Origin of the sequence: Shewanella marinintestina, assembly GCF_023283845.1 — a bacterium.
GTDB classification, from domain to species: Bacteria; Pseudomonadota; Gammaproteobacteria; order Enterobacterales; family Shewanellaceae; genus Shewanella; species Shewanella marinintestina.
On sequence record NZ_JAKILC010000009.1, the window covers coordinates 115,343 to 158,108 of the forward strand.

General features: G+C 42.5%; 44 protein-coding genes and 2 tRNA genes (1 of these 46 only partly in view). 12 read left to right on the top strand and 34 right to left on the bottom strand.

The features are described from left to right. Together dusC and L2747_RS11980 are read left to right on the top strand one after the other, a co-directional pair. On the top strand, positions 1-60 hold the 3' end of the coding sequence (dusC, locus tag L2747_RS11975) for a tRNA dihydrouridine(16) synthase DusC (RefSeq protein ID WP_248999262.1). The gene continues 885 nt to the left of window position 1, outside the view; only the last 60 of its 945 coding nucleotides appear in the window; the start codon falls outside the window, past its left edge; it ends in the stop codon at positions 58-60. 128 nt (positions 61-188) lie between these two features. Further along, positions 189-545: a TraR/DksA C4-type zinc finger protein gene (locus L2747_RS11980; protein ID WP_248999263.1), complete on the top strand. Its 357-nt coding sequence runs from the start codon at positions 189-191 to the stop codon at positions 543-545. 103 nt (positions 546-648) lie between these two features. Here L2747_RS11980 and L2747_RS11985 read toward each other — a convergent pair whose 3' ends face one another. The 13 genes from L2747_RS11985 to trmJ all read right to left on the bottom strand — a co-directional run bounded on the left by L2747_RS11985 (position 649) and on the right by trmJ (position 12,570). Further along, positions 649-3,291, bottom strand: a complete 2,643-nt coding sequence (locus L2747_RS11985) for a TonB-dependent receptor (RefSeq protein ID WP_248999264.1) — start codon at positions 3,289-3,291, stop codon at positions 649-651. Positions 3,292-4,013: 722 nt separating this feature from the next. Then, positions 4,014-4,445 carry a nucleoside-diphosphate kinase gene (gene ndk, locus L2747_RS11990; protein WP_220781760.1) on the bottom strand — a complete coding sequence of 144 codons (432 nt, stop codon included), beginning with the start codon at positions 4,443-4,445 and terminating at the stop codon, positions 4,014-4,016. Positions 4,446-4,674: 229 nt separating this feature from the next. Then, positions 4,675-4,845 (bottom strand): hypothetical protein, encoded by a 171-nt coding sequence (locus L2747_RS11995; RefSeq protein WP_248999265.1) that lies wholly within the window; start codon positions 4,843-4,845, stop codon positions 4,675-4,677. 189 nt (positions 4,846-5,034) lie between these two features. Then, on the bottom strand, positions 5,035-5,232 hold the full coding sequence (gene iscX / locus L2747_RS12000) for a Fe-S cluster assembly protein IscX (RefSeq protein WP_248999266.1): 198 nt from the start codon (positions 5,230-5,232) through the stop codon (positions 5,035-5,037). 191 nt (positions 5,233-5,423) lie between these two features. Beyond that, positions 5,424-5,762 carry an ISC system 2Fe-2S type ferredoxin gene (gene fdx, locus L2747_RS12005; RefSeq protein ID WP_220781757.1) on the bottom strand — a complete coding sequence of 113 codons (339 nt, stop codon included), beginning with the start codon at positions 5,760-5,762 and terminating at the stop codon, positions 5,424-5,426. A gap of 8 nt (positions 5,763-5,770) precedes the next feature. Then, entirely contained in the window at positions 5,771-7,633 is a 1,863-nt protein-coding gene (gene hscA, locus L2747_RS12010) for a Fe-S protein assembly chaperone HscA (protein ID WP_248999267.1), read from the bottom strand. A gap of 68 nt (positions 7,634-7,701) precedes the next feature. Next, entirely contained in the window at positions 7,702-8,226 is a 525-nt protein-coding gene (gene hscB / locus L2747_RS12015; protein WP_248999268.1) for a co-chaperone HscB, read from the bottom strand. Positions 8,227-8,244: 18 nt separating this feature from the next. Then, positions 8,245-8,568 carry an iron-sulfur cluster assembly protein IscA gene (gene iscA, locus L2747_RS12020; protein ID WP_248999269.1) on the bottom strand — a complete coding sequence of 108 codons (324 nt, stop codon included), beginning with the start codon at positions 8,566-8,568 and terminating at the stop codon, positions 8,245-8,247. A gap of 14 nt (positions 8,569-8,582) precedes the next feature. Further along, complete coding sequence (gene iscU, locus L2747_RS12025; RefSeq protein ID WP_028767228.1) at positions 8,583-8,966, bottom strand: Fe-S cluster assembly scaffold IscU; 384 nt, start codon at positions 8,964-8,966, stop codon at positions 8,583-8,585. Positions 8,967-9,007: 41 nt separating this feature from the next. Next, on the bottom strand, positions 9,008-10,222 hold the full coding sequence (locus tag L2747_RS12030; RefSeq protein ID WP_248999270.1) for an IscS subfamily cysteine desulfurase: 1,215 nt from the start codon (positions 10,220-10,222) through the stop codon (positions 9,008-9,010). Between the two features lie 82 nt (positions 10,223-10,304). Beyond that, positions 10,305-10,766, bottom strand: a complete 462-nt coding sequence (gene iscR / locus L2747_RS12035) for a Fe-S cluster assembly transcriptional regulator IscR (protein WP_028767226.1) — start codon at positions 10,764-10,766, stop codon at positions 10,305-10,307. A 196-nt stretch (positions 10,767-10,962) separates the two neighbouring features. Then, a complete protein-coding gene (gene cysE, locus L2747_RS12040; protein WP_248999271.1) occupies positions 10,963-11,784 on the bottom strand; it encodes a serine O-acetyltransferase in 822 nt (273 codons plus the stop codon). A gap of 21 nt (positions 11,785-11,805) precedes the next feature. Then, positions 11,806-12,570, bottom strand: a complete 765-nt coding sequence (gene trmJ / locus L2747_RS12045; RefSeq protein ID WP_248999272.1) for a tRNA (cytosine(32)/uridine(32)-2'-O)-methyltransferase TrmJ — start codon at positions 12,568-12,570, stop codon at positions 11,806-11,808. Between the two features lie 157 nt (positions 12,571-12,727). Here trmJ and suhB point away from each other — a divergent pair, with 157 nt between their 5' ends. The 3 genes from suhB (at position 12,728) to L2747_RS12060 (ending at position 14,955) form a co-directional block, all read left to right on the top strand. Further along, positions 12,728-13,528 carry an inositol-1-monophosphatase gene (gene suhB / locus L2747_RS12050; protein WP_220781749.1) on the top strand — a complete coding sequence of 267 codons (801 nt, stop codon included), beginning with the start codon at positions 12,728-12,730 and terminating at the stop codon, positions 13,526-13,528. A gap of 538 nt (positions 13,529-14,066) precedes the next feature. Beyond that, positions 14,067-14,474, top strand: coding sequence for a phosphate-starvation-inducible protein PsiE (locus L2747_RS12055; protein WP_248999273.1), 408 nt, complete (start codon positions 14,067-14,069; stop codon positions 14,472-14,474). Positions 14,475-14,658: 184 nt separating this feature from the next. Then, a complete protein-coding gene (locus tag L2747_RS12060; protein WP_248999274.1) occupies positions 14,659-14,955 on the top strand; it encodes a PilZ domain-containing protein in 297 nt (98 codons plus the stop codon). Between the two features lie 83 nt (positions 14,956-15,038). Here the strand turns inward: L2747_RS12060 and L2747_RS12065 are convergent, their stop codons facing one another. Further along, positions 15,039-15,281: a YecH family metal-binding protein gene (locus tag L2747_RS12065; protein ID WP_248999275.1), complete on the bottom strand. Its 243-nt coding sequence runs from the start codon at positions 15,279-15,281 to the stop codon at positions 15,039-15,041. A 235-nt stretch (positions 15,282-15,516) separates the two neighbouring features. On the opposite strand from L2747_RS12065, the gene L2747_RS12070 reads away from it, so the two are divergent. From L2747_RS12070 to L2747_RS12080, 3 genes are all read left to right on the top strand, one after another. Next, positions 15,517-17,196, top strand: a complete 1,680-nt coding sequence (locus L2747_RS12070) for a sensor histidine kinase (RefSeq protein WP_248999276.1) — start codon at positions 15,517-15,519, stop codon at positions 17,194-17,196. Beyond that, positions 17,193-17,903 carry a two-component system response regulator BtsR gene (btsR, locus tag L2747_RS12075; protein ID WP_248999277.1) on the top strand — a complete coding sequence of 237 codons (711 nt, stop codon included), beginning with the start codon at positions 17,193-17,195 and terminating at the stop codon, positions 17,901-17,903. Before L2747_RS12070 ends, btsR begins: the two co-directional genes overlap by 4 nt. Before the next feature lie 133 nt (positions 17,904-18,036). Further along, positions 18,037-19,476, top strand: coding sequence for a carbon starvation CstA family protein (locus L2747_RS12080; RefSeq protein ID WP_248999278.1), 1,440 nt, complete (start codon positions 18,037-18,039; stop codon positions 19,474-19,476). A 108-nt stretch (positions 19,477-19,584) separates the two neighbouring features. On the opposite strand, the gene L2747_RS12085 is transcribed toward L2747_RS12080, so the two are convergent. The 10 genes from L2747_RS12085 to L2747_RS12130 form a co-directional block, all read right to left on the bottom strand. Then, positions 19,585-20,133, bottom strand: a complete 549-nt coding sequence (locus L2747_RS12085; protein WP_220781742.1) for a YaeQ family protein — start codon at positions 20,131-20,133, stop codon at positions 19,585-19,587. A 99-nt stretch (positions 20,134-20,232) separates the two neighbouring features. Then, entirely contained in the window at positions 20,233-21,144 is a 912-nt protein-coding gene (locus tag L2747_RS12090) for a precorrin-2 dehydrogenase/sirohydrochlorin ferrochelatase family protein (RefSeq protein ID WP_248999279.1), read from the bottom strand. Between the two features lie 35 nt (positions 21,145-21,179). Then, positions 21,180-21,539: a rhodanese-like domain-containing protein gene (locus L2747_RS12095; protein WP_248999280.1), complete on the bottom strand. Its 360-nt coding sequence runs from the start codon at positions 21,537-21,539 to the stop codon at positions 21,180-21,182. Beyond that, positions 21,539-21,856, bottom strand: coding sequence for a putative signal transducing protein (locus L2747_RS12100; RefSeq protein ID WP_248999281.1), 318 nt, complete (start codon positions 21,854-21,856; stop codon positions 21,539-21,541). The genes L2747_RS12095 and L2747_RS12100 overlap by 1 nt, the downstream gene beginning before the upstream one ends. Positions 21,857-22,185: 329 nt before the next feature. Beyond that, positions 22,186-23,133 carry a protein translocase subunit SecF gene (gene secF / locus L2747_RS12105; RefSeq protein WP_248999282.1) on the bottom strand — a complete coding sequence of 316 codons (948 nt, stop codon included), beginning with the start codon at positions 23,131-23,133 and terminating at the stop codon, positions 22,186-22,188. 13 nt (positions 23,134-23,146) lie between these two features. Further along, positions 23,147-24,997: a protein translocase subunit SecD gene (gene secD, locus L2747_RS12110; protein ID WP_248999283.1), complete on the bottom strand. Its 1,851-nt coding sequence runs from the start codon at positions 24,995-24,997 to the stop codon at positions 23,147-23,149. 17 nt (positions 24,998-25,014) lie between these two features. Next, positions 25,015-25,347 carry a preprotein translocase subunit YajC gene (gene yajC / locus L2747_RS12115; RefSeq protein ID WP_012154722.1) on the bottom strand — a complete coding sequence of 111 codons (333 nt, stop codon included), beginning with the start codon at positions 25,345-25,347 and terminating at the stop codon, positions 25,015-25,017. A 30-nt stretch (positions 25,348-25,377) separates the two neighbouring features. Then, the gene (tgt, locus tag L2747_RS12120) at positions 25,378-26,511 is read right to left on the bottom strand and encodes a tRNA guanosine(34) transglycosylase Tgt (RefSeq protein WP_012154721.1); all 1,134 of its coding nucleotides are present in this window, start codon (positions 26,509-26,511) and stop codon (positions 25,378-25,380) included. A gap of 184 nt (positions 26,512-26,695) precedes the next feature. Then, positions 26,696-27,733: a tRNA preQ1(34) S-adenosylmethionine ribosyltransferase-isomerase QueA gene (gene queA, locus L2747_RS12125; RefSeq protein ID WP_248999284.1), complete on the bottom strand. Its 1,038-nt coding sequence runs from the start codon at positions 27,731-27,733 to the stop codon at positions 26,696-26,698. Between the two features lie 137 nt (positions 27,734-27,870). Next, positions 27,871-28,044: a hypothetical protein gene (locus L2747_RS12130; protein ID WP_248999285.1), complete on the bottom strand. Its 174-nt coding sequence runs from the start codon at positions 28,042-28,044 to the stop codon at positions 27,871-27,873. A gap of 165 nt (positions 28,045-28,209) precedes the next feature. Here L2747_RS12130 and L2747_RS12135 point away from each other — a divergent pair, with 165 nt between their 5' ends. Further along, positions 28,210-28,803: an acyl carrier protein phosphodiesterase gene (locus L2747_RS12135; protein ID WP_248999286.1), complete on the top strand. Its 594-nt coding sequence runs from the start codon at positions 28,210-28,212 to the stop codon at positions 28,801-28,803. Positions 28,804-28,927: 124 nt separating this feature from the next. Next, positions 28,928-29,581, top strand: a complete 654-nt coding sequence (locus L2747_RS12140; protein ID WP_248999287.1) for an RluA family pseudouridine synthase — start codon at positions 28,928-28,930, stop codon at positions 29,579-29,581. A gap of 70 nt (positions 29,582-29,651) precedes the next feature. On the opposite strand, the gene L2747_RS12145 is transcribed toward L2747_RS12140, so the two are convergent. Further along, complete coding sequence (locus L2747_RS12145; protein WP_346347785.1) at positions 29,652-29,990, bottom strand: hypothetical protein; 339 nt, start codon at positions 29,988-29,990, stop codon at positions 29,652-29,654. A gap of 354 nt (positions 29,991-30,344) precedes the next feature. Between L2747_RS12145 and L2747_RS12150 the strand changes: the two genes are divergently transcribed. Further along, positions 30,345-31,715 (top strand): Gfo/Idh/MocA family protein, encoded by a 1,371-nt coding sequence (locus tag L2747_RS12150; RefSeq protein ID WP_248999289.1) that lies wholly within the window; start codon positions 30,345-30,347, stop codon positions 31,713-31,715. Between the two features lie 101 nt (positions 31,716-31,816). Here L2747_RS12150 and sstT read toward each other — a convergent pair whose 3' ends face one another. The 7 genes from sstT to L2747_RS12185 form a co-directional block, all read right to left on the bottom strand. Further along, the gene (gene sstT / locus L2747_RS12155) at positions 31,817-33,040 is read right to left on the bottom strand and encodes a serine/threonine transporter SstT (RefSeq protein WP_248999290.1); all 1,224 of its coding nucleotides are present in this window, start codon (positions 33,038-33,040) and stop codon (positions 31,817-31,819) included. A gap of 183 nt (positions 33,041-33,223) precedes the next feature. After that, on the bottom strand, positions 33,224-34,147 hold the full coding sequence (locus L2747_RS12160; RefSeq protein ID WP_248999291.1) for a chemotaxis protein CheV: 924 nt from the start codon (positions 34,145-34,147) through the stop codon (positions 33,224-33,226). Positions 34,148-34,213: 66 nt separating this feature from the next. Beyond that, on the bottom strand, positions 34,214-35,755 hold the full coding sequence (locus L2747_RS12165; protein WP_248999292.1) for a phospholipase D family protein: 1,542 nt from the start codon (positions 35,753-35,755) through the stop codon (positions 34,214-34,216). A gap of 26 nt (positions 35,756-35,781) precedes the next feature. Then, positions 35,782-36,252: a dual specificity protein phosphatase family protein gene (locus L2747_RS12170; protein ID WP_248999293.1), complete on the bottom strand. Its 471-nt coding sequence runs from the start codon at positions 36,250-36,252 to the stop codon at positions 35,782-35,784. 226 nt (positions 36,253-36,478) lie between these two features. Next, positions 36,479-37,798 carry a DEAD/DEAH box helicase gene (locus tag L2747_RS12175; RefSeq protein ID WP_248999294.1) on the bottom strand — a complete coding sequence of 440 codons (1,320 nt, stop codon included), beginning with the start codon at positions 37,796-37,798 and terminating at the stop codon, positions 36,479-36,481. A 144-nt stretch (positions 37,799-37,942) separates the two neighbouring features. Then, positions 37,943-38,506, bottom strand: coding sequence for a methylated-DNA--[protein]-cysteine S-methyltransferase (locus tag L2747_RS12180; RefSeq protein ID WP_248999295.1), 564 nt, complete (start codon positions 38,504-38,506; stop codon positions 37,943-37,945). Continuing rightward, a complete protein-coding gene (locus tag L2747_RS12185) occupies positions 38,503-39,996 on the bottom strand; it encodes an Ada metal-binding domain-containing protein (protein WP_248999296.1) in 1,494 nt (497 codons plus the stop codon). The genes L2747_RS12180 and L2747_RS12185 overlap by 4 nt, the downstream gene beginning before the upstream one ends. A gap of 187 nt (positions 39,997-40,183) precedes the next feature. On the opposite strand from L2747_RS12185, the gene L2747_RS12190 reads away from it, so the two are divergent. Then, positions 40,184-42,013 carry an ABC transporter ATP-binding protein gene (locus L2747_RS12190; protein WP_248999297.1) on the top strand — a complete coding sequence of 610 codons (1,830 nt, stop codon included), beginning with the start codon at positions 40,184-40,186 and terminating at the stop codon, positions 42,011-42,013. A 526-nt stretch (positions 42,014-42,539) separates the two neighbouring features. Here the strand turns inward: L2747_RS12190 and L2747_RS12195 are convergent. Further along, positions 42,540-42,615, bottom strand: a tRNA-Ala gene (locus tag L2747_RS12195). A 47-nt stretch (positions 42,616-42,662) separates the two neighbouring features. Beyond that, a tRNA-Glu gene (locus L2747_RS12200) sits at positions 42,663-42,738 on the bottom strand. Positions 42,739-42,766: the final 28 nt, after the last annotated feature.

A 42,766-nucleotide genomic window follows, 5' to 3' on the forward strand; every position in this document is an offset into this window, starting at 1 on the left:
AAAACCGCCGAAGAAATTATCCAAGTATTAAGACAGGCTCGAGCAAAACTACCTGATTAGATCAATCTTAAGTATTATTTATGCCGCGTTGCCGCAAAATTTTGCCCAGAATTGATCTCAATCATAACGCGATATGTTTGCAGCATTAGACTGATAAGCCGTAAAGTCAATAATTGTAGGCAACTGAAGTGAGTACGAACCAAATCCAAACAACCTTAACCGCTATAGAATCGGATCTAAGAGTAAAGATTGGCGCACTCCCAGAAATGCAAGCCAAGCTAATGGACCAGCATGATTATTCTCTTTGTGAACTGATTCAAATCATGACAGAAGTTCACTTATGCGAGCATCCATTATTTTTCAATTTGATGCGTCTAGACGCTGCTAGGTGTCAGCTTGAAATTGGTTTGTATGGCGTGTGTAGTGATTGTGAGAATGAAATAGAGGCTGAGCGCTTAGCCGAAGATCCACTAGAGCAACGTTGTGCAAATTGTAGCGGCCAATTTAGCCGTCAACACCGACAAGAATTAAGACTTAATCATTAATTTTGTTTTAGGCGATTCAATCATTATTGCTTGCTATTGTTCAAGCGAAAAAAAACCTCCTTTTCAGGAGGTTTTTTTGATTTAAGCGAAACCTTAAATAGGCTTAGAATCTTTGGCTAATTCTCACGTAATAAGTACGACCAATCACATCATATAGCCCAACGTTTACATCACGGTAATCAGCATAGTCATAATAGTTAGGTGCTTCAGCATCAAATAAGTTGTTCACACCAACCGTAATTGAACCATTTAACGAGTGGTTATAAGCAAACTGTACATTGTGCTTAAAGTAACTAGCATAGTCTTCATAACCATCCCAGTCAGATAGCTCACGGTAGTATTCAGCAGACTGACTACCAATGTAAACCGTCGTCCATGCTGCTTGATAATCATCGAAGCTCCATGAAGCTACAAAGTTACCGCGCCAGTCCGGTGTATCAGTAACACCTGCATAGTCAATCATTTCAGATTCAGCATCATCTTGCTTTTTGAAATCTAAAACATGAGACACATCTACTTTAAAGTTAAAGTCACCAAGACCAGTTTCTAAATTATAAGCCGTTACAAAATCTAAACCTGATGTTTCAACCGTAGAAATATTACGAACACCTGACTCAATGTATTCAATTTTTCCATCTGGTCCACGTGTTACATACGGAGAAGAGCCTTCACGTAATTCATCACGCAGGATGTCATCAACGCTTACGGACTCAATTTTATTGTCATATGTAATTGAGTAGTATGAAACTTCTAGATTCCAATCATCAGTTACGTTCCAAACACCACCTAATGTGAATGAATTACCTTCTTCCGCTTCTAGATCTGGATTACCACCGAACCACGTTTTATGCTGATTGTTTGGATTACAATAAGTTGGGTCAACATTACCAGGTGTGTTACACCATAGATTATCAACTGAATCCTCAAAACTTAGAGATTGCGAAGAGAACATTTCCCCCATATTCGGCGCACGGAACGAATCACCATAGCTCGCACGCAGTAATAGCGAATCAACTGGGCGCCAGCTTAAGCCAAACTTAGGAACAACAGCATCAAATGTAGATGAATTAACGACTTCACCAGTAGCACCTGTCAAAGAGCCTTCTTGCTCATAACGTTCATAACGAACTGCTGCAGAAACTTCGAAATTAGCAGGTAATCCCATTTGTAACTCAAGGTAACCAGCGGTACGGTCACGAGTCGCGTCAACGTCATCACCACCAGAACCGCCCGAAATGATACCAGCAGCAGATTCAGGATCACTTGTTTGTTTAAAGTCAATCATCTCATACTCAGCACCCGCTACCATCGCTAAGCTGAAATCATCCTTTTCCATGATTAAAGTCGACACTAAACCATCAATTTGAGTACTTTCAAATTTACCTTGATAAACGCCTGTATGAGCAGCACTGCGGTATAAGTCTGTCATCTGTTGATTCCAGTCTTCGTAACTCATATTTGTAGTGTTAAAGATATCGTACTGCTCTGAATCAATACCTTGCTGGATTAAATTATCATTTACTAAGTTGTAGTTAAACGAGTTTGTCGTTGAAGTTGAATGCTGAACATTCGCTTCCCAATCTAAACCGTTACCTACTTCAATATAACCAACTAAACCGGCCAAAATATCAAAGTTATTTGTTTCTGTTAGCGTGTCACGTTCACCAAGTTGTACTGAACGCATACGAATTTGAGTAATATCCTCTCCCGTCGGGTTATAAATATTATCTTTGCTCATTGTTGGTATGTTGGTAGACACCGGTGTACCAGCATAACGTGTTTCAGTGTCCGCTAAAGATGCTGAGGCACGACCTCTAAATTCAAGGTTATCAGTGATTTCATAATTGAAGTTTGATAATAAAGAGTTACGAGTTACGTCACCAAAGAGCTTGGTCACTGCACCGTAGCTATATAAACAACGACCATATTCGTCAGCAACAACATTCTCAGTTTCAGAGCATATTTCTTGATTACTCCCCCAACCAGAAGCCGTCTGATAGTTAGGCACTGAGCTAAAGCTACTATAAGCGTTGTATGTAGGGTCATCCATGTTCCAGATATCACGATCCATGACTGCGTCTGTGCCGTAATATTCATATGTTAGCGTGATATTACCTTTATCAGTATTGTATCCCGTTGCGATAGAAAAACGATTCGCATCGCCCCCGTCAATACTCGGTAACTCAGCACTATAGTCGAGTTGAACACCATCAAAGTTCTTTTTAGTAATAATGTTTACAACGCCTGCTACCGCATCAGACCCATAAACCGCAGAAGCACCATCACGAAGGATTTCAATCCTTTCTACAATTGCCATTGGAATCGAAGAGGTATCTGCCACCGAACCAGAGCTCGAACTAGTACCAGGCATACGACGTCCATCTAGCAATACCAATGTTGCAGATGCGCCCAAACCACGAAGGTTAACACTACTTGTTGAGCTAGCGCCTGCGCCGTAACCTGATGTACCACGCCAAGAGCCGAAGCTGTTAATAGCAGAGTTATTTAATACATCCGCTACTGTTTTCTCACCTGTCATTGCTATATCAGCAGCATTAATGACTGTGACTGGAGAGACGGTTTCCATGTCAACTTGCTTAATACGTGAGCCTGTTACTTGTATACGCTCTACTTTTTCTTCAGCAGCATCTTCCGCAAATGCTAATCCAGATAAAGCAACACTTGTCGCTGCAGCAGCTAATAAGCTACAACGTACAGCTTTTGCAGTTAAGGTTACAGAGTTCATATTTATCCCCTATTCTCCCATTATAAATAACAGAAGCGTTATATTTATTATTAATTATTTGAATATAAAGTTAATAACTTCGAAATAAATAATCTTTAATTTTAACTTTTAAGTCAATCGCCATTACAAAAAAACAACTAAAAAGAGATGAATTGATACAAACAACAAGACGGAATATATAGAAAACGTTCAAAATCAATAACTTGAAAACGACGACCATGGTAATGAAAACAATTAAATATGTATCAATCGCGGAGATAAATGTTAAATAATTACTGCAAAGTTAATTTAAAAAAATATGACAATTAATTAACCAACTGATAAAGAATTAAGTTTAACACTAAGGAAACCCAGTTAAATAGCCGTTGAAATTAATATTAATTACTTACTTACTTTGTAAAGCCAAATAAAAAGCCAAACACAACCCTGCAACAATTATGGTTTAAATGTATCACTACCAACACAAGTTAAACTCGCAAACCAATTAAAGCTATTAACATTTATAACCATCAATACTGTTAATCTAGTATTCGAACCGGAACAAAAATAATGAATAAAATGAGGTGAGGTAATTAATCTTAAGTATATGAGCTTAAAAGAACAGTCAAGGTACAACAGTTAGCTAGGAATTGCCGCTTACGGGGAGCTAGAAGTTTATAGGTAGTTTATCCAAATAAACAAAAAAGGAGCCATTAGGCTCCTTTTTGTTTAACACGTTCGAATTAACGAGTACGTGCACATAGCTCGTCTGCGCTAAAGAAGTATGCAACTTCACGCTCAGCAGATGCTACAGAGTCAGAACCGTGGGCAGCGTTCTCATCGATGCTTTCAGCGAAATCTGCACGGATTGTACCTTCCGCAGCTTCAGCTGGGTTAGTAGCACCTAAGATTTCACGGTGAGCTAGAACAGCGTTCTCACCTTCAAGCGTTTGAACCATGATAGGACCAGAAGTCATGAATGCAACTAGTGCACCAAAGAAAGGACGCTCACTGTGCTCAGCGTAGAAGCCTTCAGCTTGCTCTTTGCTCAGGTGGATCATTTTAGAAGCGATGATTTTCAGGCCAGCCGTTTCAAAACGGTTATAGATAGCGCCAATGTGGTTTTTTGCAACTGCATCAGGCTTAATGATAGAAAAAGTACGTTCGATAGCCATGAAAAGCTTCCTTCTTAAATATAGGTTTTTTAATTTTCGCGCGGATTATACGAAATAATGACCCTATTGCCTACCCTTTGGCTATCATCTAATTGAGATAAGTCTGATATCCAAATACAAAAAGGCAGGATGCATCACACTTTCTAGCGGCATCAAGAAGAAATAGAACGCTAAATTAACTAATGCTAAACGATTGACCAACTAAATTAGCCAACCGTTTATCACTCTGTTACTTACGGTTTTTAACCCATACAAAACCAACCGCAATAACCGCTAATAGCGCTAGAGCCGGCGCTAAGTCCATAAAATGATGAAAAAGCCCAACACCACCGTGGCCTTCATGTGCAAAAGCAGCAGTTGGTGACAACAACATTGCTATGATTAATAATGACTTACGCATGCCAACATCCTTTTTAGAAAATAATTCTAACCGATGGTTCAGGGTTAAACACATCAGAATACCCATCCAAATTTAGACCAATTTGCGTAAATATAATTGATGCGGATCAACTCAAAGTGTCATTGCACGCTTTATCATCAATAGACAGGATAGAGATCACACTATTAACTAATGCGGGGTCAATTTGTCTTATTTTTCTGCAATCCAGTTGGCTTGAATCGCCTCAAGCACTCTTTCATTACAGTGGTTTGGGTCATCGTCAAAACACTCTAATCCCAATACCCATTCATTAAGATCGGTAAAACGAATAGTCTCAGGGTTTACCTCGGGGTACTGTTCTACGAGTTCTAAGGCGATCTCTAATGAATCAATCCACTTTAGTTTCATTACCATCCCTCTTTAAACCAAATTAATATAAGCCATTAATTTGAGTATAAGACACCTAATACTAATTGCATTGCGATAATTAACTATTGCCTTCTACCACGTTACGCTTTCAAGCGTTAATTTTGAGATACAAAAAAGCCAGTAACAAATGCTACTGGCTTTTTAATGTTACTTAGCAAGCTTATCTATTACTAGTTGCCTTCGCTTACCATGTTAATGGTGTACTTAGGGATATCGACTACTAAGTCAGAGGCTGGCACTCGTGATTGGCAAGATAGACGGCTTTCAGGCTCTAGGCCCCAAGCTTTATCTAGCATATCGTCTTCAAGCTCATCGCTTTCTTCTAGCTCGTCAAAGCCTTCACGAATAATGACGTGGCAGGTTGTACAAGCACAAGACTTTTCACAAGCATGTTCAATATGAATACCGTTACGTAGTGCAACGTCTAAAACCGTCTCGCCTTCTTGCGCTTCAACAACAGCGCCATCTGGACATAACTCTTCATGGGGTAAAAATACAATTTGTGGCATAACCTTACCTATATATTGTCAACCGACTGCCCTTTTAGAGCTAGCCTGATTGAATTATCCATACGCTTAGCAGCAAAGTCCTGCGTCGCTGTATCTAGTGCTTCAATCGCTTTTTCAATCGCATCAGCGTCATCTTCACTTGCGGTTTGAGCAAGTGCAGCCATATCAGCTTGGATGACTGTGCGTTCTTCATCTGACAGTAAATCACCGTCTTTATTTAAGGCAGCGCTTAATGACTCAAGCACGCGTGCTGCTTCAACTTGTTTTTCAGCTAACATGCGGCGAGTAATATCCTCTTTAGCATTTGCCATCGAGTCTTTTAGCATGCTACCGATTTCTTCATCACTTAAACCAAATGATGGTTTAACTTGAATACTTGATTGTACGCCAGTCGACTTTTCCATTGCCGTTACGCTAAGCAAGCCATCAGCGTCAACCTGGAACGTCACGCGAATATGCGCAGCGCCAGCAGCAAGGGGTGGGATCCCCTTTAAGGTAAATCTCGCAAGCGAGCGACAATCAGATACTAATTCACGCTCACCTTGCACAACATGGAACGCCATCGCCGTTTGACCATCTTTAAAAGTGGTAAACTCTTGTGCGCGCGCAACTGGAATAGTGGTATTACGTGACACCACTTTCTCAACTAAGCCGCCCATGGTTTCGATACCTAGCGATAACGGAATAACATCGAGCAATAATAAGTCTGATTCAGGCTTATTGCCCACTAATATATCAGCCTGAATTGCAGCGCCAATGGCAACTACGCGGTCAGGGTCAATAGAGGTCAGTGGGGTTTTGCCCATGAAGTTTTCAACTTCTTGGCGCACCAAAGGTACACGAGTTGAACCGCCAACCATCACAGTTTCTAGCACTTCATCATTACTCACGCCTGCATCACGCAGTGCACGACGACAACTTGCAACGGTTTTCTTTACAAGCTTGCTAATCAGGCTATCAAACAGCTCTCGGGTAACTGATAGCGATAAGGTAGCGCCGTTATCATCAATCACAGTTGCTACAGTTTCAGCTGAATCTGTAAGTGCTTCTTTTACCCGGCGAGCTTCAATTTGCATCGAACGGTTTAAGCTGGCGCTAACATTAGTTAACTGCCATTGTTCAATAAAGTGAGCTTGAAGCTGATGGTCGAAATCATCACCACCTAATGCAGAATCACCACCGGTGGCCAATACTTCAAATACGCCTTTGTTTAAACGTAAAATTGAAATATCAAAAGTACCACCGCCTAAATCATAAACGGCAATCACACCTTCTTGACCAGAGTCTAAACCGTAAGCAATCGCTGCCGCTGTTGGTTCGTTTAATAAACGTAAGACTTTAACGCCAATTAGCGATGCCGCATCTTTAGTACCTTGACGCTGTGCGTCATCAAAATAGGCTGGAACCGTGATCACCACACCTTCTAGCGTACCGCCAAGTGTTGATTCAGCACGCGCCACCAGCGGCTTTAAGATCTCCGCTGAAATTTGTACCGGATTAACTTTACCTTGAGGCGTAACAAAAATAGGTAGACCATTTTCGCTTGCTTCAAAAGCATAGGGCAAAGACTGCTCGCCAGACTGGATGTCGTTAAGACTGCGACCCATAAAGCGCTTAACAGATACAATGGTATTTTGTGGGTCTTGGGCAGAAAACGCTTCGGCTGCTAGGCCTACTTGTACGCCGTCTTGTGTATATCGAACAACAGAAGGTAATGAGTGCTGTTCATCTTCATTGGGTAAGGTGTTCGCCACACCACTACGCACTGCAGCAACAAGTGAGTTAGTGGTGCCTAAATCGATCCCCACTGCGAGACGATGTTGGTGGGGAGCAGCGCTCTGTCCAGGCTCTGCTATCTGCAAAAGTGCCATAAATATCCACTTAAAAAAATGTTGGCTCAAAAACTTGAGCCAACAATATTAAAAATTAACGCCGCTGGCTAATCTAAGAGTGCGTCTTCCACTCTAGCCAACTCGTCTTGTAATTTTGCCATAAACTTGAGTTTACGAATTTGATCTGCAGCCTGCAAATGTTCCGCTTCGAGATCGCTCACTAACAGCACTTTTAGTTGTGCTGTGATCTGTTTTGCGTATTGCTCAAACGAATCATATAAAGCGGCGATTTCATCATCAGGCTCACCGCTATGGGCAATATCTTCAAGCGACTCACGCCATTCCATCTGCTGCATTAAAAACGCGGTGTCTTTAAGCGTGGTGGTTTCATGGCTGATCTCTATTCCTTTAAGTGCAAGCAAATGCTCGGCGCGCTGAATAGGATTTTTAAGCGTTTGAAAGGCGTCATTGATTTGCGCTGTGCGCTGCACTGAAAGACGTTTATCTTGTTCGCTTGCGTTGGCAAACTTGTCGGGATGAACCGCCCTTTGCAGTTCGCGGTAGCGATCTGCAAGTAAGGCGGTGTCGACATCATAGGAAGGAAGTAAACTAAACAGCTCGAAATAATTCATAGTTTAACTTTAAGTGATTTAAACGGTAAAACTCTCGCCGCAACCACATTCACCTTTCGCATTTGGGTTATTAAATTGGAAACCTTCGTTTAGACCTTCTTTAACAAAGTCCAACTCAATCCCTTGAAGATAGATAAAGCTTTTAGCATCGATAATGATTTTTACACCATCAATGTCATAAAGTTCATCGTCGTCATTAAGGTCATCAACAAACTCAAGTACATAAGCCATACCAGAACAACCTGATGTCTTAAGTCCTAAGCGTAAGCCTAAACCTTTGCCACGGCTGGTTAAGAAATTCTTAACGCGCTCAGCCGCAGCGGGAGTGATACTAATTGCCATCTTAACTCCAGGTATTACTTAGATTGCTTTGTTTTGTACTCTTCAAGAGCGGCTTTAATCGCGTCTTCAGCCAAAATTGAGCAATGAATTTTTACTGGTGGTAACGCTAACTCTTCAGCAATGTCAGTGTTTTTAATCGCGCCTGCTTCTTCAATTGTTTTACCTTTAACCCACTCAGTCACAAGCGAGCTAGAAGCAATGGCACTACCACAGCCATATGTCTTGAATTTAGCATCTTCGATAATACCGTTATCATCGATACGCAGTTGCAGCTTCATTACGTCACCACAAGCTGGCGCACCAACCATACCCGTTACTACTGACGGATCGTTCTTATCAAATGAACCTACGTTACGTGGGTTTTCGTAATGATCGATTACTTTTTCGCTATAAGCCATGATACAACTCCAATTTATCTATTCGTGAATTAAGTTAAGGATTAGTGATGTGCCCACTGAACTGAATCCAGATCAATACCGTCTTTGAACATTTCCCAAAGCGGAGACATTTCCCTTAAATTACCAATAGATTCTTTAATCGTTTCTATTGCATGGTCGATCTCTTCATCTGTCGTGAAACGACCGATTGAGAATCGAATTGAGCTGTGTGCCATTTCATCATTCAGACCCAATGCACGTAATACGTAGCTTGGTTCTAGACTTGCTGAAGTACATGCTGAACCTGAAGATACTGCTAAGTCTTTTAATGCCATCATCAACGACTCACCTTCAACGAAGTTGAAGCTCACGTTTAGGCTACCGCAGTGTCTGTTTTCCATATCACCGTTGATATAAGTCTCTTCGATATGGTTAATACCATTCCAAAGCTTGTCGCGCAGGCGACGAATGCGCTCGTTGTCCACATCCATATCCGCTTTTGCAATTGCAGCAGCTTCGCCCATACCCACAATTTGGTGAGTTGCTAGCGTACCACTACGCATGCCGCGCTCATGTCCGCCACCGTGCATTGCTGCTTCTAGGCGAATACGTGGCTTACGGCTCACATATAGTGCGCCAATACCTTTAGGTCCATACATTTTATGGCCAGAAATTGATAACAAGTCGACTTTAGTCTTTTGCACATCAATCGGCATTTTACCTGCACTTTGTGCTGCATCGACATGGAATACGATTTTGCGTGAACGACATAGCTCACCAATCGCGTCGATATCTTGAATAACACCAATTTCGTTATTCACTTGCATGATGCTCACTAAAATAGTGTCTTCACGCATTGCAGCTTCAATCATAGCAACTGGAATGAGACCACTTGGCTCAGGCTGAAGGTAAGTCACTTCATAACCTTCACGCTCAAGTTGGCGACAAGTATCTAGAACCGCTTTGTGTTCTGTCTTGCTAGTGATGATGTGCTTGCCTTTCTTGTGGTAGAAGTGAGCAACACCTTTAATTGCAAGGTTGTCAGACTCAGTTGCACCAGACGTGAAAACAATTTCACGTGGGTCAGCATTGATAAGATCTGCAATTTGGTTACGCGCAATATCAACCGCTTCTTCAGCTTGCCAGCCGTAACGGTGAGAACGAGACGCTGGATTACCAAAAATGCCGTCCATTGTCATGCACTTCATCATTTTCTCTGCAACGCGAGGGTCAACCGGCGTCGTCGCAGCATAATCTAAATAGATAGGTAGCTTCATCACACACTCCGTACTTTGTAGTCTCTAACAGAGACCACTTACAACGTACAAAAAATAATTTTTATATTCATAACAAAAGCTGCTAAATGCTGAGCCTTTGCTCCTGCTGCAATTTATCCTGTTTAACGGAGATAAACTGCACATCTCTTTTATGCATTAATCCTGCTAACGATATGCCATTCAAGAAATCGGAGATTTGATTGCTTAAATCTCCCCAAAGAGAATGGGTTAAACATCGCGTTCCACTCTGGCAGTTTCCCTGACCTTGACAACGAGTTGCATCGACGGACTCATCAACCGCACGTACAACCATACCAACAGAGATTTCACATGCGTCAGTACCTAGGCGATATCCACCACCGGGCCCACGGACACTTGAAACCAAGCCGTTTTTTCTAAGTTTTGCAAAGAGTTGTTCGAGGTAAGATAGAGAGATCCCTTGACGCTCAGAAATATCGGCTAATGGTACGGGACCATTTGTAGAATGCATAGCAACATCTAGCATTGCTGTGACTGCGTACCGACCTTTCGATGTAAGTTTCATGCTACTACGTCTCCCAAAAAAGCATAGGCTAATTTCAACATACCCGACTGTTTTAGTCAAGTATAAAACCTAGCAATTTGGTCAGGTATTAATAGGATCATGACAGGAAATTAAATACCCCGTCATTTTGCTGGGGTATTTAACCTGTTTATTAGGCAAGATTCAATGGAATTTAAGATTTTAAACGCACATTCTGCTAGATAATGGGATCAAACTCATCTATTGACTTCTGACGCTTCTGCGCTGCCGCAATTTCTGCGTCGCTGAAATCTTCAACATCAAGCTCTGGCAGCTTCTCAGTACAAACGCTGCCGCCTAAAGTTTGTACTGCTTGGCACACTTCCTGTACTTTAGAATCCATCAAATGCATATGATCGAGCATCTGCCCAATAGCATTAGCAACCGGATCAGGATTATCAGGTGATACCGCGTAAGCATCGAAGCCATACTTTTTGGCCATTTCGGTACGGCGCTCTGATGTTTCTTTAGACTGCGCAGATGGCGTTGCGACCACACGACCAGGAATACCGACCACTGTGGTGTCAGCTGGTACGTCTTTAACCACGACTGAATTAGAGCCAACACGAGCCCCGTCGTTCATGGTGATCGGACCTAATATCTTAGCACCAGCACCAATCACCACATTATTACCTAATGTCGGGTGACGTTTGCCCGCTTGCCAAGTAGTACCACCTAAGGTCACACCATGGTAAAGCGTACAGTCGTTACCGATATTGGCGGTTTCACCAATTACCACGCCCATACCATGGTCGATGAAGAAGCGATCACCAATAGTTGCACCAGGATGGATCTCAACCCCGGTTAACCAACGTGAAAACGTTGATAAACATCGCGCTGAAAGTCGCCAATTTCTCACCCACAGTTTATTGCTTACCCTGTGGATCCAAATCGCCTGCATTCCCGGGTAATTGAATAGAATTTCAATGGTTCCGTTAGCGGCGGGATCTCTATGGTAAATAGAGGCTATGTCGTCTTTCAGTCTTGCGATAACACCCATTTAGCTACTTCCTTTTTAGCGCTACTTTTCTTTAGTCTCATTTTTAGCGACGACTTTATCAATCGAAGTCAAAATACCGCGCAAGATATTCATCTCTTGGCGTTCAATACGGGTACGGCTAAACAAACGACGTAACTTAGTCATTATCTGGCCGGGATGATTTTTAACGATAAAATTAGTCGATAGCAATGTGTTTTCTAAATGCTCGAAGAAATTCTCACGCTCTCTTGAAGATGGAAACGCTTCGAGGTTTTCATCATTTTCATCAACTGGTACTGGTTCAACACCGCTTTCAACTTGAGCTAAGTGCGCAACTCGCGCTTCATAACAAATGATTTGCACAGCTTGTGCTAAGTTGAGCGAGGTATATTCAGGGTTAGCCGGAATCGCCACGTGGTAATCACAGCGCTGTAGCTCTTCATTAGTCAGACCGTTATTTTCACGACCAAACACAATCGCCACTGGACCATTAAGCGCAGAACCTACAAGCTTCTCACCCGCTTCACGCGGCTCAAGCATCGGCCAGTCCAAGGTACGGCTACGCGCACTGGTTGCGATAACTAAGCTACAATCTGCAATGGCTTCTTCTACAGAGCTAACTGTTTTCGCATGCTTTAAAATATCTGAAGCACCTGCCGCTAGGGCAATAGAGTGCCCATCAGGCTCTACCTTTGGCTCAGCCAGATATAAAGTGGATAACCCCATGGTTTTCATAGCACGGGCTGTTGAACCTATATTCCCTGGGTGGGAAGTACCGACAAGAACGACACGAATATTGCTGAGCATGAAACTACTTATATTTTCTGAGAGAACACGTGTAAGAATGTTACCACAAGCACCTCATTTTGCTTATACAAAAATCAACATTTGATATAACTGTCAAATAGAGTATAATCCGCCTCCGATAATTTATATCCGTTCTTTTACATCCAGGGGATTTGCAATGCTTCCAATGCATACCATTGCTGTGCGCGCTGCTCGCGCTGCCGGCCAAACTATTGTACGCGCCTATGCGGAACTAGACCGTATAGAAGTCACCTCTAAAGGTGTTAACGACTACGTGACTAACGTAGACAAGGAAGCTGAAGCTGCAATCACGTATCAGATCCGTAAAGCTTACCCAGACCACACAATCGTTTGTGAGGAAAGCGGTGAGAATAAAGGAACTAACAAAGATTACGTTTGGATTGTTGACCCTCTGGATGGCACTAATAACTTCGTAAGAGGTATTCCTCACTTTGCTGTATCTATCGCGATGCAGTTTAAAGGCAAGACCGAAGTTGCAGTTGTTTACGATCCTATCCGTGACGAATTGTTCTCTGCTGTACGCGGCAAGTTCGCTAAGCTTAACGATTTCCGTATCCGTGTTAAAAACACAGATTTGAACGAAACTATCATTGCGACTGGTTTCCCATTCAAAGCTAAGCAACACACTGAAACTTACATGAAATTGTTTGCAGCTGCATTCACTCAATCTGCTGACGTACGTCGCGCAGGTTCTGCAGCACTCGATCTAGCTTACCTTGCAGCTGGCCGTGTTGATGGTTTCTTCGAAATCGGTCTTAAGCCATGGGATATCGCTGCTGGCGACCTAATCGTACGTGAAGCAGGTGGTACTGTGACTGACTTTACAGGTAACCACAACTACCTAGTATCTGGCAACATCGTTGCTGGTACACCAAAGACTACGATTGCACTACTTAAGACTTTCCGCCCATTATTGAGCGAAGCACTTAAGCGTTAATTTGCTCTAGTGATATATTTAAACCGCCTTTATGGCGGTTTTTTTATAATTGTTTTCTATATCAGCGCTAGCGAAACTACATCAAAAATAACCAAAGCCAATATTGACTCACGAAAACAGCTGATTAAGTTACGCTAAATAGATCGTATGTTTATACGTACCAAACAAAAAAATTCGGTTCCGAACACTAATCCTCCCGTTCCCTTCCTTTAAACAGCACTACTGTGCTAGTGCTGTAAGCTAAATACTACCCTCATTGTTATTCAATCTTTTTGTTATTTTTTAATCAGAAAAAATTCATACACTCTAGCGTTATATACTTAGGCTTATACCAATAACATTTGTAGGTAATTTATTGCTACGGTTGACAGAAAGATAACGCCGATGAGCGTTAACGACTTAATTGACAATAAATGGTGAAAAAGCAAAATCAACAAATGAAATTTTAAAACGCAATTGTGAATAATGTCACATCGATAATGTCACATTATTTTAATTTGCTGATACCCTTTATCAAACGACTGTAATAGGGAATACCATGGATAAAATGTATCGAAAATATGGCATTAGCAGTATTAAAGCCATTGAGCATCTCGTATTAATCATTATAGCAATTTCGACTGTTGTCGCGATTGGCCAAGAAATTAAACATATTTTCGATGTAGGCGCAGTAACACTTGCCGATCTACTTCTACTGTTTATTTACCTTGAAGTACTGGCGATGGTGTCACATTACGCAGAGTCGGGTAAACTGCCCATTCGTATGCCACTGTATATTGCTATCGTCGCGTTAGCTCGTTACCTAATCCTTGACATGAAAGCTATGGATGATTGGCGAATTATTGCGATATCACTATCGACCTTAACTCTTGCAGCAACAGTCATAGTGATCCGCTGGGGACAATTAAAACTACCTTACCCGCGCCCTAAAGAAGAAGATTTATAGGTCAATTACTCATCATTGCCTAATTCAAAACGTCTAAATGCCTGAACATCTGCTTCAGGCATTTTTTTATATTGTAAATCGCAGTGTTTTTTATCCTATAATGCTCGTAATAACTTTCGCTTTAATTATCTTGGTAAGATCTTTAAGCTATCTAGTTATGCGCTAGACCTAAGGATAACTCAGTATGGAAAGCTACCAAGAAGAGAGACGCCGTTCTATCCGCGTTGATATGGAGTCAGAAACAGTGAATATCGCCATACAAAGCGATGTTGACGTAATTACTAAGCCTGCTATTGCCCGTTGTATCGATCTTTCACGTAAAGGCGCGTTACTACACTGCCAACAAGCTATGCCCCTAGGAACCTTAATTGCCATTACGTTTAATGCCGGTAAAGAGAACCAAAATAGCGTAAAAGGGCAAGTTTGCCGATGTATCACACTAGACGATCAAAGTTTCCACGTTGCCTTACAACTCATATAAGTATTGCTTAACCCAGCCTTCGAACTCTAGTCGATAAAAAGCCTGCAAAAGCAGGCTTATATACGTTAATCCATCACAGGTTTTTAGTGATTACAGATCCTATCTGCTGCGGTTTCAATCCCAGCCTCAGAATGAATAAACTTACCTTTCTTTTCTAGAAACTCGATCAACTCATCAGCATTCATCTCGGAAGCTGAGCAAGTGTGATAGTGGGCTTTCTCGCCAAAAGTAGTATGCATTAATTGTCTTAACGCTGATTTTGTTAACGACTGACCCTGTGCGAGCATAAGCTCCATCACTTGATGACCATGAACTGACTCTGACATATTCTACCTACCCTTAAACTGTACACGTTAAGCTGCATATATAAAGCACTTTATACGCTATCTATTCCGACAAAACTTTGATCTCGCTAGCAGTCAGATGATTCTCACTAAAATTACGTAGGCAGATCTTAACTAAGCACATAATATTAGCGAATCGAATTAAACTCGCCGACACACTTTTCTGAACTATGATTCTGATAAGCTGTGATAGGTCCAAGATATAAATGAGTCGCTTATGTCGTTAATTTTATTACTAACTCAACAGATGAGCCTTTATATGGTCATTGTCTACCTTGTTAGTAAGACTCCTTTGTTTAAACTCTTCACCGAAGCGGCTACTCGCCTGCCCCATAAAGTGTTTATCTACCTGATATTTTCAAGCTTTTGCATTATGGCTACCTACTTCGGTGAACAAACTAATGACGCCATCGCTAATACTCGCGCTATGGGCGCTGTACTCGGTGGCTTACTGGGAGGCCCTGTCACTGGTTTTTTAGTTGGGTTAACAGGTGGCTTACACCGTTACAGCATGGGCGGATTTACCGATCTTGCCTGCGCAATATCGACCACACTTGAGGGCTTATCTGCAGGGTTATTTAGTTATTACTTACGTCGAATTGGCCATCAGGAGTTAATTTACTCACCGCTAATGGTTTGCATCGTTACCTTTGCCGCCGAAATCATGCAGATGCTCGTCATCGTTTCAGTTGCTAAACCTTTCGATGATGCTTGGCTTTTGGTGCAACAAATAGCTCTACCTATGTTATTGATAAACTCGGTTGGCGCTGCATTATTCATGAGTATTATCCGCGACCAAAAGGCCATGTATGACAAAATGTCATCGGTGTTTTCAACGCAATCATTGCGGATAGCCGAGCGCAGTGTGGGAATATTATCAGACGGGTTTAACGAAGAAAGCTGCATGCAGGTAGCACAAATCGTTAAGCAGGAAACCCAAGTGGGTGCTGTCGCGATTACTGATACTGAAAAACTATTGGCGTTTTGTGGTATTGGCGATAACCACCATATTGTCGGTACGCCAATTTCATCCAAGCTAACCCAAGATGCTATAGAGCAGGACAAAGTGATGTTTGCAGACGGCGTTAACATGGCCTACTCCTGCTCTATCTCAAAAGAGTGTCAATTGGGGTCTTGCTTGGTGATCCCGCTTCGCTCTGATGCAGAGGTCATTGGCACGATTAAACTGTATGAGCCTAAAAAGAAGTTGTTCTTAAATATCAACCGCAGTTTAGGTGAAGGATTAGGTCGATTACTGTCTAACCAAATCTTATATGGTCGTTTTGCTGCCCAGCAAAATTTATTGGTTCAGTCAGAACTCAAGTTATTGCAGGCTCAAGTTAACCCGCACTTTTTATTTAACGCGCTTAATACCATTGCAGCAATCATTCGCCGCGACCCCAATACTGCTCGTAGACTTATTCAAAACTTATCGCAATTTTTACGAATTAACTTAAAGCGCACAACAGGGCTTGTCACCCTGGCAGATGAGCTCGAACATATCGACTCTTACCTCACAATAGAGAAAGCGCGCTTTATTGATAAGCTTACGGTCAATATCGAAATCGCAGATAATTTATTACACTATAAATTGCCTGCATTTACACTGCAGCCCATCATTGAGAACGCAGTGAAACATGGCACATCAAATATGCTTGAATCTGGTGTCATTACGGTTAGGGGCGAGCAATTAGCGGATTCAACGTTACTATTGTCTGTCACCGATAATGCAGGTCTGTATAAAGCAAAAACAGACAGCGAGGGGCTTGGAATGAATATCGTTGATAAGCGTATTCAAAATATGTTCGGCGCACAATTTGGTATTGCCATAGATTTTAAAACTGGCAGTTACACCACTATCAGTATTCATCTGCCTATTATGGAGGCTAACATTTGATCACTTGTATCATTATTGACGATGAACCTTACGCCAGAGATGAAATCGCTATTTTACTGGAAAATGAACCAGACATTGAAGTACTTGCCCAGTGCAGTAATGCCGTAGAAGCCATTCAAGCTATTACTAAACTTAAACCGCAGCTAATATTTTTAGATATCCAAATGCCAAAAATTTCAGGGTTAGAGCTGGCAGCAATGCTAGATCCTGATAATTTACCGCGGATCGTATTTATCACCGCTTTTGATGAGTACGCCATTACCGCATTTGAGAAGCAGGCTTATGATTACTTATTAAAGCCTATAGATGATGCACGTTTTGCCAACACCGTTGCTAGATTACGCAAAGACTTAACACCTAAAGTGTTAAGTCCTATTGCGGCGGAAAAACTTGCACATATTCCCTGCTTTAGCGGTAACAAATTGAAAGTTATCGCAACAGAAGCCGTACAATATGTTTATAGCGACGTAAGTGGTGTCCATGTGGCGACAGATACTGAACTAGTCCACACCCATATGACGTTAAGGGTTTTAGCAGAAAAAACCTCGCTTATCTATTGCCATAGGCAGTACTTAATCGCCCCAGCTGCCATTGCTGAAATTGAAATTCAAGAGGCTGGCGCCGAGGTAACAACCCGCTCTGGCGCTAAGGTTCCCGTATCTCGTCGTTACTTAAAGCAGCTAAAACAGCTGTTTGGTTTCCAATAGGGTAAAATCGTTAACCGCTTAGGTCAGTATGTTACCACTGACCTTCACTATTTGACCGCTTAGCTATTTGCCACTTTCCCGTTCAATAAATACGTTTACACTCCCGAGCATTATAAGATTGGAGAGTGTTATTATGTCGTGGTTTTTTCTTTGCGTCGGTCTATTGATCGGTGGCTACTTTATCTACGGTGCATTTGTCGAAAAGGTTTTCGGCATCAATGCTAAGCGCCAAACCCCTGCGTTTACTAAAACAGACGGTGTTGACTATGTACCGATGTCAAAAGGTAAAGTGTATTTAATTCAGCTACTCAATATCGCTGGTGTGGGTCCTATCTTTGGTCCTATCCTAGGTGCGCTTTATGGCCCAGCAGCAATGTTATGGATTGTATTAGGCTGTATTTTTGCTGGTGCCGTTCACGACTACTTCTCAGGTATGTTGTCAGTACGCAACAATGGTGAATCAGTACCAAGCCTTGCGGGTAAATACTTAGGTAAAGGCGCTAAGCACTTTATGAATGTATTTGCCATTATTCTACTGCTTTTAGTTGGTGTGGTGTTTATCTCTGCTCCAGCAGGCCTTTTAGCCAAGCTGACAGGTTGGGATCTGAGCATTTTTGTCGGTATTATCTTCTTCTACTACTTAATTGCGACTATCGTACCTGTAGACAAGATCATTGGTCGTCTATATCCATTCTTTGGCGCACTATTAGTTTTCATGTCTGTTGGCTTAACCATCGCACTAATCGTATCAAGCGAGCACAGCTTATTGCCTGGCGTTGAAGTGAGTGACTTCCTAACTAATCTTAACCCGAATGACATGCCTCTATGGCCTGCACTATTCATCACTATTGCCTGTGGTGCGATCTCTGGTTTCCACGCAACGCAGTCACCATTGATGGCACGTTGTGTTGAAAACGAATCAAATGGCCGTTTCGTGTTCTTTGGTGCAATGATTGGTGAAGGTATTATCGCGCTAATCTGGTGTGCTATCGCATTGTCATTCTTTGGTGGTGTTGAAGGCCTAAACGCGGGCATGGCGGGTAACCCTGCAAACGTGGTTTATGAGGCATCGACTGGCCTTCTAGGCGCTGTAGGTGGTTTCCTCGCAGTTTTAGGTGTAATCGTATTGCCTATCACTTCTGGTGACACCGCGTTCCGTAGTGCGCGCCTGATTCTAGCTGAGTTCTTCAAAATGCCACAAACTGAGCTACCAAAGCGCTTAATGTTTGCAATACCATTGTTTGCAGCTGGCGCAGTATTGACTCAAGTCGACTTTGGTGTGATTTGGCGCTACTTCGGCGTGGCAAACCAAGCGACTGCGGTAATGATGTTATGGACAGCATCGGCTTACTTGCTACGTCTAAACAAGTTCCATTGGATCTGTACGATTCCAGCCATGTTTATGACAACAGTAGTGATTAGCTTCCTATTAAGCTCGCCAACTCTTGGCGCTGGTCTACCGATGACGTTGTCGACAATTGCCGGTATCGTATCAACCTTAGTGATCACCGGGTTGATCATGGTTAAGACAAAAGGCAAAGGCGACATAGAGTCGGCTGCTGGAGAAGCTTAATTAATTGCGAGTTAAAGCAAATAAAAAGCCAGTCATTTGACTGGCTTTTTTAATTTGCATTCAAGTGCACTCAACTAGAGTATGCTTAGTTGCTCAATAACCTAAAGCCTACTCCTGAACGCCCTTAAGTAACTCAGGCTCTACAAGTACAGAGTTGTCGTTATCAGAGATCCAGATCTGGCCCTCACAGATATTAAACTGCAAAGACATATTACGACCGACCAATTGTCCCATCGCTTTAACAGCCTCTTCAGGGATGTTCCAAATCGTTAAATTGCTATAACGTTCTAGCAGCGGTTCATTTTGCTTCCACCAAATCGGCACACTACGGCCGCCATAGGTAATAAGCTGTACTTGTTTTGCACGGCCGCAAGCTTTACGAAGCCACTTCTCATCGCTTTGACCGAATTCAACCCATAGGTTAATTTCATCGGATAAGGATTTATCCCAAAGTTCTGGCTCGTCATCGACGCACAGTCCTTTACTAAACGTCAGTGAATCACTGGCGTTCATAGCAAAAGCAAGGAGCCTTACCATCATGCGTTCATCGGTTTCTGATGGATGCTGAGCAACCGTTAATTGATGGTCTTGATAATAGCCACGGTCCATATCGGCGATTTGGATAGCGATTTTAAATACGGTAGCTTTCTTAGCCATGAGTGATGTTCACAATAGAATTTGCGCCAAGTTTACCTCAATTTAGTGGCGCAACACATGATCACGTCACTAAAAAGTAAATCGACTGAATAGACAGGATTAAAAGCTTCCTGCCTGCAGATGTCTTGCTGCGGGAAATAGTTTAACTAAATGAGTGATTTCAGCAGGGTCACCATACACTAAGCATGACTCTCCTTTTGCCAGTAACTCGGCAATTGTTGATTCATCATAGTGGTCACTATAGCTTGCATCACGCCTTAAGATCTCATTAAGCCCAAACGGCACTGACAATCGAGAAAAGGTGACTTCTATTTTTTGTAGATATGGCATAGCACCTATTGGCAGTAATTCAGGTGCAGTACCCGAATCAATCAATAAAAGCTCGCCCTGCTGTGCTTGCATAGCAAAACTGGCTTCATAATGGCTTTGTGTATCGGCATCAAAGCGGGAATCATTACGAGTAAAGAACTGTTCCCAAAATACTCGTCTTTGCTTAAACACAGGCAACCGTTGCTGCACCTCTTCACGGCGTTCAGCAATAAAATCAAATAACGGGCTTAACGACTGCGGTAACCAAGATTCTAAACGAGCACGTAGTTCTCTAGCATAAACTGGCGCAGCACCTGCTGTACTGATAGCGATTTGCAAACGACCGCGATCGACAATTGAAGGAGTAATAAAACGGCAAAACTTGGGGTTATCAACAACGTTAGCCCAAATACCTTGCTCTTTTGCGAAAACAGCTAGCTGCTCATTTAGCGCGGTATCGGCGGTGCAAAGGTATAATAGATCTGCTCCGTTAATATCAGCTTCAGTCACAGCGCGCAGTTCAAGCGAGATCCGACCTTGCTCCGCATAATTGAGAGTGTCCTGACAAGCTTCAATTGCAATCACGTGAATCTGTGCTTGAGTGCGGCTAAGTAAATCCAATTTACGGCTGGCAACATCACCCGCGCCAATAACGAGAACCTTCAGTGATTGAGTATCTACAAACAACGGAAAATATTGCATTTACAATGGCACCTTAACGACAAATTACGACTTATTTAGTCGTGTTCTATCGGCAATTGTCGCTCAAGCCAAGCTTTATAACCACCCGCTAAAGAGACCACTTTGGTATAACCCATAACTTGAAGATTATTTGCAGCTAAAGCTGAACGGTACCCTCCGCCACAATACAAAACTAGCGGTGTATCTTTTTCTGGAAATAAGGTCTCAATATCTCGCTCTATAATACCGCGGCCCAGGTGATGTGCTTTAGGTAAGTGTCCTTTTTGCCACTCAGAGTCCTCACGTACGTCCAGCAATGTCCAACCATTCATTGATTGGTATTGCTCAACATTAACTTCGGTCACTAAAGGTAAAATACTTTCAACTAATGCTAAAAATGCGGGATTATGTTTCATTAACTGTACTTCTCACTACGTTCGGCACTGCAATTCCAGCAGAGCTCGAAACTTGATTCATTCACTTCATGGCAATTAACACACTTCCATTGTGGGCACTGCGCATTCAGTGAAGCCATTTGTGTTTTAGCCTGTTCGAACTGGCTATCAGCGACCCAAAGTTCAACGTTTTGAATGCCTGTTGGCAACTCACCAACGCCACCCAATAGAGCTTCGCCTTTAATCTCTACTTGTATGCCACTCGATTCGAGCATACCTTTCCAGGTATGAGCTTCTAGGAGGTTTCCTGCTGCGACTAGCCGTGTTTGCTCTTCCATGTTATTTCCTACTGCTATTGCTCTATCTGGCAAATTAAAAGGTTAAAACCTAAATCAACATCACTTTGCTTTTATTGAAGCTTTCAATAAATAAGGCAAATAGTGATGTAACTTGGGATCACATGCTACTGCTAAATTGTTAAGTCTGTCGAGCGGTGTTTTTTCGAACAACATAAAATATCTGTCGAAAGCCTTCTATGTGGTGATTTTAGCTGATACCTCAGCGTATAGGAATTAGTATCACTAGCTTCGGAATTATTCATTTATGCTATTAATACCGGCATAAAAAAAGCCACCTTAAAGGTGGCTTTTTATTAATACCATATTGGTTATGGCATTAGTGCGTCTTGATCTGCGCCTTCTTTTTCAACTTCTACTGGCATCATGTGTTCACGATTGATCCCTAGTTTGATTGCTAAGAAACTAGCAACGTAGATTGAAGAGAAAGTACCGACAAAAATACCCATTAACAATGCTGTTGCAAAGCCATGGATCATAGTGCCGCCTTTAAGGAACAGCGCAACAACCACAACCAAAGTTGTACCGGTAGTGATAATGGTACGGCTCATGGTTTGGGTAATTGAGATATTCACGACTTCTTCCGGCAAGCTCTTACGCAACTTAAGGAAGTTTTCACGAATACGGTCAAATACAACTATGGTATCGTTAAGCGAGTAACCTACTACGGTCAATAGGCCAGCTAGCACCGTTAGGTCAAACTCAAGTTGTAATACTGAGAATACACCTAAGGTAACGATGATATCGTGTGCTAGCGCCGCCACAGAACCTAATGCTAGGCGCCATTCAAAACGGAATGACACGTAAATTAGAATACAAATTAACGCCACTAAAACCGCTAGACCGCCTTGCTCAGCAAGTTCTTTGCCGACTTGTGGTCCAACAAACTCAACACGCTTTTGAATTACCGCAGAGTCAAGTTGTGTCACTGCAGCCATTACGTCATTAACTTGGTCTTCACTCTTAAAGTCATCTTTAACAGGAAGACGAATAAGCACGTCACGGCTAGAACCAAAGTTCTGTACAACTGCACCACCTACCGCTTCGGTCACCAGACCGCTGCGAATCGCAGTTAAGTCCGCAGGCTTGGAGAATTCAAGCTCAACAACCGTACCTCCAGTAAAGTCTAGCCCCCAGTTAATCCCTTTAGTCGCTAAACTAGCAATTGAGCCCAATACCAACACAGCAGAAAAAATACTGATAGGAAGTGCATGGCGTAGGAAGTTGACTGTGCCTTTAACATTTAAAACTTGTAACATTATCAACGTCCCCTTAAATAGACAGTTTCTTCACGCGCTTACCACCCCAAATCGCATTAACGATTGAGCGTGTGCCAACAATGGCTGTAAACATAGAAGTGGCGATACCAATCATTAGCGTCACCGCGAAACCTTTAACCGCACCAGTACCGACTGCAAATAAGATTAGTGCTGTCATAAAGGTAGTAATGTTCGCATCAGCAATGGTTGAGAACGCATTACCGTAACCTTCATGAATCGCTTGCTGTACACTGCGGCCATTACGTAATTCTTCACGAATACGTTCGTAAATAAGTACGTTGCCATCAACCGCCATACCAACAGTTAACACCATGCCGGCAATACCCGGTAAGGTTAATACTGCACCAGGGATCATTGACATCACGCCGACAACCATCACCAAGTTAGCCGTTAGTGCTAAATTAGCAATAAGGCCGAAACCACGGTAGTAAACCAACATAAAGATAAGCACTACTGCCATACCCCAGATCATGGCTTGCATACCGTTTTCGATATTTTCCTGACCAAGGCTTGGACCAATAGTACGTTCTTCAACAATATAAACTGGCGCAATTAGCGCACCTGCACGTAGTAACAATGCTAGGTTTTGTGCTTCAGCATGCTCTAAGCCAGTAATAACAAAGTTACGGCCTAAACGTGCTTGAATAGTAGCAACCGAGATAACTTCCTCAATCTTCTTCATCTTTACGCTACCATCAGCATTCTTTTCACCGGTATCTTTGTACTCGATAAATAGCGTTGCCATTGGATTACCAATGTTGTCTTTGGTTACGTTAGAGAAAATTGAACCGCCTTTCGCATCAAGATTAATGGCTACTTGTGGACGACTGTATTCATCAAAACTTGGTTGTGCGCCTTGGATATGATCACCGGTCAACATAACCGTTTTTTTCAATACCACTGGACCGCCATCACGACGTTCGTAAAGCTCAGAACCCGCTGGAACTCGACCGCTCATTGCAGCTTGAACATCAGCTTTTTGGTCAACCATGTGGAATTCAATCGATGCTGTCGCACTTAAAATCTCTTTTGCACGGGCAGTATCTTGAACACCAGGTAGCTCAACGATAATACGTTCAGCACCTTGACGCTGTACAACTGGCTCAGCCACACCTAACTCGTTTACACGGTTACGTAATGTCGTGATATTTTGTTGTAGCGCCTCTTCTTTAACTTGTTTTAAGTAAGCTTCGCTTGGATTTGCAACAAGAACATAGTCTTCGCCAACGCTGTTGTCTTGGAAGACCATGTCATTGCTGCGTGACTTTAGAAAGTTTTCTGCTTTAGCTAAAGTCTCAGCATCACGGAATTTAATCTGGATGCCTTTGGCGCTATTACGAATACCCGCGTAGCGAATTTTCTCAGCTCGTAAATCCGTTCTGAAGTCAGCAACTTTGGCTTCGGTCATCTTACGAATCGCTTCACCCATGTCCACTTCCATTAAGAAGTGAACACCACCGCGTAAGTCCAAACCTAGCTTCATCGGCGAACCGCCCATGGCTTCAAGCCATGCAGGAGTTGCTGGAGCTAAGTTAAGTGCTACGGTATATTTGTCGCCTAACGCTTCAGCAATGGCTTCTTTAGCAACAAGTTGTGCTTCACCATTGTTGACACGTACTAACAACTGACCATTTTCAAGCTCAGCACGCTTAACAGCGATACCTTTGCTCTTTAATACATCATTTACTGTCGACATTGTCGACGCTGAGACCTCTGCTCCTCGGGTAGCAACCACTTGAACTGCGTGGTCTTCACCGAAAAGGTTTGGTATCGCATAGAATGCACCGACGGCGATAATAATTATCACCATCAGGTTTTTCCACATCGGGTATTTATTCAACACGCCTTTGCCCTCTTGGCTTAAAGTGACTTAATAGAGCCTTTTGGCAATACGGCCGCAATATAATCCTTCTTAATCGTGATTTCGCTAGTCTCGTTGATAGTCAACAATACATAGTCGTTTTCATCACTGATTTTTGCGATCTTACCTAGAATACCGCCGCTTGTTAGCACTTCATCACCTTTGCTCAAAGAGCTCATTAGGTTCTTGTGCTCTTTAACGCGCTTTGATTGTGGACGGAAAATCATGAAGTAAAAAATTAGGCCGAAAATGACCAACATGAAAATCAATTCCATCGTACCACCAGCGCCACCAACAGGTGCATCAGCTGCATATGCGTTTGAAATAAACATAGTATTCTCTTCTTATTGTCTGAGTAAAAATTAATCGGATAATTCAGGAACTTCAGGTACTTCTCGACCTTGGCTGGTATAGAATTCCGTAACAAAGGCGTCTAATGTACCTGTCTCGATAGCGCCACGCAAACCTTCCATCAATCTTTGGTAATAGCGAAGGTTATGAATGGTGTTTAATCGAGCACCCAAAATTTCGTTACAACGATCCAAGTGGTAAAGGTATGCCCGTGAGTAGTTCTTACAGGTATAACAATCACACTTATCATCGAGTGGTGAAGTGTCATCACGATGACGTGCATTACGGATCTTAATAACCCCTTCACTGGTAAACAGATGACCATTTCGAGCATTTCGCGTTGGCATAACACAATCGAACATATCTACACCGCGGCGCACACCTTCAACTAAATCTTCTGGCTTACCGACCCCCATCAAATAGCGAGGCTTATCAGCTGGAATTTTTGGACAAACATGCTCAAGAATGCGATGCATGTCTTCCTTAGGCTCGCCAACTGCTAAACCACCAACAGCGTATCCATCAAAACCAATGTCAACTAAGCCATTTAGGCTTTCATCACGTAGGTCTTCATAAACACCGCCTTGAATAATACCGAATAAGGAATTCGGGTTTTCAAGTCTGTCAAACTCATCACGTGAACGTTGTGCCCAACGCAGAGACATCTGCATCGATTTACGCGCTTCGTCCTCAGTTGCTGGATATGGCGTACACTCATCAAAAATCATTACCACATCACTGCCCAATGAATCTTGAATTTGCATCGACTTTTCTGGATCCAAGAAAATCTTTTCACCGTTAATTGGTGAGCGGAAATGTACGCCTTCTTCAGTGATCTTACGAATATCACCCAAGCTAAATACTTGGAATCCGCCTGAGTCAGTCAAAATAGGACGTTGCCAGTTCATAAAGTCATGTAAGTCGCCATGCTTACGCATGATCTCTTCACCTGGACGTAACCATAGGTGGAAAGTGTTACCTAGCAGAATGTCTGCACCGGTTTCACGCACTTCTTCAGGCGTCATACCTTTAACGGTACCGTATGTACCTACAGGCATAAACGCGGGCGTTTCAACTGTGCCACGTTCAAAAATCAAACGACCACGACGCGCGCGGCCTTGAGTTGTATCTAATTCGAATTTCATTTTTCACCTCGCCAGATAAACAGTCTGACCTGAGTTAACTCAAGTTTTTGAGTCAAAGATTATGACAAACATAAGGGCAAACAATTCAGTATCAACCCTAAATGCCAAAATATGCATTAAATCTGCGGATAAAAAAATACCCACTTCATATTATGAACTGGGTATTTTAAAGCAATTTGGATAATTAGTTCGCTTTTTTGGTCACAAACATGGCGTCACCATAGCTAAAGAAGCGGTATTTTTGAGCGATCGCGTGCTGATAGGCGTTTTTTACCTCATCGAAGCCTGCAAACGCACTTAGTAGCATAATCAAAGTTGATTCTGGCAGGTGGAAGTTTGTCACCATGGCATCGACAACTTGGAACTGATAGCCTGGATAAATAAAGATATCGGTATCACCGCTAAATGGCTGTAACTCACCAACTGATGCTTTAGCTGCACTCTCTAATGAACGCACCGATGTAGTGCCCACTGCAACGACACGATTACCTGCAGCTTTAGTTGCCGCGATTAACTCAACAACATCTTTTGGCACTTCTGCCCACTCAGAATGCATTTTATGATCAAGAATATTATCAACGCGCACCGGCTGAAATGTACCTGCACCAACGTGCAAAGTCACAAAAGCAGTGTTCACGCCCTTGTCTTTTAATTTAGCCAGCATGGCATCGTCAAAATGTAGACCAGCTGTAGGTGCAGCAACTGCGCCAGGGTTTTGGTTGTAAACCGTCTGATAGCGCTCTTTATCCGTATCTTCATCGGGTCTATCAATATATGGCGGCAGCGGCATATGACCCACTTCTTCGAGTACTTCCAAGATAGTCTTGTCACTTTGCAGTTCAAGCTCGAATAATGCGTCGTGTCTCGCGACCATCACCATCTCATAGCCACCATCAAGACAGACAATCGAATCGACTTTTGGCGATTTAGAACAACGAACGTGGGCCAGAACTCGTTTATCGTCAAGCATGCGCTCAACTAAGATCTCTAACTTACCACCTGACTGCTTAGTACCAAACATACGTGCAGGAATAACCCGAGTATTATTAAACACCATTAAATCACCAGGATTCACATGTTCTAGAATATCGGTAAACTGCAGATCGGCAAGCTCGCCACTGTTACCATTGAGTGATAACAGTCGTGAAGCAGTACGCTCAGCGGTTGGGTAACGAGCAATTAGCTCATCAGGGAGTTCAAACGAAAAATCTGCAACGCGCATGGAAAGTCTCTACTGTGTCTAAATCGGCCGCTAGTCTATGACTAGCGTAAAAGAAGATCAACAATCTAACCTTAAAAAAGCCAATTCTTTAACTGATAATAACGACTATTCGCGCAAACTAACTAAGCCTATTGGCTTTAGTTAAGCGACTTAAACTTAGTTGATGCTTGCTTAACAGGTTCGCTATCAGCTTTAATAGAAAAATCTTCCATTCGATAACTATGCTGTTGATAAGGGATGTCAATATCGACTTTTTTACGTCTAACTTGACCATTCTTGACTAACTTTTTGGTTAACCAGTTCCACATCATCCTTGATCCTCAAACCGTGTTGTTGATGGGTATTGCTTATTTATTGATGCACATCCTTAAGGAAACAAGGCTACTACCGCTTTATTTGGTCAGTTCACCAGAAAGAATTTCCTTCGCATCGCGCAGCATGATACCGTGATGTATGCGTATTACCAAGTATAAAATATGAACTTTCTTGCACACCTGCATTTAGCAGACAACAGCCAGACCTCATTGGCGGCCAATATTGCTGGAGATTTTGCAAAAGGCAGTATTGAGCACTTCCCTAAACACCTACAGCAAGGGATTTGGTTACATCGTCAAATAGATCAACTTACCGATAGCCACGAATTAACCAAAGAACTACTTGCGTTATTTCCTAAGTCATTGACCCGTGCTGCACCTATTATCATTGATTTAAGCTTTGACCATATGCTTGCCAAGTATTGGGATGAGTATCATCACCAAAGCCTTGAAGAGTTTGCTAGCAAAGCTTACGACGCTATTGATGACTGCGATAATCTACCCGAGCAGCTAGTCAATATCGCGCCGAAAATCCGCCAAGAGAACTGGCTTGTTGCTTACCAAACACGCGCAGGGCTTAACCAAACACTGACCTCAGTTGCAAAACGCGTGTCAAAGCCCGAGATTTTTAATGGCGCTCAAGAGTGCGTAAAAAAGTTGGATACTGAAATCGAAATTGCCTTTCGTACTTTCTATCCGCAGCTAATGGCGTATAGCCGCTTATGGACTCGCAACACACCACCTGAGTACTTATAGTGTTTTGCGCAGCCTGTTTAGACTAATCCTTAGCTTAAACAGGCGCTGCACTAACTAAAACAGTCATTAATTACATGTCTAAAGACTAAGTATTTGCTAGAATTGCCCAGCAATAGGAGAACTCATGCAAATTTTTAGCTATCAGCCCCCCAGCATTCCTTGGTTAGATATCCGCTATATCGACCGAGATATTATTGTTATCAACAAGCCATCGGGCTTGCTTTCTAATCCAGGGATTGCCGAATATACCCACGATTGCGCACTCACCCGCCTTCAACAGCGCTATAAAGACGCCATTTTAGTGCATCGCTTAGACTGTGCCACTTCAGGCATCATGGTATTTGCTCGCAATAAAAAGGCCGAGTCTAGTCTAAAAACGCAATTTCAAAATAGGCAAACAGCAAAGACCTATATCGCAGAGGTTCAAGGACTGTTATCAGAACAAACTGGAGTGATAGATCTTGCTATTGCAGCTGATAAAGTCAATCCGCCAAAACAGATGATTACTGAGACTGGGAAATCAGCGATAACGCATTATCAAGTCTTGCAGCAAAATGACGGCAATAGTTTAGTAGAGTTAAAACCTGTAACTGGCAGAACGCACCAATTACGTGTGCATATGTTAGCGCTTGGTCACGCTATTTTAGGGGATGATTTCTACGGTGACGAGTCCGTAATTAACGCAGCTGAACGTTTACGCTTACATGCACAAAGCTTATGTTTCACTCATCCATACTCGGGTAAAACAATGGACTTCAACAGCAAGCATCCATTTTAAAATAGATGTACGCTTAATGACTAAAAAAGGGGCTAAAGCCCCTTTTTATTACTTAACTATTAAACAGTACTTAAGCAGCAGCTTCATCGACCTTAGCGGTGTAATAACAGTGAGTTGAATTACAAAATTTCAATTCATTACTAGGTGTTAGCATGAAGAATTCACCAAAGATGTTGCCGCCCTTATCTTCCAGCTTAATACCGTCACTTGTGGTTTCAAAGGTCATTTCATCGAGACTATGACAACCATCAAGATACCAAGTCTCCAAATAATATTTACCATCTTGTTTATAAACAGTTAAATTGTCACCTAATAATGGTCGTTCATCAATCCAACGTCCTACCACTTCTCTATCTGTTTGCTCGTCTTCGCGCCACGATAAGCGCCTGCGCTTTTCTACTACTGACATTTCCATCTCCTTGAGCTTTGTTGCTTTCTCAATTTGAATAACTTCATCTGTCTTACTACGCACAAGAGTCATTTGTTCGTTTCCCTATTAAAAACATTTGTAAATTATTTGTCAGTTAAATCATGTGTAAACGAGCAAACATCACGAAAACACCGCTAACTTTTAAAATAAAGTGTATCGCAATAACAATTTAAAAACGCGATATAAATCACTTTCTATGCATTACTTTAGCCAATCCGCATTAAAAGACAAGCTAATAACAACTCATACCTGTTTTTGGCCTTTTTTCCATCAAAACCTGTTATAACCCTAGGCTCTTGTTAAACAATTGATAAAAACACTACAGGAATCGCAATGAAGTGCAATCGACGACATTTCTTAAAAACAGCAGGTGTCACTGCCGCTGGACTCATTACCTCACAACTCCCTTTATCAACAGCTCACGCCGTTTCATCCAAGCCCACTGAAGCCCAATCAGTCATGGGGTTAATCGCACCTAAAATGGCAACTGTTAGAGTCGGATTCATCGGTGTTGGGCAACGAGGTTCGGGTCATGTAAAACATTTTTGTCACCTAGAGGGAGTCGAGATCAAAGCGATTTGTGATACCGATGAAAGTGTATTAGATAAATCGATTGAGTTTGTGCAAGCTCAAGGGCTACCGAGACCTGGTCGATACACTGACAATGAACATGCCTATAAGAAGCTTCTGAGCCGAGATGATATTGATATTGTGATTATTTCTACACCTTGGGAATGGCATGCTCCCATGGCTATAGATACCATGGAAAGTGGTAAACATGCCTTTGTGGAAGTTCCCTTAGCTCTTACCGTTGAAGAGTGCTGGCAAATAATCGATACCGCTGAGCGAACCCGTAAGAACTGCATGATGATGGAAAACGTCAACTACGGCCGCGATGAGTTAATGGTACTGAATATGGTACGTCAGGGAGTATTTGGCGAACTACTGCATGGCGAAGCGGCTTACATTCATGAACTTCGTTGGCAGATGAAGGAAATTGACCGTAAAACCGGCTCATGGCGCACCGGCTGGCATGCAAAGCGTAATGGCAACTTATACCCGACCCACGGCCTAGGGCCAGTATCGCAATATATGAATATCAACCGCGGCGATCGATTTGATTACCTCACCTCAATGAGCTCGCCTGCCCTTGGCCGTGCTTTATATGCCGAGCGTGAATTCCCTAGCGAGCATCAACGCAATCAACTTAACTATATCAACGGCGATATGAACACTTCGCTAATTAAAACCGTTAACGGCCGTAGCATCATGGTCCAACATGACACCACCACCCCTCGCCCATACAGTCGACACAACCTAATCCAAGGCACTAATGGTGTGTTTGCCGGATTCCCAAATCGAATTGCAATTGAACAAGGAGGATCGAGTAACTTCCATAAATGGGATATGGACATGGAAAACTGGTATGCCAAATACGACCACCCATTATGGTTACAAATGGGCAAAGAGGCCGAACGTAATGGTGGCCATGGTGGCATGGACTTCTTAATGTTGTGGCGTATGGTGTATTGCTTACGTAACGGCGAGCCACTCGATCAAGACGTTTATGACGGCGCAGCTTGGTCAGTGGTTAATATCCTCAGTGAAGAATCCGTTAACAACCGCAGTAACTCGGTCAACTTCCCAGACTTTACCCGCGGCGCATGGAAGACGGGCAAACCGCTAGGTATTGTGGGTTTATAAGCACCACACACTTGTTTTTGGCTGTTAATTGCAGCAATAGCAAATAAAAAAGCCCACTCAAAAATGAATGGGCTTTCAGTATTTAACGAGTCAATTTATAACTAGACGTTTTCTTTGCGCTCTGCCGCTTCACAAGCTGCAGCAGTAAAGATCACATCAGTTGAGCTGTTAAGTCCGGTTTCTGCCGAATCTTGGATAACCCCAATGATGAAACCAACTGCAACAACCTGCATAGCCACATCATTTGAAATACCGAACAAGCTACAAGCTAGTGGGATTAATAGTAATGAACCACCTGCAACACCTGATGCACCACAAGCAGAAACACCTGCTACAACACTGAGCAAAATAGCAGTAAGAATATCCACTTGAATTCCCATAGTGTTAGCTGCCGCTAGCGTTAGGATGGTAATCGTGATTGCCGCGCCGCCCATGTTAATGGTTGCACCGAGTGGAATAGACACCGAATAAGTATCTTCGTGAAGCTTTAGCTTTTCACATAATGCCATATTCACCGGAATATTCGCTGCACTTGAGCGAGTGAAAAACGCTGTAACACCACTTTCACGGATACATGTAAACACCAACGGATATGGGTTGCGGCGTATTTTAAAGTACACAATCGCAGGGTTGATAATTAACGCCATAATTGCCATTGCGCCAAGTAGTACTAGCAACAGATGCATGTAACCTGCAATAGCGGCAAAACCTGTAGTTGCGAATGTTGCAGCCACTAGACCGAAAATACCAATTGGAGCTAAACGGATAATAAAGCGTACCATTTGTGATACACCGTGGCTCACATCGGCAAAGACTTGCTTGGTTGAATCAGTGGCATGGTGCAAAGCAAGACCAAGACCAACACCCCACGCAAGAATACCAATGTAATTACCAGTCATTAATGCATTAACTGGGTTATCAACAAGTTGGAATAAAAGAGTATGAATAACCTCACCAATCCCTTCTGGTGGTGAAGCCTGAGCAGCATCAAGTGATAATGCTAATGTCGTTGGAAAAGCAAAACTCATCAATACGGCGGTTACTGCAGCCGAAAATGTACCGAATAGATACAATATAACAATCGGACGCATATTGGTTTTAGCATTTTTCTTTTGGTTAGCAATCGATGCCGCAACCAAGATAAAAACTAAGATAGGTGCAATTGCTTTTAAAGCGCCAACAAATAGTGAGCCTAAAAACGCTACGTTTTCAGCGCCTGTTTTAGATACCGTAGCTAACGTAACACCTGCGATAATACCAATAAGAATTTGTAACACTAAACTGCCGTCTGCCAACCGGGCAAACAAAGATGGTTTTTGATTCATTACTTAACCTGTCGTTTTTATATTATGTAGAATCTCTATTAAACGAGCTAATACCTCTGCCCGCATGAATTAGAGTTAATCTCCCTTCTATACAGTTTGTATCGGATGCGGCAACGCTTGTCTACCTTTGCTAGGTAATTAGGCTCGGTTATTACTCATGATTAACATAATACTAATAAGGTCCTAAAGATTAGCGTTTGCTGTGGCTTTTTCAGCGCCCCGTAACATGGCATCAATTAGCTCATGAGCACAAAACTTAGTTAACGCTTCATTAGCGCCCACTTGGTGCGCTTGGCTAACACTAATCTCACTTGATAGAGAGGTATGTAAAATAATATAAGCTGACGCGATGGCGGGGTTATTCTTAACTTCAAATGCCAGCTCATAACCATCGAGTCCCGGCATTTCAATATCACTGACTAAAATATCTATACGTTGATTATTTTTCTCAGCCAACTCCATTATCGACAGCGCCTCTTTACCATCCGCGGTGACTTGATATGGAATATTGATACTATCTAATGCATCACTTAATTGCTTACGTGCGACTTTTGAATCGTCTACTAGCAAGATATTCATCGGTTTTAAATGTTCGCGCTGCACATCGGTTAAGATCGCTCGCGTTGTTTCAGGGCTAGCTGGAAATACGTTAGAAAGTAATAACTCAACATCTAGAAGCTGTACCAGCTTGCCATCAACTTTCGTCACACCAGTAAGAAACGCATTTTTACCAAGCGTACTTGGTGGTTTTTCAATATCTCGCCAATTACATTCAATGATTTTATCAATCGAACGCACTAGGAAACCAATCACCATTCTTTGGCAATCAGTAATAATAATGTAACTATCTTGCAGCTCTTCTTGACTAATAGGCCGATAACCAATCGCTGCTGCCATATCAACAATTGGAATGGTTGCACCGCGTATTGTCGCTGCACCTAAAATAGTAGGATGTGAATGCGGGATGGCGCTTAATGGACTAAAAGGAACTAACTCCCTTATTTTTAACGTGCCAAGAGCAAATAACTGAGTCAATGATAATTGAAATAGCAACAAGCCCTGAGATTGGCTTGCTTTGCTTTTGTTATTACTGGTTATTGAGTTCATTTAACTACAGCCATTTTAGTTACACTTGTTTAGGCAAACTCTAACTCAAGCATATAGTCCACACAATTAAAGCTGAGACTCAATCGGTAATAATGCGATACAGTCCACGAGAAACTTTCGCCAAAGCCCGGCATCGGGTTCGCTGTAAATTTTGCGCTGATTAAAATCATCAAACCAAATAATCTCATCATCCTCGATCTCAAGTCGATAGGTGTTTTTAACAAGATTAGCTTCAACCCCTTCAACGACAGCTGTTGCTAATTGCTGATTATCAACAATTAGCCCCATCTCAGTATTTAACCATGCTGAACGGGGATCAAAATTAAAAGAACCTACAAACACTGATTCTCTATCAATAATAAATGTTTTGGCGTGTAAGCTACTTTTAGAGCTACCACTCCAGCTGCTAGTTTTTTTGACATCTGGGTTAGCTTTTACCTCAAAAATCTTCACTCCAGCCGCTAACAAAGCTTGTCGATACCCTCTATAACCAGCGTGTACAGCCAATACATCTGTAGCGGCTAAGCTATTTGTTAATATAGTGACATTGACTCCAGAGTTGACAGTTTCAATAATACTCTGAGTACCGCTACGCGTTGGCACAAAATACGGCGAGACAAGCAGTACCTCATGTTTTGCCGTTTGTAAAAACTCACCCAAGTCGGCCAAAATGCTATCCGAATCCAACTGATGATTTTGCTTATCTGGTTGGTCATAAACAAGTTTTGCAGGCCCCCAAAACCATGACAATGACTGGCTCTTCATTTTAGCCATAAGGTCACTATTGAGTAATCGCGTAACATAGGGGTTATCGTTAAAGGCTTGTTGCTGCGACTCAACGATTGCAAGCTCTTGTTCCACCTCTTCATTAGTGACAATAATAGAACTGAGCGCTCCAATCTCAACGGTTAACGGCGCATTCCAATATAAGTCAAATTGATCGGACACCTCATCAACAGCGGTACCTATCGCCATCAAATCAAAATCACCAAACTCAACGTCGGTATTATTCGAGAAATATTCATTGCCGATATTACGCCCGCCAACCACTGTAATCGTGTTGTCTATCGTTAATGATTTATTGTGCATTCTGTGGTTTAAGCGAGAAAAGCCAGCTACAAATGCAAGATTGCGATAGCTACGCTCAAATGACGGGTTATATAACCGGACTTGAATATTTTCATGCTTTGCGAGCATCGATAATGCCTTATCAGCATTTTTGATTGCCATATCATCAAGCAATATACGTACTCGGACGCCGCGTTCTGCGGCCTTGATAAGATGCCAGGTGAGCAGCCTGCCGCTATCATCGGCACGATAAATATAATATTGCAGGTCAATACTCGCCGTTGCAGAGCTGACTAATGCTAAACGTGCGATAAATGCATCTACACCATCACTTAGGGCAATAACTCCGGTTTCCCTAGGGTGAGCCAACACATCCGGCTGTACAAATTCGACTAATGGCCATGTATTTTGTGGCTGAAGCTTAGATGAGGGTTGTTTATCAGGAAAAACAGCAGAAGCTTGGCAGCCGGTTAATATCCAAACTGCCCAAAGTAATATCAATCTAAATGATGTTAACGTCTGCAATCCATTTGCATTCATTTTATTATTCTAATTACGAATCTTAGTTAATCTTGTAGCGCATAAAGCACATCAAATGCAAATTGATCCCAACCTTCAGAGCTAAATGCTATGTCACGAACGGCTCTGACCTGACTAACGGCGTGCAATGGTGCTGCGCCATTATCCATTAAATAGTACGCCATAATCAGTCCCGTTCTATCTTTGCCTGAACGACAATGGATTAATACCGTCTTATCTTGTGCTTCACATTGTCTGATAAAAGCCAGCGCTTTGGGAACTTGTTCGGTACAAAGTGTTAAATCTTCTTCTTTAGGCGGGATGTTGCTAGAAAACGGCACACATAGATAATCTAGACCTAAATCAGCTATTTCTTGAACGTTACACTCTTCACCATGATTAACCGATAAAATTGCATCAATGCCAGACGCCTTTATTCGTGCAAGATCCCAAGGGTCTTTATTTGGGCCACTGCGTCCTGCAATTTGCCCCTCAACTAACCAAAATAGGTGCTGCATAGTGTTTCCTAGATAAAAAATGTGTTGTAACAGACAATAAACCGACAAGAGCATACCTAATGCCGAAATGCTGCGCTATCGCTTTGTCTCTCTAGATGACTATCTGTGGTTAAAAACTGGTGCTACGCCGCAAAAATGCCGTTACAGATGTTAAAAAGGGCTCAATATGAGCCCTTTAATATTGCGCGACATGCTGAAAAGTGCAGCGCGATGTAAACTTTTCGATTTAAGACTTCTTAGCCCAAACCTCTGCATTGACTTTTTTACGGTGCTTTTTACCTGTACCTGCAGGCTTTGCCATTGGCTTTAAATCGCGAGATGGGCAGTCTTCTGGCGCTTCAAGGTCGGCTTCAAAACCAGGGATTTGCTCACGCTCTAAACGCAGCTTATTTTTCTTCTCTATCAACTTAAAGTGTTGATATTCATCATGAGAGATTAAGCTCATCGCGATACCTGCTTCACCTGCACGACCACTTCGGCCGATACGGTGCATGTAATCAGCAGGACTTCTCGGTAATTCGAAGTTAATTACGATTGGCAGCTTTTCAATATCAATACCGCGCGCCGCGATATCAGTTGCAATCAGTACACTGATCTCGCCAGACTTAAAGCCATCGAGTACACGGTTACGCGCGCCCTGACCTTTATCACTGTGAAATACTTCAGCAGTTATACCGGCATTTTCCAACTTCTGTGCAAGACGGTTACAGCTATATTTTGCACTGGCAAAGATAAGGACTTGTTGCCACTGATTGTCTTTAATCAGCTGCGCTAATAAAGCCGTTTTACGATTACGGTTAACGGTGATAACACGCTGAACCAAAGTGCTTTCTTCGCTACTTTGTAATTGTACTTCGACAGGGTTATTCAATAGCGAATCGGTAAGCTCACGCACTTCTTCAGGGAAAGTCGCTGAGAATAACAAGGTTTGCTTAGCTTTAGGTAGTTTAGCTAAAAGTTCGTTCAGCTCTTCAGTAAAACCGAGGCTCAACATACGATCAGCTTCATCCAGCACCAAAGTCGCGGTGTTATCTAGCTTAAGCGCATTACTTGAAATCAGATCGATTAAACGACCTGGTGTAGCAACCACGATGTCTGCGCCACCACGTAGGCTTTGCATTTGCACGTTAGTCGACACGCCGCCATAAACTGCAAGAGTTTTTAGGTTAGGTTTAATCAACTGCGAATAGCGCATAAAGCTATCGCTAACTTGCTGTGCTAGCTCACGAGTAGGCACTAACACCAAACAAGAAACAAAGTTGCTTCCCGCTTTACGAGGTGATGCTTTAGCAAGCTTTTGAATAATAGGTAGAGCGAAAGCAGCGGTTTTACCCGACCCCGTTTTAGCGCCGCCGAGCACATCTTTCCCGTCTAAAACAGCAGGAATAATATGTGATTGAATTGGAGTAGGCTTTGTATAACTCAGCAATTTAAGCGTTTCAAGCAACTCAGGGATTAGCCCTAGTTGGGTAAAGTCACTGTGAGCTGGTGCGCTCGCTACAGTTTGCGTTGCTACTTGGTCGGTTGAAGATACTGGCTGAGTCATAATTTACGGGTAAACGCCTAATCAAAAATAAGGCGCTTATTCTACGCTAATATCACTTTAAAAGCTTATCTTTCTTAGTGCGCTGCTTGCTGGCGGTTATTGGACCGTAAAAGCCTTGTTTGCAGGGAAAATAAACTAGTTTAGCTAAACTGATAAGCCCTCAAGGCTGAGCAGTTTTTGTTTTAAATCTAGCCCGTAGGCATAACCGGTTAAGGTTCCATTTTTACCTATTACTCTATGGCAGGGCACAATAATCGCGATAGGATTAGCGCCGTTTGCAGTCCCCACCGCCCTTACTGCTTTTGGACGATTCACTTTATTGGCAATATCTGCATAACTACAACTTTGACCATAATCAATCTCAGTTAACGCTTGCCACACTTGTTGCTGAAACTCGGTACCTTTCGGCGCTAGCGCCACATCAAAGTGACTTCGCGTACCACCAAAGTATTCAATCAGCTCTTGTTTTGCCTGTAATAGATGCGCACTTGCTCTTTGTTCTAATTCCGACTCACTCACTGAGTCAATAGCGCTGTGGACACGGTTATTCTCAAGCAATTGGTTATCGACTTCTCTAGACAGCCATTCACTATCAATTTGAGGAATAAAATTCAAATGAGTGATCCCGTCTTCATTCGCACACAATGAAATCGTGCCAAAATCAGATTCAAAATTGAGTTTAACCAAAGGTAGTGAGCGTTTATTCATGACAAATTCCACAGCTGAAAAGTTAAGTAGCTCCCCCACGGAGCGCTTAGTTGAGCAAGTTGTTGGCTAATAGACTCGTAATCAAGAGTAGGACTATCGGCACCCTGCGAATATAAGGCTAATACACGCTTTTTAACCACGAGATCACCGCACAATAAAACCTTGGGATCACTGAGGCCGCGCATTTTGGCATAAGCGACAGTCCATGGACCAATACCTTTGATAGATAGCCATAAGTCTGGCTCTGCTTCTGGATGTTCATCAAGGAACTGCCCTAGCCCATTTAATGCTTTCTTTCTCGCTCCAGGCATTTTCAATTCAGTCAATTCTGCATTCGCTATCGCTTTTGCTGTAGGGAACAACTTAACTCGCTTATCACCAATAACACGCTCTTCGCCATAAGCGAGCACTAACTGATTTAACAGTTTAGAAGCTTGTACAATACTCACTTGCTGGCCTAACACTGCTCGGCAACCTGCCTCAAATGCCGACCAAACTCCAGGTAACCTAAGCCCTTCAGTCATCTGCTCTGCTAACGGCTCGATTGTTTTTAGCACATCATCAATTTGGCCAATATTTGCATCAAGATCCAGCACTCTACGGATAGCGTTAATAATGGCACCTAATTGTACAAGGCCCGATTCATTCTCAAGTACAATTTCGACGTTAAACAGATTGGCACTGGCATCGAGCTTTGCTGTAAAGTAACCACTCGCCTCATTAATAGTAAAGCTGCGACCATAACTAAGTTCATCATCTAGCCATTCCATATTTTGTACCGCGCGGACTTGATAAAAATGATGCTGCTGAGACCAACTTAAGGGCGGCCTAAAGCTAAGCTGTAAGTTCAGTGCTATGCGCCCTTTCTTTTCAAGCGGCTCTGTTTTGTTCTCAAGGCTTATAAACGATGCACCTTTGCGTAAATCGCTAGGCGTGAGTTGCAATACTTGTTGAAACACTTCGTTAAAACGACGAATGCTATTAAAGCCTGCAGCGAATGCTACTTGGCTAATGCTGAGCTTAGTTTGATGCAATAGTTGCTTCGCCAGCATCAGTTGCTGATATTGAGCGTAGGATTTAACTGATGTACCAAGCTTATCTTGAAACAGCTTTCTTAAATAGCGGCTGCTAATGCCCAATCGACTCGCTAAGCTTTCAACGCTTAAGCCATCTAGACCTGAGATTACACCACTATCGATCATGCCTTTCGCTCTATCTAGTGTGGTTTGTGTGCCCTTCCATGCATAAGATTGCGGTGCACTATCAGGCCGACAACGAAGACATGGCCGTAAACCTGCATTCGCTGCTTGTAATGCAGTATCGAAATATCTTACGTTTTGCTCTTTTGGGCTAACCGCAGGACAAATTGGTCGACAATAGATTTTAGTCGTTAATACGCCAGTAAAAAATTGGCCATCAAAACGTGGATCGCGAGCAAGTCTTGCTTTACGGCAAGCTTGGATATCTGTCTGACAATTATGCTCTACCATTCTTAGCCTCGATAACTAAATTCTTACCAACAATAGTACGCAACAAGCCCACTGGGAACTAGCGGAAAACGGAACTGAATATAAAGAATATTTAGTTACAGTGCATTGTGTACACTTAATCTCGGTAATCCTATATGCTATCGATTCATTAGATTTCTCTAACTTTTCTATAAAACTGAGTAAAAACATGTTCAAACGATTTGAGTCTTGGGTCGATCCGCTGCCTAGCGAAGAACCACAGCAACCACCAAAAGGGATCTATGCTTTTTGCCGTCACTATACCCGTGGTTTTGAAGTACCGCTGGTTATTATGTCGATTCTGACAGCACTACTCGCGATCCTTGAAGTATCGCTTTTTGGCTTTATGGGCGATCTGGTCGATTTGCTGGTTAAACATGATCCTCAAACTTTATTTGAGCAAGAAGGTGCTCGCTTACTCACAATGACCGTGCTGGTTTTAGTGGTGATCCCATTAGTAACCTTATTACATGCATTGATTGTCTACCAAGGATTACTGGGCAACTATCCAATGTCTATCCGCTGGTTAGCCCATCGTTACCTGCTAAAGCAAAGCGTTTCATTCTATCAAAATGACTTTGCTGGCCGCGTTGCGACAAAGGTTATGCAAACTTCACTAGCAGTTAGAGAAACGGTGACCAAATTGCTGGATGTGTTGGTCTATATTCTGGTTTACTTCACCTCTATGGTGGTGATGATAGCCAAAGCCGATTTACGCCTAATGGTACCTATGCTTATTTGGTTAGCAGTTTATGTGGGCTTGCAGTGGCGATTTTTACCTCAACTTAAAAAGGTATCTACCGAACAGGCCGATGCACGCTCGACAATGACAGGGCGTATCGTCGACAGTTACACCAATATTGCTACCGTGAAGCTGTTTTCACACACCCAGAAAGAAGCCGAATATGCCAAAGGCAGTATGCGCACCTTTTTAGAAACCGTATACAGACAAATGCGCTTGGTTACCTGGATTAATGTCAGTGTACAGATCATCAATTATATACTCGCTTTCTCTATTACAGCGGTATCAATTTGGCTATGGCAAGGTGATGCGATTACCGTTGGTGCTATTGCGATTGCTATCAGTCTTGCTCTGCGACTTAACGGTATGTCGCAATGGATCATGTGGGAGGTAAGCTCGCTATTTGAAAATATAGGTACAGTGGCTGACGGTATGAATACATTATCAAAGCCAACAGATATCAACGATATTGATAACGCGCCAGCACTGAACGTCACTAAAGGCAGTATCGATTTTGATAACGTGAGCTTCCACTATGGTGAGAATACCGGCGTAATTGATAATTTAAACCTAAACATCAAAGCCGGTGAAAAAGTCGGTTTAGTAGGCCGCTCTGGTGCCGGCAAGTCTACTCTAGTTAATCTATTAATGCGTTTTCATGATGTAGAGTCAGGCAATATTGCTATCGATAAGCAAGATATTACTCAAGTGACGCAAGACTCTCTGCGGGCTCATATCGGTATGGTGACCCAAGATACTTCACTGCTACACCGCTCAATCCGAGAAAATATTCTTTATGGTAATCCTGAAGCAAGTGAAGAAGAGCTAAACGCAGCGATAAGAAACTCACAGGCTTATGAGTTTATTCAGACCTTGAGCGATCCTGAAGGGAATATTGGGCTAGATGCTCAAGTAGGTGAGCGTGGAGTTAAACTCTCGGGCGGCCAACGTCAGCGTATTGCTATTGCACGAGTATTACTTAAGAATGCTCCTATTCTACTACTTGATGAAGCCACATCAGCGCTCGATTCAGAAGTGGAAGCCGCAATTCAAGAAAGTTTATACCAACTTATGCAAGGCAAAACGGTCATTGCTATAGCACATCGATTATCAACCATTGCAGCAATGGACAGATTGATCGTTTTAGATGAAGGCAAAATCGTTGAGCAAGGTACGCACCAAGAGTTAATTAGTTCTGGTGGGATCTATGCTCAGCTGTGGGCCCACCAAACTGGTGGGTTTCTCGGTGTTGATTAGCATTGATTAGATGTTGCTTAGCCTAGTACTATAGCAACGTATCTTCAAATAAGTCAGTTAGATAAAAGCCATTGCAATGATGGCTTTTTAGATCAGCACGATAATACTTACCCAGGCTCATAACACTACAGATCTACTTTAATCTTTTAAGCTAATCTCTTAGATACAGCAGTTGCTATTAATATTACTCAATTTCTCCTCAGATAATCCTAGCCTAATAAAACATTTGATTATTTTGCCGAAATTCAAAGCCAAAGAATCAAAGGAACACAACCTACGCAAACGTTGAAAGTGAGCTAACATTTGCAGCAGCCTTCCCTTTTTCTATGCCCTGTCATAACTTAAAGACATAGCTAAATGCATACTGAGTGTATCTAAAGTAAAGGTTGTTATAGCGATTGATTAAAATGGCAGGAATAACAAAGGAAGGTTTATAAAAATCTTGATACAAGTAAATGAGCCAAATTTTAAATATAAAAAAACCACCCTAAGGTGGTTTTTTTACTTACTGCTTAAAACAGTAAAATGGTGGAGCCTAGCGGGATCGAACCGCTGACCTCAACACTGCCAGTGTTGCGCTCTCCCAGCTGAGCTAAGGCCCCATTTCTGGTGTAAATTCATGTTATTACTAACAAAAATTTAAAATAAGTGGTATCCCCAAGGGGATTCGAACCCCTGTTACCGCCGTGAAAGGGCGGTGTCCTAGGCCTCTAGACGATGGGGACCCGGACTGCATTAGACTCTGCAAAGAGT

Bases quoted from the DNA above. Each gene is read 5' to 3' on its own strand.
- L2747_RS12160 (WP_248999291.1), bottom strand. From the start codon at position 34,147: ATGAACTCAATAACCAGTAATAACAAAAGCAAAGCAAGCCAATCTCAG.
- secF (WP_248999282.1), bottom strand. From the start codon at position 23,133: ATGTTACAAGTTTTAAATGTTAAAGGCACAGTCAACTTCCTACGCCAT.
- trmJ (WP_248999272.1), bottom strand. From the start codon at position 12,570: ATGCTCAGCAATATTCGTGTCGTTCTTGTCGGTACTTCCCACCCAGGG.
- L2747_RS12030 (WP_248999270.1), bottom strand. From the start codon at position 10,222: ATGAAGCTACCTATCTATTTAGATTATGCTGCGACGACGCCGGTTGAC.
- iscR (WP_028767226.1), bottom strand. From the start codon at position 10,766: ATGAAACTTACATCGAAAGGTCGGTACGCAGTCACAGCAATGCTAGAT.
- L2747_RS12100 (WP_248999281.1), bottom strand. From the start codon at position 21,856: ATGGAAGAGCAAACACGGCTAGTCGCAGCAGGAAACCTCCTAGAAGCT.
- iscA (WP_248999269.1), bottom strand. From the start codon at position 8,568: ATGGCAATTAGTATCACTCCCGCTGCGGCTGAGCGCGTTAAGAATTTC.
- queA (WP_248999284.1), bottom strand. From the start codon at position 27,733: ATGCGCGTTGCAGATTTTTCGTTTGAACTCCCTGATGAGCTAATTGCT.
- hscA (WP_248999267.1), bottom strand. From the start codon at position 7,633: ATGGCACTTTTGCAGATAGCAGAGCCTGGACAGAGCGCTGCTCCCCAC.
- L2747_RS12150 (WP_248999289.1), top strand. From the start codon at position 30,345: ATGAAGTGCAATCGACGACATTTCTTAAAAACAGCAGGTGTCACTGCC.
- L2747_RS12080 (WP_248999278.1), top strand. From the start codon at position 18,037: ATGTCGTGGTTTTTTCTTTGCGTCGGTCTATTGATCGGTGGCTACTTT.
- L2747_RS12190 (WP_248999297.1), top strand. From the start codon at position 40,184: ATGTTCAAACGATTTGAGTCTTGGGTCGATCCGCTGCCTAGCGAAGAA.
- L2747_RS12065 (WP_248999275.1), bottom strand. From the start codon at position 15,281: ATGTCAGAGTCAGTTCATGGTCATCAAGTGATGGAGCTTATGCTCGCA.
- L2747_RS11995 (WP_248999265.1), bottom strand. From the start codon at position 4,845: ATGCGTAAGTCATTATTAATCATAGCAATGTTGTTGTCACCAACTGCT.
- hscB (WP_248999268.1), bottom strand. From the start codon at position 8,226: ATGAATTATTTCGAGCTGTTTAGTTTACTTCCTTCCTATGATGTCGAC.
- iscX (WP_248999266.1), bottom strand. From the start codon at position 5,232: ATGAAACTAAAGTGGATTGATTCATTAGAGATCGCCTTAGAACTCGTA.
- iscU (WP_028767228.1), bottom strand. From the start codon at position 8,966: ATGGCTTATAGCGAAAAAGTAATCGATCATTACGAAAACCCACGTAAC.
- L2747_RS12170 (WP_248999293.1), bottom strand. From the start codon at position 36,252: ATGCAGCACCTATTTTGGTTAGTTGAGGGGCAAATTGCAGGACGCAGT.
- L2747_RS12070 (WP_248999276.1), top strand. From the start codon at position 15,517: ATGTCGTTAATTTTATTACTAACTCAACAGATGAGCCTTTATATGGTC.
- ndk (WP_220781760.1), bottom strand. From the start codon at position 4,445: ATGGCTATCGAACGTACTTTTTCTATCATTAAGCCTGATGCAGTTGCA.
- L2747_RS12165 (WP_248999292.1), bottom strand. From the start codon at position 35,755: ATGAATGCAAATGGATTGCAGACGTTAACATCATTTAGATTGATATTA.
- L2747_RS12090 (WP_248999279.1), bottom strand. From the start codon at position 21,144: ATGCAATATTTTCCGTTGTTTGTAGATACTCAATCACTGAAGGTTCTC.
- suhB (WP_220781749.1), top strand. From the start codon at position 12,728: ATGCTTCCAATGCATACCATTGCTGTGCGCGCTGCTCGCGCTGCCGGC.
- L2747_RS12085 (WP_220781742.1), bottom strand. From the start codon at position 20,133: ATGGCTAAGAAAGCTACCGTATTTAAAATCGCTATCCAAATCGCCGAT.
- L2747_RS12175 (WP_248999294.1), bottom strand. From the start codon at position 37,798: ATGACTCAGCCAGTATCTTCAACCGACCAAGTAGCAACGCAAACTGTA.
- yajC (WP_012154722.1), bottom strand. From the start codon at position 25,347: ATGTTTATTTCAAACGCATATGCAGCTGATGCACCTGTTGGTGGCGCT.
- L2747_RS12145 (WP_346347785.1), bottom strand. From the start codon at position 29,990: ATGTCAGTAGTAGAAAAGCGCAGGCGCTTATCGTGGCGCGAAGACGAG.
- L2747_RS12060 (WP_248999274.1), top strand. From the start codon at position 14,659: ATGGAAAGCTACCAAGAAGAGAGACGCCGTTCTATCCGCGTTGATATG.
- L2747_RS12055 (WP_248999273.1), top strand. From the start codon at position 14,067: ATGGATAAAATGTATCGAAAATATGGCATTAGCAGTATTAAAGCCATT.
- L2747_RS12135 (WP_248999286.1), top strand. From the start codon at position 28,210: ATGAACTTTCTTGCACACCTGCATTTAGCAGACAACAGCCAGACCTCA.
- L2747_RS12140 (WP_248999287.1), top strand. From the start codon at position 28,928: ATGCAAATTTTTAGCTATCAGCCCCCCAGCATTCCTTGGTTAGATATC.
- L2747_RS12095 (WP_248999280.1), bottom strand. From the start codon at position 21,539: ATGAAACATAATCCCGCATTTTTAGCATTAGTTGAAAGTATTTTACCT.
- cysE (WP_248999271.1), bottom strand. From the start codon at position 11,784: ATGGGTGTTATCGCAAGACTGAAAGACGACATAGCCTCTATTTACCAT.
- fdx (WP_220781757.1), bottom strand. From the start codon at position 5,762: ATGCCACAAATTGTATTTTTACCCCATGAAGAGTTATGTCCAGATGGC.
- L2747_RS12130 (WP_248999285.1), bottom strand. From the start codon at position 28,044: ATGATGTGGAACTGGTTAACCAAAAAGTTAGTCAAGAATGGTCAAGTT.
- sstT (WP_248999290.1), bottom strand. From the start codon at position 33,040: ATGAATCAAAAACCATCTTTGTTTGCCCGGTTGGCAGACGGCAGTTTA.
- L2747_RS12185 (WP_248999296.1), bottom strand. From the start codon at position 39,996: ATGGTAGAGCATAATTGTCAGACAGATATCCAAGCTTGCCGTAAAGCA.
- L2747_RS11985 (WP_248999264.1), bottom strand. From the start codon at position 3,291: ATGAACTCTGTAACCTTAACTGCAAAAGCTGTACGTTGTAGCTTATTA.
- tgt (WP_012154721.1), bottom strand. From the start codon at position 26,511: ATGAAATTCGAATTAGATACAACTCAAGGCCGCGCGCGTCGTGGTCGT.
- L2747_RS12180 (WP_248999295.1), bottom strand. From the start codon at position 38,506: ATGAATAAACGCTCACTACCTTTGGTTAAACTCAATTTTGAATCTGAT.